This is a genomic window from Stenotrophomonas muris, from assembly GCF_052751275.1.
Window position 1 is genome coordinate 684,097 of sequence record NZ_CP199879.1, and the last position, 53,695, is coordinate 737,791.

General features: G+C 67.1%; 56 protein-coding genes and 4 tRNA genes (2 of these 60 running past the window's edge). 34 read left to right on the forward strand and 26 right to left on the reverse strand.

What is annotated here, in order from left to right; genetic code table 11:
* The 5 genes from truB to ACUVWL_RS02925 form a co-directional block, all read left to right on the forward strand.
* Positions 1–617 carry the 3' portion of a tRNA pseudouridine(55) synthase TruB gene (gene truB / locus ACUVWL_RS02905; RefSeq protein ID WP_445978801.1) on the forward strand. The gene continues 292 nt to the left of window position 1, outside the view, so only the last 617 of its 909 coding nucleotides appear in the window; its start codon lies beyond the left edge, outside the window; it ends in the stop codon at positions 615–617.
* A 173-nt stretch (positions 618–790) separates the two neighbouring features.
* The gene (rpsO, locus tag ACUVWL_RS02910; protein ID WP_005417886.1) at positions 791–1,051 is read left to right on the forward strand and encodes a 30S ribosomal protein S15; all 261 of its coding nucleotides are present in this window, start codon (positions 791–793) and stop codon (positions 1,049–1,051) included.
* Positions 1,052–1,202: 151 nt separating this feature from the next.
* Positions 1,203–3,311 (forward strand): polyribonucleotide nucleotidyltransferase, encoded by a 2,109-nt coding sequence (gene pnp / locus ACUVWL_RS02915; protein ID WP_046431803.1) that lies wholly within the window; start codon positions 1,203–1,205, stop codon positions 3,309–3,311.
* A gap of 280 nt (positions 3,312–3,591) precedes the next feature.
* On the forward strand, positions 3,592–4,782 hold the full coding sequence (locus tag ACUVWL_RS02920; RefSeq protein WP_049442382.1) for a glycoside hydrolase family 18 protein: 1,191 nt from the start codon (positions 3,592–3,594) through the stop codon (positions 4,780–4,782).
* 97 nt (positions 4,783–4,879) lie between these two features.
* Entirely contained in the window at positions 4,880–5,284 is a 405-nt protein-coding gene (locus tag ACUVWL_RS02925; RefSeq protein ID WP_049442383.1) for a VOC family protein, read from the forward strand.
* Between the two features lie 24 nt (positions 5,285–5,308).
* Here ACUVWL_RS02925 and ACUVWL_RS02930 read toward each other — a convergent pair whose 3' ends face one another.
* Genes ACUVWL_RS02930 through ACUVWL_RS02940 form a run of 3 tightly spaced genes read right to left on the reverse strand, consistent with a single transcriptional unit; the run spans position 5,309 to position 7,438 of the window.
* A complete protein-coding gene (locus ACUVWL_RS02930) occupies positions 5,309–6,868 on the reverse strand; it encodes a PepSY-associated TM helix domain-containing protein (protein ID WP_445978802.1) in 1,560 nt (519 codons plus the stop codon).
* A 10-nt stretch (positions 6,869–6,878) separates the two neighbouring features.
* On the reverse strand, positions 6,879–7,142 hold the full coding sequence (locus ACUVWL_RS02935) for a hypothetical protein (RefSeq protein ID WP_032957460.1): 264 nt from the start codon (positions 7,140–7,142) through the stop codon (positions 6,879–6,881).
* Entirely contained in the window at positions 7,142–7,438 is a 297-nt protein-coding gene (locus tag ACUVWL_RS02940; RefSeq protein WP_005410439.1) for a hypothetical protein, read from the reverse strand. Before ACUVWL_RS02940 ends, ACUVWL_RS02935 begins: the two co-directional genes overlap by 1 nt.
* 429 nt (positions 7,439–7,867) lie before the next feature.
* Here ACUVWL_RS02940 and thrS point away from each other — a divergent pair, with 429 nt between their 5' ends.
* From thrS to ACUVWL_RS02995, 11 genes are all read left to right on the forward strand, one after another.
* On the forward strand, positions 7,868–9,769 hold the full coding sequence (thrS, locus tag ACUVWL_RS02945; RefSeq protein WP_032957627.1) for a threonine--tRNA ligase: 1,902 nt from the start codon (positions 7,868–7,870) through the stop codon (positions 9,767–9,769).
* Positions 9,770–9,817: 48 nt separating this feature from the next.
* Positions 9,818–10,360 carry a translation initiation factor IF-3 gene (gene infC / locus ACUVWL_RS02950; RefSeq protein ID WP_079222586.1) on the forward strand — a complete coding sequence of 181 codons (543 nt, stop codon included), beginning with the start codon at positions 9,818–9,820 and terminating at the stop codon, positions 10,358–10,360.
* Between the two features lie 266 nt (positions 10,361–10,626).
* A complete protein-coding gene (gene rpmI / locus ACUVWL_RS02955; RefSeq protein WP_005410436.1) occupies positions 10,627–10,824 on the forward strand; it encodes a 50S ribosomal protein L35 in 198 nt (65 codons plus the stop codon).
* Between the two features lie 11 nt (positions 10,825–10,835).
* Positions 10,836–11,195: a 50S ribosomal protein L20 gene (gene rplT, locus ACUVWL_RS02960; RefSeq protein WP_005410435.1), complete on the forward strand. Its 360-nt coding sequence runs from the start codon at positions 10,836–10,838 to the stop codon at positions 11,193–11,195.
* A 193-nt stretch (positions 11,196–11,388) separates the two neighbouring features.
* Positions 11,389–12,384 carry a phenylalanine--tRNA ligase subunit alpha gene (locus ACUVWL_RS02965; RefSeq protein ID WP_005417865.1) on the forward strand — a complete coding sequence of 332 codons (996 nt, stop codon included), beginning with the start codon at positions 11,389–11,391 and terminating at the stop codon, positions 12,382–12,384.
* 87 nt (positions 12,385–12,471) lie between these two features.
* Complete coding sequence (pheT, locus tag ACUVWL_RS02970; protein WP_241887695.1) at positions 12,472–14,853, forward strand: phenylalanine--tRNA ligase subunit beta; 2,382 nt, start codon at positions 12,472–12,474, stop codon at positions 14,851–14,853.
* 27 nt (positions 14,854–14,880) lie between these two features.
* On the forward strand, positions 14,881–15,180 hold the full coding sequence (locus ACUVWL_RS02975; RefSeq protein WP_005410432.1) for an integration host factor subunit alpha: 300 nt from the start codon (positions 14,881–14,883) through the stop codon (positions 15,178–15,180).
* The gene (locus ACUVWL_RS02980; RefSeq protein ID WP_005410431.1) at positions 15,161–15,517 is read left to right on the forward strand and encodes a MerR family transcriptional regulator; all 357 of its coding nucleotides are present in this window, start codon (positions 15,161–15,163) and stop codon (positions 15,515–15,517) included. Before ACUVWL_RS02975 ends, ACUVWL_RS02980 begins: the two co-directional genes overlap by 20 nt.
* A gap of 68 nt (positions 15,518–15,585) precedes the next feature.
* Positions 15,586–15,662: transfer RNA gene (locus tag ACUVWL_RS02985), tRNA-Pro, on the forward strand.
* Positions 15,663–15,779: 117 nt separating this feature from the next.
* Positions 15,780–15,980 carry a hypothetical protein gene (locus tag ACUVWL_RS02990; RefSeq protein ID WP_049442386.1) on the forward strand — a complete coding sequence of 67 codons (201 nt, stop codon included), beginning with the start codon at positions 15,780–15,782 and terminating at the stop codon, positions 15,978–15,980.
* Positions 15,977–16,318, forward strand: coding sequence for a low molecular weight protein tyrosine phosphatase family protein (locus ACUVWL_RS02995; RefSeq protein WP_049442387.1), 342 nt, complete (start codon positions 15,977–15,979; stop codon positions 16,316–16,318). Before ACUVWL_RS02990 ends, ACUVWL_RS02995 begins: the two co-directional genes overlap by 4 nt.
* Here the strand turns inward: ACUVWL_RS02995 and ACUVWL_RS03000 are convergent.
* Both ACUVWL_RS03000 and ACUVWL_RS03005 read right to left on the reverse strand, forming a co-directional pair.
* Positions 16,297–16,746 (reverse strand): GNAT family N-acetyltransferase, encoded by a 450-nt coding sequence (locus ACUVWL_RS03000; protein WP_049442388.1) that lies wholly within the window; start codon positions 16,744–16,746, stop codon positions 16,297–16,299. The two genes, ACUVWL_RS02995 and ACUVWL_RS03000, sit on opposite strands and share 22 nt — an antisense overlap.
* Before the next feature lie 86 nt (positions 16,747–16,832).
* Complete coding sequence (locus tag ACUVWL_RS03005) at positions 16,833–17,348, reverse strand: DUF3011 domain-containing protein (protein WP_445978803.1); 516 nt, start codon at positions 17,346–17,348, stop codon at positions 16,833–16,835.
* Positions 17,349–17,589: 241 nt separating this feature from the next.
* Between ACUVWL_RS03005 and ACUVWL_RS03010 the strand changes: the two genes are divergently transcribed.
* Entirely contained in the window at positions 17,590–17,985 is a 396-nt protein-coding gene (locus tag ACUVWL_RS03010; protein ID WP_032956187.1) for a hypothetical protein, read from the forward strand.
* Positions 17,986–17,997: 12 nt separating this feature from the next.
* Here ACUVWL_RS03010 and ACUVWL_RS03015 read toward each other — a convergent pair whose 3' ends face one another.
* Positions 17,998–18,690 carry an aspartate/glutamate racemase family protein gene (locus ACUVWL_RS03015; protein WP_032956186.1) on the reverse strand — a complete coding sequence of 231 codons (693 nt, stop codon included), beginning with the start codon at positions 18,688–18,690 and terminating at the stop codon, positions 17,998–18,000.
* Between the two features lie 162 nt (positions 18,691–18,852).
* Between ACUVWL_RS03015 and ACUVWL_RS03020 the strand changes: the two genes are divergently transcribed.
* On the forward strand, positions 18,853–19,494 hold the full coding sequence (locus ACUVWL_RS03020; RefSeq protein ID WP_014647842.1) for a LysE family translocator: 642 nt from the start codon (positions 18,853–18,855) through the stop codon (positions 19,492–19,494).
* Between the two features lie 94 nt (positions 19,495–19,588).
* Positions 19,589–19,762, forward strand: coding sequence for a DUF1328 domain-containing protein (locus ACUVWL_RS03025; RefSeq protein WP_005417836.1), 174 nt, complete (start codon positions 19,589–19,591; stop codon positions 19,760–19,762).
* Positions 19,763–19,784: 22 nt separating this feature from the next.
* On the opposite strand, the gene ACUVWL_RS03030 is transcribed toward ACUVWL_RS03025, so the two are convergent.
* From ACUVWL_RS03030 to ACUVWL_RS03045, 4 genes are all read right to left on the reverse strand, one after another.
* Positions 19,785–20,117, reverse strand: a complete 333-nt coding sequence (locus ACUVWL_RS03030; RefSeq protein ID WP_075076303.1) for an SMR family transporter — start codon at positions 20,115–20,117, stop codon at positions 19,785–19,787.
* Positions 20,118–20,130: 13 nt separating this feature from the next.
* Complete coding sequence (locus tag ACUVWL_RS03035) at positions 20,131–20,703, reverse strand: TetR/AcrR family transcriptional regulator (RefSeq protein ID WP_445978804.1); 573 nt, start codon at positions 20,701–20,703, stop codon at positions 20,131–20,133.
* 91 nt (positions 20,704–20,794) lie between these two features.
* On the reverse strand, positions 20,795–21,028 hold the full coding sequence (locus ACUVWL_RS03040; RefSeq protein ID WP_014647839.1) for a DUF1653 domain-containing protein: 234 nt from the start codon (positions 21,026–21,028) through the stop codon (positions 20,795–20,797).
* Between the two features lie 12 nt (positions 21,029–21,040).
* Positions 21,041–21,322 (reverse strand): hypothetical protein, encoded by a 282-nt coding sequence (locus ACUVWL_RS03045; protein WP_014647838.1) that lies wholly within the window; start codon positions 21,320–21,322, stop codon positions 21,041–21,043.
* Between the two features lie 402 nt (positions 21,323–21,724).
* Here ACUVWL_RS03045 and ACUVWL_RS03050 point away from each other — a divergent pair, with 402 nt between their 5' ends.
* The 3 genes from ACUVWL_RS03050 (at position 21,725) to ACUVWL_RS03060 (ending at position 23,004) form a co-directional block, all read left to right on the forward strand.
* Positions 21,725–21,931 (forward strand): hypothetical protein, encoded by a 207-nt coding sequence (locus ACUVWL_RS03050; RefSeq protein WP_032956178.1) that lies wholly within the window; start codon positions 21,725–21,727, stop codon positions 21,929–21,931.
* A 131-nt stretch (positions 21,932–22,062) separates the two neighbouring features.
* Entirely contained in the window at positions 22,063–22,626 is a 564-nt protein-coding gene (locus tag ACUVWL_RS03055) for a DUF3011 domain-containing protein (RefSeq protein WP_014647830.1), read from the forward strand.
* 174 nt (positions 22,627–22,800) lie between these two features.
* Positions 22,801–23,004, forward strand: a complete 204-nt coding sequence (locus ACUVWL_RS03060) for a hypothetical protein (protein ID WP_005417823.1) — start codon at positions 22,801–22,803, stop codon at positions 23,002–23,004.
* A gap of 139 nt (positions 23,005–23,143) precedes the next feature.
* Here the strand turns inward: ACUVWL_RS03060 and dxs are convergent, their stop codons facing one another.
* The 7 genes from dxs to ACUVWL_RS03095 all read right to left on the reverse strand — a co-directional run bounded on the left by dxs (position 23,144) and on the right by ACUVWL_RS03095 (position 29,711).
* Positions 23,144–25,051: a 1-deoxy-D-xylulose-5-phosphate synthase gene (gene dxs / locus ACUVWL_RS03065; protein WP_032956193.1), complete on the reverse strand. Its 1,908-nt coding sequence runs from the start codon at positions 25,049–25,051 to the stop codon at positions 23,144–23,146.
* A gap of 105 nt (positions 25,052–25,156) precedes the next feature.
* Positions 25,157–25,822, reverse strand: a complete 666-nt coding sequence (locus tag ACUVWL_RS03070; RefSeq protein ID WP_032956174.1) for an HNH endonuclease — start codon at positions 25,820–25,822, stop codon at positions 25,157–25,159.
* 475 nt (positions 25,823–26,297) lie between these two features.
* On the reverse strand, positions 26,298–28,088 hold the full coding sequence (locus ACUVWL_RS03075; protein ID WP_445978805.1) for an acyl-CoA dehydrogenase C-terminal domain-containing protein: 1,791 nt from the start codon (positions 28,086–28,088) through the stop codon (positions 26,298–26,300).
* 64 nt (positions 28,089–28,152) lie between these two features.
* On the reverse strand, positions 28,153–28,629 hold the full coding sequence (locus ACUVWL_RS03080; protein WP_014647826.1) for an NDR1/HIN1-like protein: 477 nt from the start codon (positions 28,627–28,629) through the stop codon (positions 28,153–28,155).
* Positions 28,630–28,794: 165 nt separating this feature from the next.
* A complete protein-coding gene (locus tag ACUVWL_RS03085) occupies positions 28,795–29,346 on the reverse strand; it encodes a lipocalin family protein (RefSeq protein WP_049405026.1) in 552 nt (183 codons plus the stop codon).
* A gap of 141 nt (positions 29,347–29,487) precedes the next feature.
* Positions 29,488–29,563, reverse strand: a tRNA-Phe gene (locus ACUVWL_RS03090).
* Positions 29,564–29,635: 72 nt separating this feature from the next.
* A tRNA-Phe gene (locus ACUVWL_RS03095) sits at positions 29,636–29,711 on the reverse strand.
* Positions 29,712–30,045: 334 nt separating this feature from the next.
* On the opposite strand from ACUVWL_RS03095, the gene ACUVWL_RS03100 reads away from it, so the two are divergent.
* The gene (locus tag ACUVWL_RS03100) at positions 30,046–31,071 is read left to right on the forward strand and encodes an NADP-dependent oxidoreductase (protein ID WP_445978806.1); all 1,026 of its coding nucleotides are present in this window, start codon (positions 30,046–30,048) and stop codon (positions 31,069–31,071) included.
* An 82-nt stretch (positions 31,072–31,153) separates the two neighbouring features.
* Here ACUVWL_RS03100 and ACUVWL_RS03105 read toward each other — a convergent pair whose 3' ends face one another.
* On the reverse strand, positions 31,154–31,996 hold the full coding sequence (locus ACUVWL_RS03105) for a bifunctional transcriptional activator/DNA repair enzyme AdaA (protein ID WP_049408320.1): 843 nt from the start codon (positions 31,994–31,996) through the stop codon (positions 31,154–31,156).
* Positions 31,997–32,128: 132 nt separating this feature from the next.
* On the opposite strand from ACUVWL_RS03105, the gene ACUVWL_RS03110 reads away from it, so the two are divergent.
* Positions 32,129–32,890: an SDR family oxidoreductase gene (locus tag ACUVWL_RS03110; RefSeq protein ID WP_049442395.1), complete on the forward strand. Its 762-nt coding sequence runs from the start codon at positions 32,129–32,131 to the stop codon at positions 32,888–32,890.
* A gap of 6 nt (positions 32,891–32,896) precedes the next feature.
* On the opposite strand, the gene ACUVWL_RS03115 is transcribed toward ACUVWL_RS03110, so the two are convergent.
* Positions 32,897–33,382, reverse strand: coding sequence for a hypothetical protein (locus ACUVWL_RS03115; protein ID WP_126412540.1), 486 nt, complete (start codon positions 33,380–33,382; stop codon positions 32,897–32,899).
* A gap of 158 nt (positions 33,383–33,540) precedes the next feature.
* On the opposite strand from ACUVWL_RS03115, the gene ACUVWL_RS03120 reads away from it, so the two are divergent.
* Positions 33,541–33,714, forward strand: coding sequence for a hypothetical protein (locus ACUVWL_RS03120; protein WP_006457496.1), 174 nt, complete (start codon positions 33,541–33,543; stop codon positions 33,712–33,714).
* A 61-nt stretch (positions 33,715–33,775) separates the two neighbouring features.
* On the opposite strand, the gene ACUVWL_RS03125 is transcribed toward ACUVWL_RS03120, so the two are convergent.
* Positions 33,776–33,851, reverse strand: a tRNA-Ala gene (locus ACUVWL_RS03125).
* A 231-nt stretch (positions 33,852–34,082) separates the two neighbouring features.
* Here ACUVWL_RS03125 and ACUVWL_RS03130 point away from each other — a divergent pair.
* Complete coding sequence (locus ACUVWL_RS03130) at positions 34,083–36,413, forward strand: TonB-dependent receptor (protein WP_100450353.1); 2,331 nt, start codon at positions 34,083–34,085, stop codon at positions 36,411–36,413.
* Positions 36,414–36,484: 71 nt separating this feature from the next.
* Here the strand turns inward: ACUVWL_RS03130 and ACUVWL_RS03135 are convergent, their stop codons facing one another.
* The gene (locus tag ACUVWL_RS03135; RefSeq protein ID WP_445978807.1) at positions 36,485–37,558 is read right to left on the reverse strand and encodes a hypothetical protein; all 1,074 of its coding nucleotides are present in this window, start codon (positions 37,556–37,558) and stop codon (positions 36,485–36,487) included.
* Positions 37,559–37,647: 89 nt separating this feature from the next.
* Positions 37,648–38,727, reverse strand: coding sequence for a ribonuclease D (rnd, locus tag ACUVWL_RS03140; RefSeq protein WP_134809115.1), 1,080 nt, complete (start codon positions 38,725–38,727; stop codon positions 37,648–37,650).
* An 84-nt stretch (positions 38,728–38,811) separates the two neighbouring features.
* Here rnd and ACUVWL_RS03145 point away from each other — a divergent pair, with 84 nt between their 5' ends.
* Positions 38,812–40,698 carry a formylglycine-generating enzyme family protein gene (locus tag ACUVWL_RS03145; protein WP_014647818.1) on the forward strand — a complete coding sequence of 629 codons (1,887 nt, stop codon included), beginning with the start codon at positions 38,812–38,814 and terminating at the stop codon, positions 40,696–40,698.
* Positions 40,699–40,782: 84 nt separating this feature from the next.
* Positions 40,783–41,679 (forward strand): M48 family metallopeptidase, encoded by an 897-nt coding sequence (locus ACUVWL_RS03150; RefSeq protein ID WP_005417787.1) that lies wholly within the window; start codon positions 40,783–40,785, stop codon positions 41,677–41,679.
* Positions 41,680–42,223: 544 nt separating this feature from the next.
* Here ACUVWL_RS03150 and xseA read toward each other — a convergent pair.
* Both xseA and queG read right to left on the reverse strand, forming a co-directional pair.
* Entirely contained in the window at positions 42,224–43,555 is a 1,332-nt protein-coding gene (gene xseA, locus ACUVWL_RS03155; RefSeq protein ID WP_046431756.1) for an exodeoxyribonuclease VII large subunit, read from the reverse strand.
* Positions 43,556–43,599: 44 nt separating this feature from the next.
* Positions 43,600–44,670 carry a tRNA epoxyqueuosine(34) reductase QueG gene (gene queG, locus ACUVWL_RS03160; protein ID WP_046431754.1) on the reverse strand — a complete coding sequence of 357 codons (1,071 nt, stop codon included), beginning with the start codon at positions 44,668–44,670 and terminating at the stop codon, positions 43,600–43,602.
* 23 nt (positions 44,671–44,693) lie between these two features.
* Between queG and ACUVWL_RS03165 the strand changes: the two genes are divergently transcribed.
* From ACUVWL_RS03165 to ACUVWL_RS03190, 6 genes are all read left to right on the forward strand, one after another.
* Complete coding sequence (locus tag ACUVWL_RS03165; protein ID WP_414612006.1) at positions 44,694–46,178, forward strand: NAD(P)H-hydrate dehydratase; 1,485 nt, start codon at positions 44,694–44,696, stop codon at positions 46,176–46,178.
* On the forward strand, positions 46,175–46,657 hold the full coding sequence (gene tsaE / locus ACUVWL_RS03170; RefSeq protein ID WP_049405932.1) for a tRNA (adenosine(37)-N6)-threonylcarbamoyltransferase complex ATPase subunit type 1 TsaE: 483 nt from the start codon (positions 46,175–46,177) through the stop codon (positions 46,655–46,657). The genes ACUVWL_RS03165 and tsaE overlap by 4 nt, the downstream gene beginning before the upstream one ends.
* An 82-nt stretch (positions 46,658–46,739) precedes the next feature.
* Positions 46,740–48,308, forward strand: a complete 1,569-nt coding sequence (locus ACUVWL_RS03175; protein ID WP_032956153.1) for an N-acetylmuramoyl-L-alanine amidase — start codon at positions 46,740–46,742, stop codon at positions 48,306–48,308.
* A 146-nt stretch (positions 48,309–48,454) separates the two neighbouring features.
* Complete coding sequence (gene mutL / locus ACUVWL_RS03180) at positions 48,455–50,359, forward strand: DNA mismatch repair endonuclease MutL (RefSeq protein ID WP_049442405.1); 1,905 nt, start codon at positions 48,455–48,457, stop codon at positions 50,357–50,359.
* A gap of 11 nt (positions 50,360–50,370) precedes the next feature.
* Positions 50,371–51,300 (forward strand): DUF1684 domain-containing protein, encoded by a 930-nt coding sequence (locus ACUVWL_RS03185; RefSeq protein WP_445978808.1) that lies wholly within the window; start codon positions 50,371–50,373, stop codon positions 51,298–51,300.
* Between the two features lie 2 nt (positions 51,301–51,302).
* A complete protein-coding gene (locus ACUVWL_RS03190) occupies positions 51,303–52,265 on the forward strand; it encodes a TraB/GumN family protein (protein WP_329768320.1) in 963 nt (320 codons plus the stop codon).
* 74 nt (positions 52,266–52,339) lie between these two features.
* On the opposite strand, the gene phaR is transcribed toward ACUVWL_RS03190, so the two are convergent.
* Together phaR and phbB are read right to left on the reverse strand one after the other, a co-directional pair.
* Positions 52,340–52,873: a polyhydroxyalkanoate synthesis repressor PhaR gene (phaR, locus tag ACUVWL_RS03195; protein ID WP_041864232.1), complete on the reverse strand. Its 534-nt coding sequence runs from the start codon at positions 52,871–52,873 to the stop codon at positions 52,340–52,342.
* A 182-nt stretch (positions 52,874–53,055) separates the two neighbouring features.
* Positions 53,056–53,695 carry the 3' portion of a beta-ketoacyl-ACP reductase gene (gene phbB, locus ACUVWL_RS03200; RefSeq protein WP_014647808.1) on the reverse strand. The gene runs 101 nt beyond the window's last position, so 640 of the gene's 741 nt are visible here — the last part of the coding sequence; its start codon lies off the right edge, out of view; it ends in the stop codon at positions 53,056–53,058.

Genomic DNA, 53,695 nt, shown 5'->3' on the forward strand with positions numbered 1-53,695 from the left:
CGGTGCCGGCGATCAGTACCGGGGCCCTGCAGGCTGCGCTGGCGCCGCTGACCGGCACCATCCGCCAGCGTGCCCCGATCTATTCGGCGCTGAAGCAGGGCGGTGAACCGCTGTATGTGAAGGCCCGCCGCGGTGACGTCATCGAAGCGCCCGAACGCGAGGTGCAGGTACACGCCATCGAGGTGCTGGAGCAGCAGCCGGAACGGCTGCGGCTGCGCGTGACCTGTGGTTCCGGCACCTATATCCGCAGTCTGGCCCGCGACCTCGGCGAACGCCTGGGCTGTGGCGCCCACATCAGCGCGCTGCGCCGGCTCTGGGTCGAGCCGTTCCGCGAGCCTGCCATGGTCACCCTGGACCAGCTGCGGGCGATGGTCGAGGCCGGTGACGAGGCTGGCATGGACGCGTTGCTGCTGCCGCTGGCGGCCGGCCTGGCTGAATACCCGAGGGTCGACCTGGACGCCGACCAGGCCCACCGGTTCTGCGTGGGCCAGCGCCAGCGCGACCTGTCCTGGCCGCGCGGCCTGGTGGCCGTGTTCGGTCCGGACGATGCTGTCCAGGGCCTGGGCCAGGTCGACGAGAGTGGCCTGCTGGCCCCGCAGCGCCGTTTCAACCTCTGACCGGGGCCTGCCGGTTCAGCCCCGGTCCTTGTCCCGGACGCCCCCGGCCGTTACAATTTCGCGGCCGTTTTCCGGCAACCTGCCTCGCGCAGGTTTCATCCTCGTAGTCCACGGCGAGCCTGGCGGTGCGCGAAGCGCGTTCCTGCCGGCCACGCATCACAGAGAAAAAAGAAATGTCGATCGACACCCAGAAGGTCATTGAAGACAACAAGCGCAGCGCGGCTGACACCGGCTCCCCGGAAGTCCAGGTTGCACTGCTGACCGCCCGCATCGAACTGCTGACCGGCCACTTCAAGACCCACAAGAAGGACCACCACAGCCGCCGCGGCCTGCTGCAGATGGTCAACCGCCGTCGCAGCCTGCTCGACTACCTGAAGAAGAAGGACGTCGAGCGCTACAAGGCCCTGATCGAGAAGCTTGGCCTGCGTCGCTAAGCAACGAATCCCCCGCGGCGCAGCGATGCGCCGCGGTTTTGTTTTGTAGTACCGCAATCCCCGATTCAGGCCGGAACGATCCGGCCACCCGCTGGCGGCAAGGGTCGCCGACGGTCCAAATTCGCAGACAGCATCCCCAAGGACACCCTCCGTGGCAAAAATCACCAAAACCTTCCAGTACGGCAAGCACACCGTCACGCTTGAGACCGGCGAAGTCGCCCGTCAGGCCAGCGGCGCCGTCATCGTCAAGATGGACGACACCGTACTGCTGGTCACCGCCGTCGCCGCCAAGAGCGCGCGCGAAGGCCAGGACTTCTTCCCGCTGACCGTCGATTATCAGGAAAAGTTCTACGCCGGCGGCCGTATCCCGGGTGGTTTCTTCAAGCGCGAAGGCCGTGCGACCGAGAAGGAAACCCTGATCTCGCGTCTGATCGACCGTCCGATCCGCCCGCTGTTCCCGGAAGACTACAAGAACGAAGTGCAGATCATCGCCACGGTGATGTCGCTGAACCCGGACGTGGACGGTGACATCCCGGCCCTGATCGGTGCTTCGGCTGCCCTGGCCCTGGCTGGCACCCCGTTCATGGGTCCGATCGGCGCGGCCAAGGTCGGTTACAAGAACGGCGAGTACATCCTGAACCCGACCGTCAGCGAACTGGCTGACTCGCAGCTGGAGCTGGTCGTCGCCGGTACCTCCAACGCTGTGCTGATGGTTGAATCCGAAGCCGCGCTGCTGTCCGAAGAAGTGATGCTGGGCGCCGTGACCTTCGGTCACCGCGAAATGCAGAAGGTCATCAACGCGATCAACGAGCTGACCGTCGAAGCCGGCACCAAGCCGTCGACCTGGGAAGCCCCGGCCAAGAACGAAGCGCTGATCTCCGCCCTGAAGGAAGCCATCGGCCCGCGCCTGGGCGAAGCCTTCCAGGTGCGTGACAAGCTGCAGCGCCGCGACGCCATCTCGGCGATCAAGAAGGACGTGTTCGAAGCCCTGGCTGGTCGCGTGGCCGCTGAAGGCTGGAACCCGGCCGAGCTGTCGAAGGAATTCGGCGAACTGGAATACCGCACCATGCGTGACTCGGTGCTGGACACCAAGGTCCGTATCGACGGCCGTGCGCTGGACACCGTCCGCCCGATCACCGTGAAGACCGGCGTGCTGCCGCGTACCCACGGTTCCTCGCTGTTCACCCGTGGCGAAACCCAGGCCATCGTGACCATCACCCTGGGCACCGCCCGTGACGGCCAGGTCATTGACGCCGTTGCCGGTGAGTACAAGGAAAACTTCCTGTTCCACTACAACTTCCCTCCGTTCTCGGTGGGTGAGTGCGGCCGCATGATGGGCCCGAAGCGCCGCGAAATCGGCCACGGTCGCCTGGCCAAGCGCGGCGTGCTGGCTGTCATGCCGTCGCTGGAGTCCTTCCCGTACACCATCCGCGTCGTCTCGGAAATCACCGAGTCGAACGGTTCCTCGTCGATGGCATCGGTCTGCGGCTCGTCGCTGGCCCTGATGGACGCCGGCGTGCCGGTGAAGGCGCCGGTGGCCGGTATCGCCATGGGCCTGGTCAAGGAAGGCGAGCGCTTCGTCGTCCTGTCCGACATCCTGGGTGACGAAGATCACCTGGGCGACATGGACTTCAAGGTGGCCGGTACCGCTGAGGGCATTTCCGCCCTGCAGATGGACATCAAGATCGAAGGCATCACCGAAGAGATCATGAAGCAGGCTCTGCAGCAGGCCAAGGCTGGTCGTCTGCACATCCTGGGCGAAATGGCCCACGGCCTGACCGCTCCGCGTGAAGAGCTGTCCGACTACGCGCCGCGCCTGCTGACCATCAAGATCCACCCGGACAAGATCCGCGAAGTGATCGGCAAGGGTGGCTCGACCATCCAGGCCATCACCAAGGAAACCGGCACCCAGATCGACATCCAGGATGACGGCACCATCGTCATCGCTTCGGTCAATGCCATCGCTGCCCAGGCCGCCAAGGCCCGCATCGAGCAGATCACCTCGGACGTCGAGCCGGGCCGCATCTACGAAGGCAAGGTCGCCAAGATCATGGACTTCGGTGCGTTCGTCACGATCCTGCCGGGCAAGGACGGTCTGGTCCACGTGTCGCAGATCTCCAGCGATCGCGTCGAGAAGGTCGGCGACGTGCTGAAGGAAGGCGATGTGGTCAAGGTCAAGGTGCTGGAAGTCGACAAGCAGGGCCGTATCCGCCTGTCGATGAAGGCCGTGGAAGAAGGCGACGCCGTCAGCGCCGAATAATCGGTACTGCTGATTGTGCGGTGGGTGAGGACCGTCGGTCCTCACGCTTCCGCAAATGAAAAAGCGGGCTTCGGCCCGCTTTTTCTTTGCCTTGATGTCATGCAGTGCCGCTCATCCAGGTCGCTGCATGTCCTGCTGCAGTGCGTGAGCGCCGCCACGTGGCCATCGTTCTGTCACGGTTGCGCGGATCACGCCTGTCCACGGGACGACATGCCGCGACAACCGTCCCGCAGCCACATCGGTTTGCTAACGTGGCGGCGCCTTCGAACCGGGAGATCCCATGTTCCGCCAGACCGTGGCCGTCCTTGCCGTGCTGATTGCCGGTGCCGTGCCCATCGCTGCGCGCGCCGCGCCGGCGCCGCCGCCGATCTTCGGTGCCTACTACCCCGGCGGCTCGGCCGAGCGCTATCCGGTGTCGAGCATTCCCGCCGAGCGCCTGACCCATCTGTTCTATGCGTTCTCCACCATCGAGGACGGCCGCTGCGCGGTCGGCGCGGAAGCGCCGAAGAACTTCGCCGCGCTGGCCGAGCTCAAGAAGGCGCATCCGCACCTGCGCACGCTGATTTCGATCGGTGGCTGGGGTGCGGGTGGGTTCTCCGATGCAGCGTTGACCGAGGCCAGCCGCAAGCGCCTGGTGAACTCATGCATGGCACTGTTCTTCGATCACCATGCCGGCAGCTTCGATGGCGTGGATATCGACTGGGAGTTCCCGGTCAGTGGCGGGCCGAAGGAGCTGGCGCATCGCCCGCAGGATCGCGCCAACCTGACCAGGCTCGCGCAGGCGTTCCGCGTGGCACTCGACGCGCACGGGCGCAAGGTGGGGCAGCCAATGCTGCTGAGCGCCGCGCTGGCCGCCGGTCGCCTGCAGACCGATGGCCCCTATGATCCGGCGGCGAGCTACGACCTGCCGGCGCTGGCCAAGGTGTTCGATTTCATCAACCTGATGAGCTATGACATGGGCACCGGCTTCTCATCGGTGTCGACCTTCAATGCGCCCCTGCATGAAGTGCCGGCCGATCCGCTGGCGCCGGAGCTGCGGCGCTGGAACAACGTGGCCGGCGCGGTGCAGTACTACCGCGAGCACGGTGTGCCGGCCGACAAGCTGGTGCTGGGCGTGCCGTTCTATGGGCGCGGCTTCAAGGTCACCGGCGATGCGCCGGATGGCCTGTATCAGCCCTACAGCGCACCGGCCGACGCCGGCGACTGGCGGGTGATCAAGGCGCGCTATCTCGACCAGCCGGGTTGGGTGAAGCACTGGCAGCCGCAGGCGCAGAGCCCGTGGCTGTACAACGCCGTGCAGAAGATCTTCATCAGCTATGAAGACCCGCGCTCGATCGGCCTGCGTGCCCGGTTCGCCCGTGAGCAGGGCCTGGCCGGGGTGTTCATGTGGGAGCTGACCGGCGACGACGAGCAGGCCAGCCTGCTCAACGCGATGCTCGGCCCGTGGCAGAAGGCGCGCATCGGCGATTGAGTCACTGGTGGCGCCGGGCCATGCCCGGCGCCAGGCGGCAACGCCATCGACCCGACACCGCACATTGCGACGACGCCGGCGGCGCTACGCTTTGGGCATGATCCATCTCGAACGCCTGGACCACCTGGTCCTCACCGTCGCCGACATCGAACGCAGCTGTAACTTCTACCAGCGCGTGCTCGGCATGCAGGTCGTGCGCTTCGGCGCCGGCCGTACCGCGCTGCAGTTCGGCCAGCAGAAGATCAACCTGCATCCGGCCAGCGCGCCACTGCAGCCGCATGCGCTGCGACCCACGCCGGGCAGTGCCGATCTGTGCCTGGTCACGCATACGGCAATGGTCGATGTGCTGGCGCACCTGCAGGCGCAGGCCATCGTGGTGGAGGAGGGGCCGGCCACACGTACCGGTGCGCTGGGACCGATCGAATCGGTGTACTTCCGCGACCCGGATGGCAACCTGATCGAAGTGAGTCGTTACCCGGGCGAAGAACACCCGCAGCGGTAGCGCCGGGCCATGCCCGGTGAAGGCTTAGTTGGCCCAGACGCTGTTGGGGTCGCCGTTGCGGGCGCGGCGCTGGCTGGCGACGGCCAGGCGAGCGAAGCCGAAGGCCACGGCCAGCGCGATGGCATCGACCCAGAACAGCGGCCAATGGCCACGCGCGGCGGCGCGCCACAGCCAGTCACCATTGAGTGCGCCGTGCAGGACCGGCACCAGTGCAGTGCTGAGCGCTGCGGTCCACAGCAGCTCGCGCGCCGCCTGCGCGGGGCGGCGCAGTGCAGCCCACAGCGCACAGGCTGCCCAGCTGCCGAAGCAGGCCCAGCGGATGCCATGGTCGACCGCCGACGGTGCCAACCGCTCCAGCACCAGCGCGGTGATGAAAGCGACCGAGATCGCCACGCACAGGCCGATGCACACGCCAACCGTGGCCCGTGCCATGTTCACCCCAGCACGCGGCTGTTGCGGCTGGCGACGCTTGCGCCGCGACTCGATCCACAACAGGTTGCCGGAGTAGAACAGGAACGCACCGCCGAGGCCGAGCAGGAAGTACAGCCAGACCACCACGCCGTTGCCGAACTCGCCGAAGTGCAGGGCATAGGCGGCGCTGAGCGTGGCATGGTTGGCATCGCGCTGGCCCGGCAGCTGGGAGGCCAGGACGTTGCCAGTGGCCACGTCCAGGGCCACCGAACCGAGCGGCCCGAGTGTGCCGGTGGATTCGCCCGTGATCTCGATCGTGGCGCTGGCATCGCCGGCGTTGGCCAGCTTCAGGTAGGCCGGCTCGAAGTTGGCCACGCCCTGTGCGCGTGCTACTTCAAGCGCGCGCGCATGCAGCAGGCGCAGGCTGCCCGGCGGTGCCGGGATGCCACTGGCGTCGCGCACCGGCGCGGTGTCCATTGCAGTCGGTACCGCCTGCAGGGCCTTGCCGTCGTAGATCAGTGGATTGAGCAGGGCCATCTGCACGAACACCAGGCAGAGCAGGGCGCCAGTGACCGCGAACATCAGGTGGAAGGGCAGGCTGAGCACGCCGATCACGTTGTGCGCGTCCTGCCACAGCTGCTTCAGGTTGCGGCCCGGCCGCAGCGCGAACAGGTCGCCGAACAGCTTCGGCAGGTGGATCACCAGGCCGCTCAGCAGCGCCATGCCATACAGCAGGCTGACGATGCCCATCACGTAGATGCCGGCCACCGGCAGGCCGAGGCTGTAGTGCAGTTCGTTGACCAGTTCGGCCAGCCCGGTCTGTGGCGGCGTCGGGCTGCCGGCGATCTGGCCCGGCCAGGCATAGCGCCAGCTGCCGTCGTCGGCCTGCCAGTAGGCCAGGGGTTGCGGATGTTCGGCGCCGGGGAACGTCATGCCGACGTGGCGGCGGGCCTCCGGGTGTGCCGCCAGCACGTCTTCCAGCAGGTACTGTGCGTCGTCCAGGCCCGCCGGCAACGCGGTGGCTGCACCGGGCGTCTGCCACAGCGGCAGGTCGTGGTGGAACAGGGTCAGCGCACCCGCGTAGAAGGCCACGAACAGGCCGAAGCCGGCAACCAGGCCGACCCAGGTGTGCAGGGTGGTGAACGTACGCAGGGTCTGCGAGCTGAACTTCATGGGGGGAGTCTCATTGCACCGCGCCGGTCAGGCGCAGCAGCGTCAGCACGGCGAAGCCGGCCGCAGCGCTGCCGGCCAGTGTCACCCAGGCGCGCAGCGCGCTGCGGAAGCTGAACGCCCACAGGGCAGCCAGCATCCACAGCGGGATGAACGTGATCAGGCTGGGCACCAGCGCGTTCTGCCAGGGGCCCGGCGGCAACCACGTCACCAGCCCGGTCGCGGCGGCGGCCAGCAAGAAGCCGGCCACGATGCCGGCGAAGGCGCGCGGCCACATCAGGGCGACTCCGTGCCCGGGCGATGCCAGGCGGCCAGTGCCGGCAGCAGCATCGCGGCCAGCATCCAGGTGCACAGCATCGCCACCAGGCCAGCGGCAAAGCCGAGTTCGGCCATCCACAGCCACAATGCGGCAGCCGCGGCGACCAGGCCGATCTGGCGGCCGAGGCGGCCGGCGCGGCGCAGGCGGGGCCAGCGGCAGTGCGGCGAGGCGGCATAGAAGGCCAGTGCCGAGAACATCGCTGCCAGCATGCCCAGGCTGCAGAAGCCCAGCGTGGAAAGGCCGACGGTGATCATTGCGGGCGGCCGCCATGGCAGCGGGCCAGCGAACGCGGGGCACGGGCGGGGCCGGCGGGAGCCGGTCGGAGCGGGTGGCGCATCACGAGGTCCTGGGGGGAAGCGGGCAGGCTGGCACGGGGCGGGCTGCGCGGACATGGTAATCATTGCGTTTTCACGCCGCCAGCGAGGACCATTCAGCGGACCGTACGGTAGGCCTTGGGCTTTCCGGTGTGCTGGTTTAAGATCGTCGCAGAACCCTGACTGGAACAAGGTGGCCCGCGCCCAGCGCCGGCCGAGCGTGCGACATGAGCACTACCACCGCCCACTGTTGACCTGCCCCCGAAGGCCCTGTGTTCCAGGCGCCCTCGCGGCGCTTTTTTATTGCCCGGGCAATGGCCCGGGAACGCTTTCCAGCCCGCCCAGCGGGCCCCGCACGAAGCCAATGCGATGATCAACATTACCCTTCCCGACGGCAGCCGCCGCGAGTTCGAAAACCCCGTCAGCGTCATGGACGTCGCCCAGTCGATCGGTGCCGGCCTGGCCAAGGCCACCATCGCCGGTTCGGTCGATGGCGTGCTGGTCGATGCCAGTGACGTCATCGACCACGATGCCAGCCTGCGCATCATCACCGCCAAGGACGAGGAGGGCGTGGAGATCATCCGCCACTCCTGCGCCCATCTGGTCGGCCACGCCGTCAAGCAGCTGTACCCGGACGTGAAGATGGTGATCGGCCCGGTGATCGCCGAGGGCTTCTATTACGACATCTATTCCGAGCGCCCGTTCACCCCGGACGACATGGCCGCGATCGAGAAGCGCATGGGTGAGCTGATCGCCCAGGATTACGACGTCATCAAGAAGATGACGCCGCGCGCCGAAGTGATCGAGATCTTCAAGGCCCGTGGCGAGGACTACAAGCTGCGCCTGATCGAGGACATGTCCGACGACATCCAGGCGATGGGCATGTACTACCACCAGGAATACGTGGACATGTGCCGCGGCCCGCACGTGCCGAACACGCGCTTCCTGAAGGCCTTCAAGCTGACCCGCATCTCCGGCGCCTACTGGCGCGGCGATGCGCAGAACGAACAGCTGCAGCGCATCTACGGCACCGCCTGGGCCGACAAGAAGCAGCTCGAGGCGTACATCAAGCGCATCGAGGAAGCCGAGATGCGCGACCACCGCCGCATCGGCAAGCAGCAGGACCTGTTCCACCTGCAGGAAGAGGCGCCGGGCCTGGTGTTCTGGCACCCGAAGGGCTGGGCGTTGTGGCAGGTGGTCGAGCAGTACATGCGCAAGGTCTACCGCAGCAGCGGCTACGGCGAAGTGCGCTGCCCGCAGATCCTGGACGTGAGCCTGTGGAAGAAGTCCGGCCACTGGGACAACTACCAGGACAACATGTTCTTCACCGAGTCGGAGAAGCGCACCTACGCGGTCAAGCCGATGAACTGCCCGGGCCATATCCAGGTGTTCAACCAGGGCCTGCACAGCTACCGCGACCTGCCGATCCGCTACGGTGAGTTCGGTTCCTGCCACCGCAACGAGCCGTCCGGCGCGCTGCACGGCATCCTGCGCGTGCGTGGTTTCACCCAGGACGACGGCCATGTGTTCTGCACCGAGAGCCAGATCGAATCGGAAGTGACCGCGTTCCACCAGCAGGCGCTGGCGGTCTACCAGCACTTCGGCTTCGACGAGATCCAGATCAAGATCGCGCTGCGTCCGGAATCGCGCCTGGGCGACGACGCCACCTGGGACAAGGCCGAGGGCGCACTGCGTTCGGCGCTGTCCGCCTGTGGCGTGGAATGGCAGGAGCTGCCGGGCGAGGGCGCCTTCTACGGCCCGAAGATCGAGTACCACCTGAAGGATGCCATCGGCCGTACCTGGCAGCTGGGCACCATGCAGGTCGACTTCATGATGCCGGGCCGCCTGGGCGCCGAGTACGTGGATGAGAACAGCCAGAAGAAGCATCCGGTCATGCTGCACCGCGCCATCGTCGGCTCGATGGAGCGCTTCCTGGGCATCCTGATCGAGCACCACGCCGGCCAGTTCCCGGCCTGGCTGGCGCCGACCCAGGTGGTGGTGGCCAACATCACCGACGCCCAGGCCGACTACGTCTCGGGCGTGACCAAAACCCTTGCGGAGCAAGGCTTCCGCGTCAGCTCGGATTTGCGTAACGAGAAGATCGGCTATAAAATCCGCGAGCATACGTTGCAGCGCGTGCCCTACCTGCTGGTCATTGGTGACCGCGAGAAGGAAAATGGGGCTGTGGCGGTGCGTACGCGTTCTGGCGAAGACCTGGGCAGCATGAGCCTGCAGGCCTTCATCGAGCGGCTCCAGGCCGAGGGCGCGTAAGCAAAGGTCCGGTCCGGGGGCACAGGCACCCGGACCGGTTCGATACCCTTGGGAGAACGTAATATCAGCACCCCTGACAACAAACAGAACCGCAAGAATCAGGAAATCCGTGTGCCGCGCGTCCGCGTGATCGGCAGTGACGGAGAAATGATCGGCGTGTTGTCGCGCGACGAAGCGCTGTCCATGGCCGAAGATGAAGGCCTGGACCTGGTCGAAATCCAGCCGCAGGCCGATCCGCCGGTCTGCAAGATCATGGACTTCGGCAAGTTCAAGTTCGAAGCGCAGAAGAAGGCCAGCGAGGCCAAGAAGAAGACCAAGCAGGTCGAGATCAAGGAAGTGAAGTTCCGTCCGGTCACGGACGAGGGCGACTACCAGATCAAGCTGCGCAAGATGCGCGGGTTCCTTGAAGAAGGCGACAAGATCAAGGTCAACATCCGTTTCCGTGGCCGTGAAATGAGCCACCAGGAACTGGGTCGCGAAATGGCCAACCGGATCGAGACCGATCTGGGCGAGGACATCGTCATTGAATCCCGTCCGCGCCTGGAAGGGCGTCAGATGGTCATGATGATCGCGCCGAAGAAGAAGACCTGAGGCCTGACGGGCCGCCTTCCGGGGCGCCTGGCTGAATGGTTCAGGGTAAGGGGACGCCACTGGCGTCCCTTTGCTTTTGCAGGATGCCGGTGAAATGCCGGCGCAAGGGGTGCTGGGGCTGGTGGCAGGGCGGTTTTGCCTGTATCATGCCCGGCTCGACCCACCCAGGACGGGTCGTACGCCGATCATGGCAGGACGGAAAGAGCGGCCCAGGCCGCCGCCAGATCAGTCAGAAACCAGGGTCAAATCCCATCAAGGACATTGCAATGCCCAAGATCAAGACCAACCGGGCAGCGGCCAAGCGTTTCCGCAAGACCGCCTCGGGCAAGTACAAGTGCGGCCACGCCAACCGTAGCCACATCCTCACGAAGAAAGCGACCAAGCGTAAGCGTAATCTGCGTCAGACGGGCCATGTCCGTGCAGAAGACGCAGGCCGTCTGGACCGCATGCTCCCTTACCTCTGAGGAACTGAAAAATGGCACGAGTTAAGCGTGGCGTACAGGCGCGTCGCCGCCACAAGAAGATTCTGGATCTCGCCAAGGGCTATTACAACGCTCGCCGCAAGGTCTTCCGCGTCGCCAAGCAGGCGGTCATCAAGGCACAGCAGTACGCCTACATCGGCCGTAAGCAGAAGAAGCGCAACTTCCGTTCGCTGTGGATCACCCGTATCAATGCGGCTGCCCGCATCAACGGCCTGAGCTACAGCCGCTTCATGAACGGTCTGCTGAAGGCCGGCATCACCCTGGACCGCAAGGTCCTGGCTGACATCGCCGTGCACGACGCAGCCGGTTTTGCTGCGCTGGCCGAAAAGGCCAAGGGCGCGCTGGCGGCATAAGTCCTTCCCGATGCCGTAACCGTTCATTCGGAACGGTGTCAGGTCAAGGCAATGCATGGGGAAGGGCGCAAGTCCTTCCCCATTCTTTTTTGGGTCCCGGCGAGGCCATGGCGGCAGCGCGGGGACGGCGGTGGCGACAGGGGTCGGCCCTTCGCGCATCGCGATGGCAGATCGACTGGAGTTCCGGCCCCCCATGAGCGACATCCAATCCCTCACCACCCAGGCGCTGGCCGATGTGGCCGCCGCACAGAGCCCCGACGTGCTGGAACAGCTGCGCGTGGCCCTGCTTGGCAAGAGTGGCAGCATCACCTCGCAGCTCAAGCAGCTCGGCGCCCTGCCGGCCGACGAGCGCAAGGCCGCCGGTGAAGCGATCAACCAGGCCCGCGACGCGCTGACCCGCGCGCTCGGCGAGCGCAAGGCGCTGCTGGAAGATGCGGCACTGGATGCACGCCTGGCCGCCGAAGCCATCGACATCACCCTGCCGGGTCGCAACGGCGACCGCGCCGGCCTGCATCCGATCACCCGCACCCTGGAGCGCATCACCGGCATCTTCGGCCGGCTGGGCTACGAGCTGTCGGAAGGGCCGGAGATCGAGGACGACTGGCACAACTTCGAGGCGCTGAACTTCCCGCCGCACCATCCGGCGCGCGCCATGCACGACACCTTCTACTTCGGCGACGGCCGCCTGCTGCGCACGCACACCTCCGGCGTGCAGGTGCGCTACATGGGTGACCACGCGCCGCCGCTGCGCATGATCGCCGCCGGCAAGGTGTACCGCAGCGACAGCGACCAGACCCATTCGCCGATGTTCCATCAGGTGGAAGGCCTGCTGGTGGACGAGCATTCGACCTTCGCCGACCTGAAGGGCACGCTGGCCGAGTTCGTGCGCGCCTTCTTCGAGCGCGATTTCGAAATGCGCTTCCGCCCCAGCTATTTCCCGTTCGTTGAGCCGGGCGCGGAAGTGGACATCGCCTGGCAGCAGCCCGATGGCAGCACCCGCTGGCTGGAAGTGCTGGGCTGCGGCATGGTCCATCCGAACGTGCTGCGCAACGTCGGCATCGATCCGGAGCGCTACACCGGCTTCGCCTTCGGCATGGGCGTGGAGCGCTTTGCAATGCTGCGCTACGGCGTCAACGACCTGCGTGCGTTCTTCGAGAACGACGTGCGGTTCCTGAAACAGTTCGCGTAAGCCGCAACCGTGTAGGGCCGAGCCATGCTCGGCTGCTCCCAAATTCGCAGGCCCAGGCGCATGCGCCGGGCCCACCAGGATGACACCATGAAATTCTCCGAAAACTGGCTGCGCAGCCACGTCCCGACCGGCGCTTCGCGCGATGAACTGAGTGCAGTGCTGACCGCCATCGGCCTGGAAGTGGAAGACGTGACCGCGCTGGGCGAAGGCCTCGACCACGTGGTCGTGGCACGCATCGTCGATGCGGTGCGCCATCCGGAAGCAGATCGCCTGCAGGTGTGCAGGGTTGATGCCGGGCAGGGCGAACTGCTGCAGATCGTGTGCGGCGCCCCGAACGCGCGCCCGGGCCTGGTCGCGCCGCTGGCGATGGTCGGTGCGCAGATCGGCGAGCTGAAAATCAAGCCGGCCAAGCTGCGTGGCGTCGAGTCCAACGGCATGCTGTGCTCGGCCAAGGAACTGGGCCTGGACAACGATGCTTCCGGCCTGCTGGAACTGCCCGACGACGCACCGGTCGGCCAGACCCTGGTCGAGTACCTGGGCCTGCCGGATGCCAGCATCGAGATCAAGCTGACCCCGAACCGCGCCGACTGCTTCAGCCTGCGCGGCATCGCCTACGACGTCGCCGCCGCCACCCGCAGTGAAGTGCTGGACTTCGCTGCCGACGCCATTCCGGCAGTCGGCAGCCGTGAGCTGGGCATCCAGCTCGACGCCGGCGCCGAAGCGCCGCGTTACCTGGGCCGTGTCATCGAAGGCGTCAATGCTGCCGCCAAGACCCCGTTGTGGATGGCCGAGCGCCTGCGCCGCAGTGGCGTGCGTCCAGTCTCGCTGCTGGTCGACATCACCCAGTATGTGATGCTGGAGCTGGGCCAGCCGATGCACGCCTACGACCTGGGCACCCTGCAGGGCAGCATCGCCGTGCGCCGTTCGCGCGCGGGCGAGACGCTGAAGCTGCTGGACGGCCGCGATGCTGCGCTGGACGACAGCTTCCTGGTGGTCACCGACGCTGACCGCGCGGTCGGCCTGGCCGGCCTGATGGGCGGCTTCGACACCCGCGTCACCGACGCGACCACCGCCGTGTTCCTGGAAGCCGCGCACTTCGCGCCGGCCGCCATCATGGGCCGTGGCCGCAAGCTGGGCCTGCACACCGATGCCGGCCATCGCTTCGAGCGCGGCGTCGATCCGGCGCTGCCGCGCACCGCGATCGAGTACGCCACCCGCCTGGTGCTGGACCTGGCCGGCGGTACCCCGGCACCGGTCACCGAGGCCGTGCGTGAAGCCGATCTGCCGCAGCCGGCGACCATCGTGCTGCGCCGCGCCCGCATCACCCGCGTGCTCGGCATCACCATCGACGATGCGGAAGTCGAGCGCATCCTGCGCGCGCTGGGCATGGACGTGGTCGCCGCCGCCGACGGCTGGCAGGTGGTCGCGCCGAGCCGCCGCTTCGACATCGCCATCGAAGAAGACCTGATCGAAGAGCTGGCCCGCATCCACGGTTACGAGCAGATCCCGACCACGCTGCCGGGCGGTGCCTCGCGCGTGGCGATGCCGAGCGAGACCCAGCTGGACGCGCTGAGCGTGCGCCGCCAGCTGATCGCCCGTGACCAGCAGGAAACCGTCAATTTCGCCTTCGTCGACGACGCGCTGCTGACCCAGTGGCAGCTGCGCGACGGCCTGGTGCCGCTGGCCAACCCGCTGTCGGCCGAACTGGCGGTGATGCGCCCGTCGCTGCTGCCGGGCCTGGTCGCCACGTTGGGCCGCAACGCCGCCCGCCAGTTGGGCCGTGTGCGCCTGTTCGAGCTCGGCCGCGTGTTCGCCCAGCAGGCCGGAGACGGCCAGCCGGCACCGCTGGAAACCCCGCGCGTGGCCGCTGCGGTCTGCGGTGAGGCGCAGGCGGTGCAGTGGGGCCTGCCGACCCGCAAGGTCGACTTCCATGACCTGAAGGGCGACCTGGAGTCGCTGGCGGCCGCCAGTGGCGCGCAGCTGGAGTTCCGCCCGTCCGTCCGCGCCTACGGTCACCCGGCGCGTTCGGCCGAGGTGTACCGCGATGGCGTGGCGATCGGCTGGATCGGCCAGATCCACCCGCGACTGACCCGGGCGATGGATATCGAAGCCGACGTCTACGCCTTCGAGCTGGACCTGGAGCCGCTGACGGCCCGCCGACTGCCGCGCGCCGGCGAGCTGTCGCGCTTCCCGGCGGTGCGTCGCGACCTGGCGTTCCTGGTGCCTGAACAGGTGGCCTGGGCCGATCTGGCGGCCACCGTCCGCCAGGCCGCCGGCCCGCTGCTGCGCGACCTGAACCTGTTCGACCGTTACGTCGGCCAGGGCGTCGAGCCGGGATTCAAGAGTCTCGCTATGGGCTTGATTTTGCAGGACAAGTCGCGCACTCTGACGGACCGCGACGTGGATGCGGTGGTGGCCGAGGCGGTCACTGCCATCGAGCGTGAACACCACGCCCGGATCCGCGGCTGAGCGGGCAGCACTCGGGGGTAGCAGGCAATGGCATTGACCAAGGCGGAGATGGCGGAAAAGCTGTTCGACGAAGTCGGTCTGAACAAGCGGGAAGCCAAGGAATTCGTCGACGCGTTTTTCGATGTGCTGCGTGAAGCATTGGAACAGGGACGTCAGGTGAAGCTGTCGGGCTTCGGCAATTTCGATCTGCGGCGCAAGAACCAGCGCCCGGGTCGCAACCCCAAGACCGGCGAGGAAATTCCGATTTCCGCCCGTACGGTGGTCACCTTCCGTCCGGGCCAGAAGCTCAAGGAGAGGGTGGAAGCTTATGCTGGATCCGGGCAGTAACCGCGAACTACCGCCGATCCCGGCCAAGCGCTACTTCACCATCGGTGAAGTCAGCGAGCTGTGCGACGTCAAGCCGCATGTCCTGCGCTACTGGGAAACCGAGTTTCCCAGCCTTGAGCCGGCCAAGCGCCGAGGCAACCGCCGCTACTACCAGCGCCACGACGTGCTGATGGTGCGGCAGATCCGCAGCCTGCTGTACGAACAGGGCTACACGATCGGTGGTGCACGCCTGCGTCTGGACGGCCCCGATGCCCGCGAGGAATCGGCGCTGAGCAACCAGATCATCAAGCAGGTGCGCATGGAGCTGGAAGAAGTGCTGCAGTTGCTGCGCCGCTGATCCCATTTCCATCGTAATCCGCTATACTTCACGGCCCGCCGCAGTGGCGGGCACATCGCAGCATCAGTCGGGGCGTAGCGCAGCCTGGTAGCGCATCTGCCTGGGGGGCAGAGGGTCGTCGGTTCGAATCCGGCCGTCCCGACCACTGTGATGAATCAAGAAGCCCGCGCAGCGATGCGTGGGCTTTTTTGTGCGTGCGGTGTATGCTGCGCGCCACTCGTACTACCGCGGCTGCTGAACCCGGTACTCACGAGAACACATCATGGATTCTGCAAGAAGCCGTGCCTGGCGTCGCAGCCAGGCTCGCAACCGTGGTGGCGACCGCGCCACGACCGCCTACAGCTACAAGCCCGAGAAGAACTGGAAGCTGCTGTATACGCGCGATGCCAAGCTCGCGCGCGCACGCCAGCTGGGCTTCACCTATCCGGTCCTCAGCGCCCGCCAACTGCAGGAACAGGAATGATCAACCTGCTGTTCGTCTGCAGCCGCAACCAGCTGCGCAGCCCGACCGCCGAAGCCATGTGGCGACGGCGACCCGGCTTCGCTGCGCTGTCGGCCGGCACCAGCCCGCATGCACGACGCCCCATCGGCCCGGCGGATATCCGCTGGGCCGATGTCATCTTCGTGATGGAGGCCAAGCACCAGCATCGCCTGCAGGCCGCCTATGCGCGCCTGCTGGAACACAAGCGCCTGCATTGCCTGGATATCCCCGACGACTATCGCTGCATGGATCCGCTGTTGATGGACCTGCTGGATGCAAAGGTGACCACGTATCTCGATCAGCTGCCGGCAAAGCGGTAGATCAGTTCCGGATCGCCTTCGTCCAATCCGTGCACGATGCCGCTGTCGATGAAACCCGAAGCGGCGAGCAGGCGTTGCATGCCGGTATTGGAAGCATTGGTCGAAGTGAACAGCCTGCCGTGGCCGTGCAGCGCGATGGCATGGCGCAGCAGGGCGGCGCCGACGCCCTGGCTGCGTTGTTCGCGCGCCACCATCAGCATCTCGACGAAGGCTTCGCCGAAGAAGTGATGGTGGATGGCCAGGTAACCGGCCAGCTGGCCGGCCCATTCGGCCACGTGCATGCCACCATTGGCCTGCCAGTCGCTGATCTGCCGTGCGCGTTGCGGATCGTGGACCGCAACGCTGTCGAGCGCGATCAACGCGGAAACGTCGGCGGGCATTGCCTCGCGGATGTGCAACATCGTCGAGGAGGGATCGGGCGGCACCATCGAAGGCTCCTGGGCTGGGTGCGCCCAGTCTATCGATCGCGTCGGCCGTGTCTGCGCATCCGCCACAGCCAGCGTGTGGTCGGCAGTCAATACACACGGAACTCGGCACGGCAGCCGTCGCTGACCCACACGCCGCGGCGGTCCCAGCCCCAGTTGCGATCCTCGACGCACGGTGTCACCGACTTCTGCTTGACCAGGCGTACCTCGTGGCGCACACGGATGCGGCATTCCTTGTCCTTCTGCTCGTAGGACTCGCAGACCAGGCGCTCGCCATCGTCATCGCGGTCACGGTCACGGCCGCGCCCCGGCCAGCGGCCGCGTCCCTGTCCGTCGGCCACGAACTCGGCGCGACAGCCGTCGGTGACCCAGAGCATGCGGCGGCTCTGGCCCCAGTTCTGGTCCTCTACGCAGCGGGTGACCGACAGCTGCCTGGCCAGGCGCATGCGGCCTTCGATCGGGCACTGCTGGGTCTTGTTGAACTGCGATTCGCAGCGCAGCGGCGCAATGGGATCGCTGTCGTAATCCTGGGCGGCCACCGTGGTGGCGGCCAGCAGCAGGGCCAGGGTGGGGAGGACAATCGGCAGCAGCAGGCGATGGGTCATGGGGGGCCTCGGCAGGGGAACGGGCCGCAAGAATGGACCAGCCCGGGGCCCTCGGAACGGATCGTTCCGGCGTTGGCTCAGTGGGGATTTAGTAGTGTGCACCGGCCCATGCAGAGCCTTACATCCCTTATCATCGCGGCACATCCGATCGCATCGGCTTACACCTTCTTACATCTCTCCCACGCTTGCCGGCCCAGCCTGTGGCTGCCGTCACTGGCGTGCAGCCGGCGTGTGGAGGAGGATGCGCGGACCACGACGACCACAGGGGGTTGCGTTGATCAGCAGTACCGTCATTCATCGCTCGGCTGGCGCAGAGGCCGGGCAGGTGCGTGTCCTGGACACCACGTTCAAGGGCAAGCATGTGTTCATTGCGTGGGGCCTGCGCGGGCCGGAACTGGCCCGCAGCGCGGACCCGCCCGCCACCGTGGCTGCGCGCAAGGCGCTGCATGCCGTGGCCGGCCACAGCGAGGGACCGCGCAGCCCGGAGGTGTTCATCGCCAACCAGTCGGCAGTGGCGATTACCGTCTATCGGCTGCTGACTGAGGCGCGTTCGGGCGATGCCATCTTCTTCCTGTGTGATTCGCAGGCCGTGGTCGACTGGTTGATCACCGCACTGGAAGTGCAGGGCGAAGACTGACAGCGCGCAGGGTCAGGCCAGTGCCGCATCCACCGCCGCCAGGGCGTGCAGGGTGGTGGTGTCGAACAGCGGCACCGGGCTGTCCTCGGCGCGGACCAGCAACATGATTTCGGTACAGCCGAGGATGATCGCTTCGGCGCCGCGTGCAACCAGGCGCGCGATCACGCCGGCGTATGCCTGCCGCGAATGCTCGCTGACCACGCCGCAGATCAGCTCCTGGTAGATGATGTCGTGCACGCTGCGGCGATCATCGGCCTCCGGAACCAGTACCTCCAGCCCGAAGCGGTCCTGCAGCCGGTCGCGGTAGAACGCCTGCTCCATGGTGAAGGCGGTGCCGAGCAGTCCCACCTTGCGGATGCCGGCCTGCAGGATCGCCGCGGCGGTCGGGTCCGCGATATGCAGCAGGGGCAGCGGGCATCCGGCTTCGATCCGGCCGGCCAGCGTGTGCATGGTGTTGGTGCAGATCACCAGCAGCTCGGCGCCACCGGCCTGCAGCCGCCGTGCAGCATCGAGCATGTGGTTGCCCAGCAGATCCCATTGGCCGTCGTGCTGCAGCTGCTTGATGCCGGCGAAATCCACCGACCACAGCAGCAGTTGCGCCGAATGCGCGCCACCGAGGCGATGCCGCACCGCCTCGTTGATGAGCCGGTAGTACTGCGCCGAGCTTTCCCAGCTCATGCCGCCGATCAGGCCAAGGGTCTTCATGCACTGCTCCAAGCCAGAGACGGCCATTGCAGCACAGATGGCAGTGGCGCTGCCGTGCACGGGCGCCGGCATCTGTAACCGTCGCATCCACCGCCCGCTGTATGTGCCGCGTCCTGCATGGGTGCCCTATGCTGGTGCCGTCTTCTGAAGTGGAAACCGGCAATGGCCCTGCATACCTGGTGGTGGTTCCTGGCCACGGTCTTCGTGCTGTGCGGGACGCCCGGGCCGAACATGCTGCACATCCTCGGGCGCAGCGTCGGGCTGGGGTTCCGTGGCAGCGTGCCGGCCATGGCCGGCTGCCTGCTGGCGATGCTGCTGGTGCTGGCCGCATCCGCTGCGGGCCTGAGCGCGTTGCTGCACTCCTCGCCGATGCTGTTCGAAGTGCTGCGCTATCTCGGTGTGGCCTACCTGGCCTGGCTTGGCATCAAGGCGTGGCGTGACAGTTGCCGCCCGGCACCCGCGGTGGCCGATGCTGCCGAGGTCACACTGGCGCCGGTACATGGCGCAGCGACGGTATTCCGTGGCGGCCTGTGGGTTGGCTTGAGCAACCCCAAGCTGTTGTTGTTCGCCGCGGCGTTCCTGCCGCAGTTCGTTGATCCGTCGCGTAGCCAGGCCGTGCAGTACAGCGTGCTGGTGGCGACCTTCGCGGCCTGCGAACTGTTCTGGTACGTGATGTACGCCGCCGGTGGCCACGGCCTGCGTCGTTGGCTTGCAAAGCCATTCGCACGGCGCTGGTTCGAGCGGCTGGTGGGAAGCGTGTTCCTGGCCTTCGCGGTGGCGCTGCTGCGCTTCCGGCCGCGCTGATTCACGCCGCACACGCGGCCTTTTCACGATTGCCGCATCGGCTGCGGCCTAGCCTGATCACACCGTTTGCGTTCCCTGCGGGGTAAGGACTGACATGATCAAGTGGGCCATCATTTTCGCCATCATCGGCATCATCGCCGGCGTGTTGGGCTTCGGCGGCATCGCCGGTGCCGCTGTGGGCATCGCCAAATTCCTGTTCTGGGCCGGCATCATCATTGCCGTGGTGCTGTTCCTGATCGGCATGAGCGTGGCGAAGAAGGTCAGCTAGCACCTGTCGCGCAGCAGCGCGTTCAGTGCGCGCTGCTGCGCGAGAACAGGTTGATCACCAGCACGCCGGCGCAGATCAGCGCGATGCCGGCCAGCGCAGCTGCATCCAGCCGCTGCTTGAACACCACCAGGCCGATCAGCGAGATCAGCACGATGCCGACGCCGGACCAGATCGCATAGGCGATGCCGGTCGGCACCGACTTCATGGTGACCGACAGCAGGTAGAAGCACAGCCCGTAGCCGACCAGCGCGCCCAGTGTCGGCCACAGCCGGCTCATGCCGTCCGAGGCCTTCAGCAGCGACGTGGCAATCACTTCCAGCAGGATCGCGGCGGCCAGGTAGATATAGGGGTTCATCGCGGGCTCCGGGTCACTGCGGGTCGCACAGCTTGAGGGCCTGCTCGGCCATCGCCAGCGCATTGAGGCGCTCTGCTTCGTCCAGCGGCCGACCATAGGCGGTGGCCCAATAGCCATCGGCCGCGCAGCGTGCCGCGTACAGGCGCGGATCGCCGGCTTCGCCGGGAAACTCGGCCAGCATCGCGCGCTTCCAGTCGCGCCAGTGCGCCAGCAGGGCCGGCTCCATCAGGTTGCCCAGGGTCAGGCCGATGTCGTTGTCCTGTTCCTGCTGCAACAGGTGCTCGAAGTTGGCCCGCACATAGGCGCGGCTGAAGCAGCCGTGGCCGGGCGTGCCGTCCTGCAGGAGCGCGCGCACACGCGCCTCGAATTCGCCGATGAGTGCGCCGATGGCTTCATCGACCAGTGCCTGCTTGCTGCTGAAATGGTGGAACAACGCGCCCTTGCTGACCCCGGCCACGCGCGCGACATCCTGCACGGTCAGTGCCGCCAGCCCGTTCTGGCCAATCACGGCGATGGTGGCGTGCAGCAATGACTGGCGCACGCTGTCGGGCGCTTTGCGCCGCGAGCGGGGAGGGGGCGGGGCCATGATGGGAAGAAACCGACTGGACGGTATGATTGTAGCGCAGCCGGATCGCGTCACCGGCGCGATCATCGGTCACCGCCCGGTGGGAGCCGGATCAATCGTCGATGCGTGCGAAACGCGCCTGCGGGCCGTGTTTGCCTGGGACCTGCTCGACGAACATCGGGTAGGGGCGTACCCACAGGCCACCTTCGCCGTAGAGTGCGCGGTACAGCACCAATGGTTCCAGCGTCTCGCTGCTGCGGACGATGTCGATCACTTCGTATTCGCCGCCCTTGAAGTGGCGATACCGGCCACGGGCGAGGTCGGGCAGGGGACTTAGCTCAGCCATGACGGGTCGTGCTCACTTGCGCGCCGGGCTGGCGGGCGTGGCGCAGTACGCGTCGATCGCCTCGGCGCTGTTGGCCAGGCCGTGTGCCTGTGCCAGCTCCCAGGGCCGCTCGCAGCGCTGGCTGTGCTCGCACCACTGGTAGCCGGCCGAGCCGATGCAGCCGTGCGCGTCGCGATCGCCGCCTACCTTGGGCATGGTGGTCGAAGGCTTGCCGTCGGCACGCGGGGCTGCATTGTCCGGGCTCGCGCATGCGGCCAGAACCAGCAGCGCTGGAATCAGAAGAAGCACCTTCATGCGCGAGCTCCGTGCGTAAAGCAACATTTTCTGTCGCAAATAGCCCGTCAGCAAGCGCTCAATGCACGGCGGCGCGGACCAACTCTTCGATCAGAATCAGATAGCTGGCCACGAAATAGAACTTCAGCAACGTCGAACGCTGGTGCGAGAAGAAGGTGCGCATGTGGAAGGGGCCCCTGTTGATGATGGTAGTGTGAAGCCCAGCTGACTCCGTGACAAGGATCACGGAATGAACGAGCTAAACGGACTCAGGGATGTGATGAGGGCGGGGTTCTGACGCACTGGCGCGGACTTTTCGTACAAATCTGATAGGCCATTCCGGAGGCGGTCGCTAGCCTGATGGTGTAACGGCGAGCGGCACGTCTGCCTGCCACCGCACCCTCTATCCGCAGGAGCCTCCCCATGGTCATCACCGTCCAATGCACTGCCCAGCGCTGGTCCGTACTGCACCCGCAGGCACGCGAGGCCACCCGCTACGCACGTGGCGCCGACGCCTTTGACGCCGCCGCCGCGCTGGCCCTGGAGCATCACCGCCGCACCGGCCAGCGCAGCACGGTGCGGGTCGCGGCGCTTGGCAATACGGTAGACGCGCTTCACGTCGGAGAGTGACGCCAGCAACCGTGACGCAGTCAGGTCCGGTTGCGTTGTTTGAATGGGGAAAAACTGCCGTTGCGCTCCCCTCTGTGCGCCGGGCCGTGAATCCCGGATGCTTGCGCCATCGTATTCATCTGGAGATTTCGATGGGCAACGCACTCACTTGGCGCACCCTGGCCTGCACCCTGTTGCCGATGCTGGCGGCGGCCGGCGGCGCCCAGGCGCAGAGCTATGGCTACGGCTATGACGACGACCGCTATGGTGGCCGCGATGGCAGCGGCATCGTGCGCTGCGAGTCGGTCAAGAACCGCAGCAATGAGTGCCGCCTGGACGGCCGCGCGCGGTTGATCCGCCAGTTGTCCGGTTCGCCCTGTGTGGAAGGTGAGACCTGGGGCCAGTCGCGCAACGGCGTCTGGGTCACACAGGGGTGCCGTGCCGAATTCGTCGGTGAATATCGCCGCGGTGGCGGCTGGGGTGGCAATGGTGGCGGCTGGGGCAATGGCAATGGCAACGGATGGGGCGGCGGCGATGTGGTCACCTGCCATTCCAATGGACATCGGCAGGAGTACTGCGATGCGCGCATCCGCCGGGGCGTGCGCCTGATCCGCCAGGACTCGCGCAGCGCCTGCATCGAAGGCCAGAGCTGGGGCTGGGATCGCCGCGGCATCTGGGTGAGTGATGGCTGCCGGGCGCAGTTCCAGGTGAACTGACCTTTACGGGTTCAGCCCATGAAAATCAGAATAATCTGATACAGCTCACATTTTGAACGCCGTATTGTCTGCGATCAGGGCATGTTGCATGCCCTGAATTCCAGCGGTGCCGTGTGCCATAACCGGCATGGGCATCCCTCCGCCGTCGATACGCTGTCTCAAGGAGTGAGCTGCATGTTGATCCGCCTGCAATGCGAACAGCGCCAGTGGCGCGTGCTGCATCCGGACCGGCCGGAGCCGATCGAGTTCCGCGATGGCGCCCGCGCCTACGACTTCGCCGAGACTCTGGCCCGCCTGCACTTTGTCGACACCGGTCAGCGTGCGGCCGTGCGCGTGGAAGCCAGCGGCGCGTTCGTCGAAGCGGTCAGTTACGGCTGAGCGCGGGTGCCTGCCAAGGCAGGCACCCGGAATTCCATCATCCACGCATGGCGTGGATCTACGCGTTGCGAGCCTGGAGGGTGCGGACGCTGTCCGCGCCCATTGCGCCCTGTGTGGATCTACCGGGTGGTGATCGGCCTCAGCCTGCCGCGCTGAGCGGCGGGGTACCTGCGGCGAGCTGCGGCCAGCGCTTGAGCACAGCAGCGCGGATGCCGGCGGCGTCGATGCCGGCTTCGGCCAGCAGGTCTTCGCGGCTGGCATGGTGCTGGTAGCTGTCGGGCAGCCCCAGGTGCAGGATCGGACGCAGCACGCCTTCGGCATTGAGCAGTTCACCAACACCGGAGCCGGCGCCACCGGCCACCACGTTGTCTTCGATCGTCACCAGGCCCTCATGCTGGGCGGCGACAGCCAGCACCAGCTCGCGGTCCAGCGGCTTGATGAAACGCATGTTGACCACGCTCAGGCCCAGTTCGCGGCCGACCTGCTCGGCGGCGGCCACGGTGCTGCCGAAGGCGAGCAGGGCAATGCGGCTGCCCTGCAGGCGCAGTTCGCCCTTGCCGATCGGCAGGGTGGACAGGTCGGTGCCGGCTGCAACGCCGGTGCCGGTGCCGCGCGGGTAGCGCACGGCGGCCGGGCCCGGGTGCTGCAGGCCGGTGCTGAGCATCTGCCGGCACTCGGCTTCGTTGGACGGTGCCATCACCACCAGGTTGGGCACGCAGCGCAGGAAGCTCAGGTCGAGGTTGCCGGCATGGGTCGCACCGTCCGGGCCGACCACGCCGGCGCGATCGATCGCGAACAGCACGTCCAGGTCCTGGATCGCCACGTCATGTACCAGCTGGTCGTACGCGCGCTGCAGGAAGGTCGAGTAGATCGCCACCACCGGCTTGCCACCCTGAGTGGCCATGCCGGCGGCGAGGGTGACCGCATGCTGTTCGGCAATCGCCACGTCGAAATAGCGCTGCGGGTATTCCTTGCTGAAACGCACCAGGCCGGAGCCTTCGCGCATCGCCGGGGTGATGCCGTACAGGCGGGGCTCGGCGGCGGCGGCATCGCACAGCCAGTCGCTGAACACATCGGTATAGGTCGGCTTCTTGGCACCGGCCTTGGCCACCAGGCCCTTGTCCGGATCGAACGGGCCCACGGCGTGGTAACCGATCTGGTCGCCTTCGGCCGGCTCGTAGCCCTTGCCCTTGGTGGTCATCACGTGCAGCAGCTTCGGGCCCTTGGAGGCGCGCAGCGTCTTCAGCGTGGACAGCAGGGCGGGCATGTCGTGGCCGTCGATCGGGCCGGTGTAGTGGAAGCCCATTTCCTCGAACATCGTGGAAGGCACGAACATGCCCTTCCAGTGTTCTTCCCAGCGCTTCACGAAGCGTGCCGGATTGTTCTTCTTGTCACCGAGAATCTTCTTGCCGCCTTCGCGCAGCGCGTTGAGCGTGCGGCTGCCGGTGGCGCGGCCCAGCATCTTGGTCAGGCCGCCCACGGCCTCGGAGATCGACATGTTGTTGTCGTTGAGGATCACCAGCAGGTTTGGCTCCGGCTCCATGCCGCCAGCGTGCATCAGCGCTTCGAACGCCATGCCGGCGGTCATCGCGCCGTCACCGATCACCGCCACGATCTTGCGGTCGTCGCCTTCGGACTGGCGGGCGATGGCCATGCCCAGTGCGGCCGAGATCGAGGTCGAGGAGTGGCCGACACCAAAAGTGTCGTACTCGCTTTCCTCGCGCTTCGGGAACGGCGCGATGCCGTCCTTCTGCTTGACGGTGTGGATCTCGTCGCGGCGGCCGGTCAGGATCTTGTGCGGGTAAGTCTGATGGCCGACGTCCCAGACCAGCTGGTCGTGCGGTGTCTGGTACAGGTAGTGCAGGGCCACGGTGAGCTCGATCACGCCCAGGCCGGCGGCGAAGTGGCCGCCACTCTTGCCCACCGATTCAATGAGGTAGGCGCGCAGTTCGTCGGCAACCGCCCTCAATTCGGATTCGTCGAACGTGCGCAGGTCATCCGGCGTCTGGATGCGCGCGAGGCGGGGATAGCGGGCAGAGTCGATCATCATGTTCGCACTTTTTCTGAACGCCCATTTTCGCCCTCAAACGGGGGTGGGGCAAGCAAACGCCGCCGTCCGTGACAGGACGGTGAGGGTTGCATTTTCAGGCGTTCAGGTGCTCAGTTTCGAGCGCTTGGGCAATTGCGCCTTCAGGAAGGCCATCTGGTCGGCCAGGATGTTGCGGTTGGACAGGATCAGGTGCTCGATCCAGCTGGGCCGGTAGGGCACTGCCAGCAGGGGCATGCCGGCCTGCTGCGGGGTGCGGTCGCTCTTGCGCGAATTGCAGTGGAAGCAGGCGGTGACCACGTTTTCCCAGCAGTCCAGGCCGCCCTTGGACAGCGGCATGACGTGGTCGCGGGTGAGCGTGGGGCGGCTGAACTGCTGGCCGCAGTACATGCACAGATGGGCGTCGCGGGCGAAAAGGGCCTGGTTGGTCAGGTTCGGCGTCGGGTCGATCGCACGGGAGCGGGCGTGGCCGCGGGCGGCGATGATCGGGTGCAGGTCCATGCCGCTCTGCAGGCCGCTGAAACGGTTGGTGCCGCCGTGGATGTGCAGGCAGGGGTCGCCGAGCGTCCAGGCCACCGCCTCGCGGGCGTAGAGGCAGGCCGCATCCTGCCAGGTGATCCAGTCCAGTACGCGTCCGTGGGCATCAAGCGAGAGCAGCCGGACCGAACCGGGGCGATGCAGCGTCGTGGCGTTGGGCGATGCTTCGGCGCCCGGAGCAGAAAACGGAGCTCCGGCTTCGATCAGACCCAAGCGTGTAGTGTCTGTCTCCATCGGGAGAACAGCTTATACCTGAATCATTGCGATTTGGGTATCGCCCGGAGGGCGAAACCCAAATCGCAATGATTCAGGTCCGCGCATTCCTCCTATCCCCCGCACCTGTCGGTGCGCCCCCCTTAACAAAGGGGGGCTTTTCCCCAGATGGATTTCGGTGGTTTCCATCCACGCGTGGCGTGGATCTACGCAGATCGCGGGGAACTGTCAGAGGCGGGGCGGTGTGGGTTGGCAGGACCGTTGGCGCCATGGAGGGCGCCATCGAGCCCCCAGGGGTGAGGGCGCTTTGCTTGCGAAGCACTGCTTCGCAAGCGCCCGAAGGCACAGTCGCCAGCGGCTGGGCCGGACCGCGGAGCGGGGTTTACGGCGTGTCCTGCCAGCCCACACCGCCCCGCCATCCACCGGGATCCAGCTGTTGCTATTGCGGTTGCCGGCCAGCGGCCGGCACTACCGCGGGTGCCGGGCGAAGCCCGGCTCAGGCGCCGAAGCGCTCGTCGTCCATGGCCATCAGCGGCGCGGCGCCGGCCTGGATCGCGGCGGCGTGGCTGAGGGTGCGCGGCAGCACGCGGGCGAAGTAGAACCGTGCGGTCTCGCGCTTGCCCTGGGCGAAGGCGGCGCCGTGCGCGCTGGCATCGGCGGCGGCCACGCTGCGGGCCCACCAGTAGGCCAGCACCACGTAACCCGAATAGAACAGGTAGTCGTAGCTGGCCGCGCCCAGTTCGTCGGGATTGGCGGCCGCGCGCTGCAGCACGTCCATCGTCAGCTTGCCCCATTCGGCGGCCTTGGCGCGCAGCGGGCCGATGAACTCGGCCAGCGCTTCGTTGCCCTCGTGTTCCTTGGCGAAGGCTTCGATCTCGGCCAGCATCAGCTTCAGGCCGGCGCCCTGGCTGGATGCGGTCTTGCGGCCGATCAGGTCCAGCGCCTGGATGCCGGTGGTGCCTTCATACAGCGTGGTGATGCGTGCATCGCGGGCCAGCTGCTCCATGCCGTGCTCGCGGATGTAGCCGTGGCCACCGAAGCACTGCAGGGCGTTGTAGGTGTTCTCGATGCCCCATTCGGTCTGGCAGGCCTTGGAGATCGGGGTCAGGAAGCTCACCAGGGTGTCGGCGCGCTCGCGCTCGGCGGCATCCTCGGCGTGGTGGGCGATGTCGATCAGGGTGGCGGCATGCAGCGCCAGCAGGCGGCTGCCTTCGACCAGCGACTTCACGGTCAGCAGCATGCGACGCACGTCCGGGTGGACCAGGATCGGGTCGGCCGGCTTGTCCGGGAACCTGGCGCCGCTCAGGGCGCGCGACTGCAGGCGCTCACGGCTGTACTTCAGTGCGTTCTGGTAGGCGCGCTCGGACAGGCCGATGCCCTGCAGGCCGACACCCAGGCGCGCGGTGTTCATCATGGTGAACATGGCCTGCAGGCCCTTGTGCGGCTGGCCGACCAGATAACCCTGCGCACCATCGAAGTTCATCACGCAGGTGACCGACCCCTTGATGCCCATCTTGTGTTCGATCGAGCCACAGCGCAGTGCATTGCGCTCGCCGACGTTGCCCTCGCGGTCGACCTTGAACTTCGGGGTGACGAACAGCGAGATGCCCTTGGCGCCCGGAGGGGCGTCGGGCAGCTTGGCCAGCACCAGGTGCACGATGTTCCCGGTCAGGTCGTGCTCGCCGGCGGTGATGAAGATCTTGGTGCCGGTGATCGAGTAGCTGCCGTCGGCGTTCGGCTCGGCCTTGGTCTTGAGCAGGCCCAGGTCGGTGCCGCAGTGCGGCTCGGTCAGGCACATCGTGCCGGTCCAGCGGCCTTCGATCAGCGGCTTGAGGAAGGCGTCGTGCTGCCACGCCTCGCCGTGCTGCTTCAGCGCTTCAATGGCGCCGTGCGAGAGCAGCGGGAAGTTGCCCCACGCCAGGTTGGCGGCGTTGATCATTTCGTTGAGCGGCACCCCCAGGGTGTGCGGCAGGCCCTGGCCGCCCAGCTCCGGCGAGGCGGTCAGGCCGGTCCAGCCGCCATCGACGAACTGGTCGTAGGCCTGCTTGAAGCCGGGCGGGGTGGTCACTTCACCGGTGGCCTGGTCGAGTACGCAGCCGATCTCGTCGCCGACGCTGTTGAGCGGGGCCAGCACGGTGGCGCTGAAGCGGCCGGCTTCCTCCAGCACGGCATCGACCACGTCGGCGGTGGCGTCGGTGAAGCCCAGGCGGGCGAACAGGGGTTCGACCTTGAGCACGTCGTGCAGGGCGAAACGGAGGTCGGAAAGCGGGGCGGTGTAGCTGCTCATCGGTACGTCTCGATTTGATCAGGGCAGAGGGGAGCGGCGCCGGGCGCCGCGACGAAAGGCGGGTTCAGCGCAGCACGCCGGGCAGGCCGGGGGCCTGGTTGAGGGTGCTGCGGCTGCTGATGTCGAAGCTGCGCTGCTTCTTTTCCTGCGGCGTGGCCGCCACCGTTCCCTTCAGGGCGTAGGCCAGGGTGCGGTTGCTGGCCAGCGCGTCGGCCACCACCAGGCGCGCGGTCGAGCTGGGCACGAGGTCGACATTGATGACGTCGGCGGAGGTGCCGCCGATGGAGATGCCGGGCTTGACCTGCAGGGTGCCGGCATCGCTGTCGCCGACGGTCAGCGCCAGTGAGACATCATCGAAGGTCATCGGCATCGAGCTGAAGTTCTGCAGGCGCAGGGCCACGGTCCAGTTGCCGTCGGCACGCACGGTCAGCTGCTGCAGGCTGGCCGCCGGTTCCGAAACACGCTTGACGATGCCGTTGCTGCAGGCAACAAGGGCGAGGGTGCACAGGACGATCAAGGCGGTACGGAAGCGGTGGAGCATGGGCGCAAGTCCTCTGGAGGGGGTGCGTTGGGGTAAGCATACTACGGCGTATGGTTTTATGGATCGCCCGGGGCGACCCGTCCGCAGAGGGTAGCGCGTGAAGATGGCGGTCGGGCATGCACAACGCCGGATGGCGCGCGCACGATGCGCCGGATGCGAAGCGGTTCAGTCGGCCGCGGGATCGCGCAGCGGGGCCATCAGGCGCAGTGGCCCGAGGTCGTACCCCATCGACTCGGCCTTGGCTTTCAACTGTTCGAACCGATCGCGCTCCATCTCCGGCAGGCGCGAGAGGATCCACAGATACTTGCGGCCGGGTTCGCCGACCAGGGCCCATTGATAGTCCGGGTCCAGCGCCAGCACCCAGTAGTCGGCCCAGACCAGGGGCGCCCAGCTCAGCCAGTCGGGGACGAAGCGCACCTGCAGTTGCCCGGGATGGCCGGCCACCGGGCGTGCCACGCCTTCGGCGACCACGCGCTCGCCGTCACCCTTGCGGCAGGCATTGGTGACGCTGATGCGGCCGTCGCGGCGCAGGCCATAGTTGGCGGTGATGTCGCCCACGCACTGCTTCTGGAACGAGACTGGAAGATGCGCGATCTCGTGCCATTGGCCCGCGTAGCGATCAATGTCCAGGTGCTCGACCGCGCGCACCGGTTCAGTGGCGATCACCGGGAAGGCGGCCAGCAGCAGGCAGGCGAGCAGGGCGGGGCGCAGATGCATCGGCAGGCTCCAGGCAGGAGTCTGGAGCGTAGGTGCCGCGGCCCGTGCCGGTGTAAATGTTTCGTCAACCGAGCCACGGTGGTCGCCGCTTGCGCGAAGCGCGAATAAAAAAAAACCTGCATTTCTGCAGGTCTCTGAAGATGGTGGCCGAAGACGGAATCGAACCGCCGACACGGGGATTTTCAATCCCCTGCTCTACCAACTGAGCTACTCGGCCAAATTGTGTGGCTACCGCGGTGAGTGCGGTTTCCGGAAAAAAAAGACCCGCATTTCTGCAGGCCTTCGAAAGTGGTGGCCGAAGACGGAATCGAACCGCCGACACGGGGATTTTCAATCCCCTGCTCTACCAACTGAGCTACTCGGCCACATGTTTCGTTGCAGCGAGGTCGCTGCCAAGGACGCGTATATTACGGAGGTCGGCTGCCTTCGGCAAGCGTTTTGCCAAGATTTCTTCACATTGCCCTCTCCGCGCTCGCAAGTGCTTGATCCTCCGTTGTGGGGCGGGGCGTGCCCCATCGATTGTCGTCTGCGGTGGAAATCAGCAGGTCGCCGCGTTCGCCAAAGCTGCAAGGGCAGGGGGTGCGCCGGACCCGCGCGGGTCCGGGCAATGGAACGCTGTTTTCGTGGCCGCCATCGGGGATTGCCGCAGCGTAGTGTCGGCAGTCCTTTCCCGATGCTGGCAACAGCAGAGACCTGGCCATGTCCGATTCCTCCACCGCGTCCCGCATCGTGCTTGCCTCGCGTCCGCAGGGGGCGCCAAGTGCAGCCAATTTCCGCCTGGAACAGGTTGCGCTGCCGGCCCTGGCCGATGGCGAAGTGCTGCTGCGCAACCGCTACCTTTCGTTGGACCCGTACATGCGAGGACGCATGGACGAGGGCCCGTCGTATGCCGCGCCGGTGGCGGTAGGGGCGGTGATGGAAGGCCAGACCGTGGCCGAGGTGCTGCAATCCAAGGCCGAGGGCGTAACCGCAGGCGAGCTGGTGCTGGCGCCGGGGGGCTGGCAGACCCACGCGGTGCTGCCGGCCAAGGCGCTGGGGCGTCGTCTGGATCCGGCCGGGCTGCCGCTCAGTACGGCGCTGGGGGTATATGGCATGCCCGGTTTCACCGCCTATTCCAGCCTGCATGAAATCGCCCGTCTGAAGCCGGGCGAGACGTTGGTGGTAGCCGCCGCGACCGGGCCGGTGGGCGCGACCGTGGCGCAGCTGGCCAAGCTGCAGGGCGCGCGCGTGGTCGCCATCGCCGGTGGCGAGGCCAAGCGTGCCTATCTGCAGACGCTGGGCGTGGACGTGGCGCTGGATCATCGCGTGGCTGATTTTGCGGACCAGCTGCGCGCGGCAGTGCCTGCGGGCATCGACGTGTACTTCGAGAATGTCGGCGGCCATGTGCTGGATGCGGTGCTGCCGCTGCTCAACGACTTCGCCCGCATTCCGGTCTGCGGCACCATCGCTACCTACAACGAGCAGGGCGTCGAGCAGCCTGGCCCGGATCGGCTGCCGTCACTGTTCAGCCAGATCCTGCGCCAGCGCCTGACCGTGCGTGGTTTCATAGTGCACGACTTCAACCACCTGTGGCCGGACTTCGAACGCGAGATGCTGCAGTGGCTGCGCGAGGGTCGCATCCAGTACCGCGAGGATGTGGTGGAAGGTCTGGAGAAGGCGCCGGAGGCGTTCTTCGGGCTGTTGCAGGGGCGCAACTTCGGCAAGCTGGTGGTGAAGCTGGATTGAGTGCTTGGCGGGTGTGCCGACCAAGGTCGGCCACTACCGGAAGCTGGGTGTGCCGACCAAGGTCGGCGGCTATCGGGTGGCGTCAGCCGTTGGCGACCTTTTCCCGGCGCAGCAGTTCGCGCTTGCGCGCAACGCCCCAGGCATAGCCGGACAGGTCACCGTCGCGGCGCACCACGCGGTGGCAGGGCACGGCTACCGCCAATGGATTGCTCGCGCAGGCACGTGCCACCGCACGACTCGAGCGTGGTGCACCGATATGCGCGGCAATATCCGCATACGACGCGGTCTGGCCGCGCGGAATCTGCTGCAGTGCCTGCCATACCCGCTGCTGGAAGGCGGTGCCGCGGATATCCAGCGGCAGTGTGGCGCCTCGCGAGGGATCCTCGACCAGGCCCACCACCTGTGCCACCAGTTGCTCATAGCCGTGGTCGGCACCGACCAGTTCGGCCTGGCGGAAGCGTTGCTGCAGTGACTGCAGCAGCGCCTCCGGATCGTCGCCGAGCAGGATCGCGACCACGCCGGTCCCGCTGCTGGCCACCAGCACGCTGCCCAGTGAGCTTTCGGCAAGCGCGAAGTGGATGACTTCGCCGCGACCACCTGCGCGCCATTGCTTGGGAGTCATGCCCAGCAACTTTGGTGCGTTCTCGTAGAAGCGCCCGCTGGAGCCGAAGCCGGCATCGTGGAAGGCATCGGTGATGCGCTCCTGCTGTTCGAGCCCGGTGCGCAGGCGGTCGGCGCGCAGCGCGGCAGCGTACTGCTTGGGGGTCAGCCCGGTGGCCTGTTTGAACAGGCGATGCAGGCGCGTCGGGCTGCAGCCGGCGATGTCGGCCAGCTCCTGCAGCGAGGGCTCGTCGAGGCTGGCCTGCAGATGGCGGCAGACCCGTTCGACGCGGGCGTCGAGGGCGGTGGTGGCGGTGCTGTCCATGGGCGGATTCTGGCACGTGCTGGTTCTGCGGAAACTCCGTTTCCTGCACTTGGCCGCGAGGCCCGGAAACGGAGTGTTGGTGGGCCGGAGGCGCGGCATCGTGGCGGCCACTCCACAACCGGTACCACCCTCATGCGCCTGAACAACAAGATCGCCCTCATCACCGGTGCCAGCGCTGGCATTGGTCGTGCCAGCGCGCTGCGCTTTGCTGCCGAAGGGGCAAAACTGGTGCTCAATGCGCGGCGGCCGCAACCGCTGCACGCACTGGCCGAGCAGATCCGTGCCGGCGGCGGCGAGGTGGTGGTGCATGCCGCTGACGTGGCCGAGCCGGGCACGGCACAGGCGTTGGTCGATCTGGCCCAGCAGTCATTCGGAGGCCTGGACATCGCGCTCAACAATGCCGGGATGCTCGGCCCCGGCGTGCCGGCAGCAGAGTTCCCGGCGGATGCGTGGCGCGAGGTGATGGCCACCAATCTCGACGCCGCCTTCCATGCCGCACGCGCGCAGTTGCCGGCATTGCTGGCACGCGGGGGTGGCTCGCTGGTGTTTGTCGGTACCTTTGTCGGCCATACCGTGGGCTTCCCGGGCATGGCCGCCTACGCGTCGAGCAAGGCCGGACTGATCGGCCTGAGCCAGGTGATCGCCGCCGAGTACGGCGCGCGTGGCGTACGCAGCAACGTGCTGCTGCCTGGCGGTACCGATACCGAGATGGGCCGGCAGGCCGCACCCACCGGCGATGCCCGCGACTTCGTGCGCTCGCTGCACGCACTCAAGCGCATGGCCGAGCCGGAGGAGATCGCCAACGCGGCGCTGTTCCTGGCCAGCGATGAAAGCAGTTTCGTTACCGGTACCGCGATGCGTGTTGAAGGTGGAGTGTCGATCACCCGTACCTGAGCGGCGTCATGAGCGCGGCGTGTAGCGGATACCGCTGCTGGCCATGAAGCCTTTCGGGTCGAACCGGGCCCATGCCTCGCCCCACTCGAACCGGGCGCGGCCACCTGCCAGTTTGCGCCCCAGAGCCGTGGCCAAGGTGCGACGCATGAAAGCGACTTCGGCATCGATCGCGACCTGGGTCGGCCAGCCGTCTTCCAGTGTCGCACCCGGCAGGTCGACGCTGATCTTCACCATGTCCAGCTGTTGCCCGTGGAAGCACAGGCTGATGCCGGCGGGCGCACCGCCCAGACTGAGCCGGTGCAGGCTGAGCCAGTGATAGCCGGTGCCGGCATCGCGCTCGCCATGCATCAGCATGGCGAAGGCGATGCGCGCCTCCTCCAGTGACAGGGTGGGGCAGATCAACGTCGTCAGGTGGCCGAGCTGGATGCTGCCGTCCGCTGGATCGAGGCGCATTGGCAGCGTACGCGCGGCGTGCTGGGCAGGAGGTGACATCGCGGACTGGCTGGGCATGTTGGTCCGGATTCTGCAGAGCCGTGAGCTGCGGCGGCAAGCGGAACTGCACACGCTGTTCGCGCGGGCCTGACCTGCGGATCACTGCGCAGCCTCTAGCGTGAAGTCCTGATCGGCCTTCGCCGGCACAGGAGACTTCGATGAGCGAGCGCGACAAAGACCCTGGCGATCCGAAACAGGGCGTACAGGAAAGCCGTCAGGACAGGGCGCAGGAGGACGTGGCAAAGCAGCGGCCGGGGCAGCGCGATCAGCAGGTGCGTGATACGCATTCGCGTGGTCCACGCCGCAAGGACGGGGATCAGGAACCTGCCTGACCCGTGATCGATGCAAGAAAAAACCCGCAGATCGCGACGATCGGCGGGTCTTCTTAATGAGTGGTGGAGCCAAGGAGGATCGAACTCCTGACCTCGTCATTGCGAACGACGCGCTCTCCCAGCTGAGCTATGGCCCCACGGCAGGGCTTCAGTGTAGCCAACTGGCTGCGCCTTGCCAAGCCGATCCGGGATGTGCCGGACGGCGTGGCATGAAGGCGTGCACTGTGCCGAAACCGTCCGGTTTGTCGGGGCCGGATGCCGCGCAACGAAATCGTAACAATTTGGGGGATAATGGCGGCTTGCGCAGTTCTCCTCCTTTTTGCCGCCCGGCTCGCGCAGGCCGCACGGACGCCTCCTCAGAGCATTCCATGCCCTCCCATTCCGATTCCCGCCGCCTGTCGGGTATGTCGTCTTCCTTCGTTTCCTTCCGCCGCCATCCGCTGGCCCTGGCCTGTGCCGGCCTGGCCCTGGTCGGCAGCTTTGGTGCCGCCGCGCAGGACAGCGCGCCGACCCCGACGGGCCTGGACACGATCACCGTGACCGCCGAGCACCGCGAGCAGAACCTGCAGGAAGTGCCGGTCTCGGTGGGCGTGGTGCAGGGCGAGCGCATGCGCGACTTCACCGCCGGCGGCGACGACACCCTGCTGGCGCTGTCCGGCCGCGTGCCGAGCCTGTATGCGGAAACCACCACCGGCCGCATCTTCCCGCGCTTCTATATCCGCGGCCTGGGCAACATCGACTTCTACCTGGGTGCCTCGCAGCCGGTGTCGATCATCCAGGACGATGTGGTGCTGGAGCACGTGGTGCTGAAGTCCAACCCGGTCTATGACGTGGACCAGGTGGAAGTGCTGCGCGGCCCGCAGGGCTCGCTGTTCGGCCGCAACACCACCGCCGGCATCATCAAGTTCGACACGCTGAAGCCGACCCAGGACTACACCGGCCGCGTCAGCGCCAGCTATGCGACCTACAACAGCGTGTCGATCGACGGCGGCTTTGGCGGCCCGATCAACGACATCGCCTCGTTCCGCGTGTCGGCGCTGTACCAGCACCGCGACGACTACGTCGACAACACCTACAAGGGCCCGAGCGCTGACGGCACGGTCAGCCCGAAGAAGAACGCCATGGGCGGCTTCGATGACCGCAACGTGCGCGCGCAGCTGCTGCTGACCCCGAGCGACCAGTTCTCGATCCTGGCCTCGGCCCACGCCCGCGACTACGAAGGCACTTCGACCCTGTTCCTGCGTGGTGCGCTGACCAAGGGCTCGAACAAGACCGACGTGCCGCGCGACCAGGTCGCCTACGACGAAGCCGGCAACAACCCGCAGGCCTACAAGACCTACGGCGGCTCGGTGAAGGCACGCTACGACTTCGGCGCGATCGACTTCACCTCGATCACCGCCTATGAGACCACCTCCGGCTACAGCCGTGGTGATACCGACGGCGGCGCGGCGGTGAACTTCCCGGTCAACGGCGTGCCGAACGGCTACGGCCAGTCGATGGGCCGCATCCGCGACCTGGACCAGTGGACCCAGGAATTCCGCCTGGCCAGCCATGACGACAGCGCCCTGCAGTGGCAGGCCGGTGCGTTCTATTTCAACGGCAGCGACACCACCGACTTCTACCAGCGTGCATGGTTCCTGCAGGGCGCGGCCCGCAACCCGAACAACTGGGTGCGCCTGCGCAACAAGAACACCTCGTGGGCCGGTTTCGGCCAGCTGAGCTACGCCTTCACCGACAAGTTCACCGTCACGGCCGGCCTGCGCCAGACCAAGGACGAGAAGCACACCCGCCTGCTGAAGACCGCTGACACCGCCGCCGGCGTGGTGACCTACAAGGGCCGCACCGACGTCAAGATGTCCGACACCACCCCGAGCTGGGATCTGAGCGCGATGTACCAGATCACGCCGGACGTGAGCGTCTATGCCAAGGTCGCACGCGGCTTCCGCGGCCCGACCATCCAGGGCCGTTCGGCGGTGTTCAATGCCGACTTCACCACCGCCGATTCCGAGACCATCCTGTCCTGGGAAGCCGGCGTGAAGAGCAGCCTGTGGGACAATCGCCTGCGCCTGAACGCCACTGCGTTCACCTACACCGTCAATGACATCCAGCTCAACGGCAACGATTCGGACGGCAACGGCGTGCTGTTCAATGCCGACAAGGCCAAGGCCTACGGTTTCGAAGCGGACATGGAGCTGCGCCCGATCCCGAACCTGACCCTGAGCGCCGGCGTCAGCCTGCTGCACAGCGAGATCAAGGACAAGCGCGTCTACGCGCAGGTCTGCGGCCTCAACGGCAAGGTGGTGTGCACGGTGAATGACCCGACCATCAAGGTCGGTGCCAACACCTTCGCGCAGATCGACGGCAACCCGCTGCCGAACGCGCCGAAGTACAACGTCAACCTGGCCGCCCGCTACGACTTCCCGGTCAGCGACGCGGGCACCATGTTCGTGTCCACCGACTGGAACAAGCAGGGCTACACCAGCTTCGTGCTGTACGACAGCAAGGAGTTCAACTCCAAGGGTGATTTCGAGGGCGGCCTGAAGATCGGCTACTCGGGCAACTACGGTGCCTATGAAGTGGCGCTGTTCGCGCGCAACATCACCAACGAGAAGAACCTCAAGGGTGTGATCGAGAACTACATGGCCGCGGTCTACAACGAACCGCGCACCGTCGGTGTCTCGTTGAACATGAACTGGTAAGGCTTACCCCGTCGTGTAACGGAAACGGCGCTCATCGAGCGCCGTTTTTCGTTGCTCGGCATCATCCGTGCTCACGGCGTGGCGCTGACGCCCTTGCCCAGCGCTGCATCGGACGGCGCACTGGGGCCCAGCACCTGCAGCTGCATCGCCTCCATCCGCTCCAGTACCTTGCGCTGCTTGCCGTTGAGGCCGCGCGAGGTGATTGCGATGTGCTTGCGTGCAGCGTCCAGCGGCGCGGGTTGGTAGTGCACCGTGAAGCGGCGCAGGGCGCATCCCGTCAGCTTGTCGACCGGTGCGCAGTCGTTCGCGTTGAAATCGATATCGCCGTCGGCGGCAACAATGAAGGGGCTGAGCAGGATCTGCCCTTCGCGGGCAGTGAAGGCCAGTGGCGCGTGGGCCTTGGCAATGACCGCCTGGATGCGTACGGCAGGGATGTCTTCAGGGACGATCCTGTCATCCCAGTAGCCTTCGGTCGGGCGCGAGGTTTCGTAGTTCTGGGTGCCCCATGCCACGCAGTTGCCGGAGGCCACATGCACCGAGATGCAGACCTGCTGGGAGTGCTGATCGGTCAGGACGCCGGGTGGTACCCAGACCTTCTTCCAGGAATAGAAACGGTAATCGACGTCGGCCAGGCGGGTGGCGCCGATGTCCTTCGATACTTCGTCCGTAGCCCCCAGCGGCTTCAGCTTGGCCACGCGGGTGTTCAGGCGGTAGTTCTCCGCACCGTTCAGCAGATAGGTGCCCGGCGGAATCAGATGCACCTCGAACACGTCCATCAACACCGTCCGCTGCGGGCCGGTTTCCAGTTCGTTGGTGTTGAACAGCTGCACATAGCCCTGGGAGGGAATGTCCTTGTGCTGGAAGGACACCCGCGTCGAGAACCCGGGCAGGTCGGTCGAGCGCTTGCCCAGATGAAAGCCGGGGACCGGAGAGCCGATGCCTGGCCCGCCGTTGTGCACGACATACGGGGCCGGCACCAGCACGGCAACCAGACCGTCGCGGGTGGCACCGTCAATGATGTCCACCAGCTTGGCTGTGTTCTCCTTTTCCTGTGCATAGGAAAGCGGTGCGGCCTGCCCAGAGCATGCCAGGCCCAACGTGGTTAGCAGCAGTGCGCAGGCGGTCGCGATCTTGAGGGTCTGCATCGACGTCTCCTTGTCAGTACCGGTAAACCCTAGCACGGCCCCTGCAGGCTCAAGGTGCATGGCGCCGGCGTGGTCCGGCGCCCGGTGCTTCAGCGTGCCGGCAGCAGCGCCTGCAGCCGCGCTTCCAGCTCTTGCTGGCGCCAGCCGGCCAGTGCGGCCGGCCACTGGCGGCGTTCCAGATAGCTTTCCAGATGCTTGCGTGAGGCCAATACGCCATCCGGCAGGCCCAGTTCGCGGCTGCGCTCGGCGACCGCGTCCTGCAGCTTCTTCAGTGCCTGCTTGTTGCTGTCGTTGGCCGGCAGCGCCAGCGGTGCTTCGGCCTCATCGGCCAGCGGCGTATCCAGCGCCTGCCACACAGCGCCCGCGAGCTTGCGCGGTGCCTTCGGGAACTGTTCGAACAGCTTGCCCAGTGCGGCGGCATCGGCCGGTGGCGTGCGTGCCAGCGTGGCGGCCAGTTCGTTGTCCAGGATCCAGCTGCGCGGGCGGTCGCTGCTGCGTGCCTGCACATCGCGCCAGCGCAGCAGACGCAGCAGCCGATGCTGTGCGGCCGTGTCGAGGAACTGCGCCGAGCGCATCGCCAGGTGCGGCCAACGGTCTTCGTCATTGGCGACGCTGGCCAGCAGGCGCTCGCCGTCGTCGTGCAGCCACTGCTGGCGGCCCAGCGCCTGCAACCTGGCATCGATGGCGTCATGCAGCGCGAACAGGTGCTCGACATCGTCGGCGGCGTACTGCAGCTGCGAGTCGGACAACGGGCGGCGCATCCAGTCCGAACGGGTTTCGCCCTTGGCCAGCGCCACGCCGGTGATTTCCGCGACCAGCTTCTGGTAGCCCATACCGCCACCGATGCCGGCCAGCGAGGCGCCGATCTGGGTGTCGAACAGCGGACGTGGCAACACGCCGCAGGCCCACTTGAAGGCGACCAGGTCTTCGCTGGCGCTGTGCATCACCTTGACGATCGATTCATCGGCCAGCCACGGCGCCAGCGCCTCGGTCATGCCGGGAATCAGGGGGTCGATCAGCAGGATGTCCTGCCCGACCGCCATCTGCACCAGGGCCAACTGCGGCCAGAAGGTGCGTTCACGGATGAATTCGGTGTCCAGGCCGATGCGGGCCGGACGCTGCTGGAAGTACGGATCCAGCTCGGCGGGGGTGGTGATCCAGATTGCCACGGGTCAGGGCCTACTACTCGGGTTTGCTCAGGCAGGGGAGAATAGCCTAACGTCGGTCCGCATCCGTGCCGAAGGAGATCCTGCTTGCGTTTTCCGCTGTCGTCCGTGCTGTGCACCGCCCTGGCCCTGGCCGGCTGCACGCCGTCGCCCTCGGCGACGCCGGAGCCGGGACCGGCTGCTGGCGAAGACGCACGGCCGCAGCAAGGCATGCAGGCGGACGCGACGCCGGAGGCGGCGCAGGGCAGCGTCACCATCGCCGGTGAGGATGCCGCCGAGGATGTGCAGCGGTGGACGCCACCGCGGGTCGATCGGCAGGGGCGCAGCCTGGCCCAGCTGCGTCGCGCGGCCGAGAAGGCGTTCGCCGAAGGGCGCCTGTACGAGGACGCCGACGCGGCGGTTCCTCTGTGGCTGGCGGTGCAGGAGGAAGACCCGGATGACCGCCAGGCCCGCAACGGCCTGCAGCGCGCCCGCCAGCGCCTTCAGCAGCAGGCCGATGCCCTGCTGGTCCGGCCGCTGCAGCAGCGCGAGGCGCTGGCCGAGGCCAGCCGCCAGGCACTGGTGCTGCTGACCCTGGCGCCGAAGGATGAGAAGGTTCGCGCGTTGCAGGGACGGGTGGAGCTCGCTCAGCGCGTGGTGGCCTACAACCGTGCCGGCGAGGAAGACCTGCGTTCGGGGCGGATCGGTGAGGACGGTGACGGAGCGATCGGCAACTTCCGTGAAGCGCTGGCCCTGGATGAACACAACAGCCGGGCACGGCAGGGCCTGGCGGCGGCCGAGAGTGGCCTGATCCGCCGTGCCGAGGACGCGGCGCGGGTGCGTGACTTTGCCAGCGCCGGCACCTGGCTGGCCGAAGCCAGCAAGGTCCGTGACTCATCACCGGCCATTGCCGATGCCTTCGAACGTATCGAACAGATCCGCGCGGCGGCACTGCTGCAGCTGCGCGATGATGGCCTGCGCGAGCTGGCGACGCCACAGGGCCTGAAGCCGGCGCGCGAGAAGCTGGCCGAGGCCCTGCGCATCGCCTTGCCAGGGGATGCGGTGGTGGCCCAGTTGCGCGAACGCATCGACCTGGCCACCCATTACGGCAGCTTCCGTCCCGGGCAGGTGTTCAGCGACGCCATGCGCGATGGCGGGCGCGGCCCGCAGATGATCGTGGTGCCGCATGGTGGCTTCCAGATGGGCGCGGGTGATGCCGAGCCCGGTGCCAGCGATGCCGAGCGGCCCTCGCATTATGTGCGCTTCGACCGCGGGTTTGCGATGGCGATCACCGAGATCACGGTCAGTGATTTCGAGCGCTATGTGAAGTCGACCAATGCGCGGCCGCGTGCGACCCGGCGCGGCCACTCGGTGGTCTATGACGAGCGCAGCGGCAATTTCATCCGCCGCAGCGGTGTGGACTGGCGTTCCGATTACGATGGCGCGCGCGCACTGGGCAATTCGCCGGTGATGCATGTGAGCGTGCGTGATGCCGAAAACTACGCGGCGTGGCTGTCCGAGCAGACAGGACGCAGCTACCGGCTGCCCAGCGAGGCCGAATTCGAGTACGCGCTGCGTGCCGGCAGCAGTGGCCGTTATCCGTGGGGCGACGCCGGCACGCCGCCGCCCGGCGCTGGCAACTTCACCGGCAGCAAGGATGTCTCGCCCTCGGGACGGCACTGGCACAACGCCTTCGTCGGCTATGGCGATGGCTGGTGGGGGCCCGCGCCGGTGGCCAGTTTCCAGGCCAATGCCTTCGGCCTGCACGATATGGCCGGCAATCTCAGCGAGTGGGTGGCCGACTGCTGGCATGCCAGCTACCGGCGTGCGCCGTCCGATGGTGTCGCCTGGTTCAACCCGGGCTGCCGGTCGCGGGTGATCCGGGGCGGCAACTGGGCCAATGCGCCCGAGCAGACCCGTGCGGCCTGGCGACAATCGCAGGACTCGGACACCACCAACGCGCGCATCGGCTTCCGTCTGGTGCGGGGCATCTGAGCATCGGGCTTCACCCGCTGCTGGCGTCCGCGCACTAAGATTGCGCCGTGCCCGCCGGCCGGCGGGGCCTGCTGGAAGACACCGATGCGCAACGATCCCTTTTCCCGTTCGCCGCAAGGCCCGCAGCGGCGCGGCCTGTTCGGCAACATCCGCTGGTGGGTGCTGCTGCTGGCGGCGGGCTATGCGGTGTTCTACTGGTTCTCCAATCGCACGGTCGATCCCTACACCGGCGAGAAGGTGATGATCGACAGCAGCCTGGATGCGCGCCAGGAGACCGCGCTCGGGCTGCAGGCCTACCAGCAGATCCTGTCGCAGGAACGGCCGATGGATCCGAATGCGCCGATCGCGCGTGATGTGCGCGACATCGCCCAGCGCCTGATCGCCAAGGTGGACGTGGTGGAGACCGCGCTGGCACAGGAGCACGGCGTGCAGCCGGCGCATTTCGCGCGGGATTTCCAGTGGGAAGTGAATGTGATCCCGTCCGAGCAGGCCAATGCGTTCTGCCTGCCGGGTGGCAAGATGGCGGTCTACACCGGCCTGGTGCCGGTGGCGCGTACGCGTGACGCGATGGCGGTGGTGATGGGCCATGAGATCGCCCATGCGCTTCTACGCCATGGTGCACAGCGGATGGCGCAGCAGAAGCTGACCCAGATCGGGCAGATGGCTGGTGCCGCCAGCGGCATGGATGCGCAGCAGCAACAGATGATGATGTCGGCGATGGGCTACGGCTACCTGCTGCCCTATGCGCGCAGCCACGAGACGCAGGCCGATGAAGTGGGGCTGATGCTGGCCGCAGCGGCCTGCTTCGATCCCCGCGAGGCGGTGCCGCTGTGGCAGCGCATGGGCCAGGCCAGTGGCGGCCAGGCGCCGCCGGAGTTCGCCTCCACCCACCCGAACCCGGGTACCCGCATCCAGAACCTGCAGGCGCTGATGCCGAAGGCGCTCGAGTACCGGCAGAAGTTCTGCGAGCAGGCAAAGTAGGGGGAGGGGCGGCAGGGCTTGTAGCCCTGCACCCGCGGTAGGTAGTGCCGGCCGCTGGCCGGCAGCAGCAACAGCGGAAGCGGGTTTCCTGAGGGATGGCGGGGTGGGTCCGGTTGCGGGAGACGCCGTAAACCCTTCCATGGGGGCTTGGCCGCGGCATCCATGCCGCGGACACTCCCGCAACCGGACCCACCCCGCCTTCGACAGTTTGCTGCGGTCTGTGGGAAATGCTCTTGGGGTCAGATCCGTTTTCCGTAGGAAAACGGATCTGACCCCGAATTGATTCGATATCTGACAGGATCTACCGTGTCGACCAAGCTCGACACCTACCAACAGTCATCGGAATCTGTCAGAGGTGGGGCGGTGTGGCTGTGCAGGACCGTTGGCGCCATGGATGGCGCCATCGAGCCCCAGGGATGGGTTTACGGCGCGTCCTGCACAGCCACACCGCCCCGCCATCCCGCGGAATGCCAGCTTTGGCTGTTGCTTCGGCTGTTGCTTGAACGCTTCGGCAGGTGCAGGGCGCAGCCCTGCCGAACGCCCCTTACTTGACCTGTACGTCGATCACGCCGTCGCCGACGCGGGCCTGCAGGGCGTCACCGGACTGTACCTGATCAAGCTTTCGCACCAGCGTACCGTCATCGCTGCGGGTCAGGATGCTGTAGCCACGCGCCACGGTCGCCAGCGGGCTGACTGCTTCAAGTGAACGCGCCAGTCCGCGCAGTCGCAGTGCATCGCGCTCCAGCAGGCGCTGCATCGCGGCCTGCGGCCGCCCGCGCAGGGCAGCCAGACGGCGCTGCATCGCATCGAGCTGGCGCTGCGGATGGTGCCCGCGCAGCACTGCCGCCGCATGACGCAGGCGCGCGGCGCGACGCTCCTGCTGCTGGTTGAACGCCGCATGCAGGCGCCGGCCCAGATCCAGCTGGCGTCGGCGCAACAAGTCCAGCCGCGCCTGCGGGCTCTGGGCGTTCAGGCGCAGCAGGGCGCGGTCGGCGCGCTGCATCGCCTGCTGCATCGCATGCCGTTGCAGCTGCACCATGCGCGCGGCCGTGCGGCGCAGGCGCAGGGCCAGTTCGCGCTGGTCGGGTACCAGCAGTTCAGCTGCCACCGAAGGCGTCGGTGCACGCAGGTCGGCGGCGAAGTCGCTGAGGCTGAAGTCGGTTTCGTGGCCGACCGCCGAAACCACTGGGGTGTGGCTGGCGGCGATCGCACGGGCCAGGGCTTCGTCATTGAAGGCCCACAGGTCTTCCAGCGAACCGCCGCCGCGGGTCAGCAGGATCACGTCGTAGCGACCACTGGCATCGGCCGCCTGCAGCAGGCGGGTGATCTGCGCGGCGGCGCTGCTGCCCTGCACCAGGGTCGGCAGCAGGTCGACTTCCAGCAGCGGGAAACGGCGGCCGAGCACGCTCAGCACATCGCGCACGGCGGCGCCGGTCGGCGAGGTGATCACTGCCAGACGTTGTACATGCGCCGGCAGTGGCCGTTTGCGCGCCGGGTCGAACAGGCCCTCGGCCTCCAGCCGTGCCTTCAGTTCCTCGAAGGCGCGGCGCAGTGCGCCTTCGCCCGCCTCCTCCATGTGGTCCAGCACCATCTGGTACTCGCCACGGGCGTCGTACAGGGTCACCTTGCCGCGCACCAGCACGCGCATGCCTTCGCGCGGCACGAACTTCAGGTACTGCGCCTTCATCCGGAACATTGCGGCGCGCAGCTGCGCACGCGCGTCCTTCAGGGTGAAATACAGGTGACCGGAGGCAGGACGCGCCACGCTGCCCAGTTCGGCCTCGACCCAGATCGCCGGGAAACTGCCTTCCAGCAGGTCGCGGGCCAGGGTGTTGAGCTGGCTGGGGGTGAAAATGTCGTTGTTGCGTGGCTGCATGGGAACGGCGTGCTGCGGGTGGAGCGGGGGCTCAGGATCGCACGTCAGCGCGCCGTGTGCTGGCCCAGCGCCCACTGCACGTGTTCACGCACCAGCGGCGAGGGATCATCGACGCGGGTCTGCAACGCGGCCAATGCTTCGGCCGAGGACGGTGCGTTGCCCAGTGCCACGGCGATGTTGCGCAGCCAGCGCTCGTGCCCGCTGCGGCGGATCGGGCTGCCCTCGGTGCGGCGCAGGAACTCGGCCTCGTCCCAGGCGAACAGCTGGTCCAGGCGCGCGGTATCGAGGTTGTTGCGCGCGCGGAAATCGGCTTCGTCGGTGCGCTTGGCGAACTTGTTCCAGGGGCAGACCAGCTGGCAGTCGTCGCAGCCGTAGATGCGGTTGCCGATCAACGGACGCATGTCTTCGGGAATGGCGCCGTCGTGCTCGATGGTGAGGTAGGAAATGCAGCGCCGCGCGTCCAGCCGCTGCGGGCCGGTGATGGCCTGGGTCGGGCAGACATCGATGCAACGCGTGCAGGTGCCGCAGTGCGCCGTGGCCGGCGTGTCGATCGGCAACGGGATGTCGATGTAGATCTCGCCGATGAAGAACCATGAACCGCCATGGCGGTCGATCAGGCAGGTGTGCTTGCCGATCCAGCCGAGGCCGGCGTTGCGCGCCAGTGCGCGTTCCAGCACGGGGGCGGAATCGACGAACACGCGGTAGCCCAGTGGCGCTACTTCGTCGTTGATCTGCGTCGCCAGCTTCTGCAGGCGGTTGCGCATCAGCTTGTGATAGTCGCGGCCCAGCGCGTAGCGCGCCACGTAGGCGCGGCCCGGGTCGGCCAGGGTCGCCCAGGCTTCGGTGTCGTCCTTGTGGCTGTAGTCCATGCCCACTGAAATCACGCGCACGGTGCCGGGCAGCAGCTCGGCCGGTCGCGCGCGCAAGGTGCCGTGGCGCGCCATCCAGTCCATCGTGCCGTACAGGCCCTGGCCCAGCCAGTCGGCCAGGTGCGCTTCATCCTCGCCCAGTTCGATACCGGCGATGCCGCAGCGCTGGAAGCCATGCGCACGCGCTAGGTCGCGGATGCGCTGCACGGCCTGGACCGGATCGACAGGGGTGGGGGCGGGGGACATGTGCACCAGTATAAAATCCCTGCATGGCCAACCTTGCCGATCTGTTCGATTCCGCTGCCGCGCGTGCGCTTGATGCGCAGGCCTCGGCGTTGGCCGCCGACGGCGGCTGGGGCCTGATGGCGCAGGCCGGCCAGGCCGCCTGGCAGTGCCTGCTGCAGCATTGGCCCCAGGCGCGGCGGATCGGCGTGGTGGTCGGCGCTGGCAACAATGGGGGCGATGGCCATGTGCTGGCCCGTCACGCGCTGCAGGCCGGGCGCGAGGTGACAGTGATCGCCCTGCCGGGCAGGCCGCCCTCGACCGCGCTGGCACAGCGTGCAGCATCTGAATTCAGGTCCGGCGGCGGCACCATCACCGATTTCGACGGCATGCTGCCCGAGGCCGACGTCTGGGTCGATGCCCTGTTCGGGCTGGGCTTTGATCGCGCGCCGGAGGGTACGGCGCAGGCGTTGATTACCGCGCTCAACGCGCAGACTGCGCCGGTGCTGGCGCTGGATGTTCCCAGTGGCGTCGATGCCGACCGTGGGGCGGTGCCGGGCGTAGCAGTGCGCGCTGCACTGACCCTGCAGTTCATCGTGGCGCATCGCGGGCTGTATTCCGGCGATGCGCTGGATCATTGCGGGCACAAGGTCCTGGCGCCCCTGCTGTTGCCTGCGGCGGCCTGGCAAGGCGTGGTACCCGCTGCGGAGCACTGGACGCAGGTGAGGTTGCGGGCCCTGTTGCCACCGCGCCGCGCCAATACCCACAAGGGCGAATCCGGGCACGTGCTGTGCGTCGGCGGCAACCATGGCAGCGGCGGTGCCATCGCGATGGCGGCCGAAGCCGCCTTGCGCGCGGGTGCGGGGCTGTTGAGCCTGGGCACCCGCCGCGACCACGTCGGTCCACTGCTGGCCCGGTTGCCCGAGGCCATGACCCATGCACTGGAAGATGGCGATGTGCTGCCGGCGCTGCTGGACAAGGCGAAGGTGGTGGCGATCGGGCCCGGTCTGGGCCAGGACGAATGGGCACGCGCCTTGTTTGCGCGGGTGCTGGCCAGCAACAAGCCATTGGTGGTCGATGCGGACGCCCTGAACCTGCTGGCGCAGGATCCGCGCGCGTTGCCCGATGCCATTCTCACACCGCACCCGGGCGAGGCCGCGCGCCTGCTCGGCTGCAGCACGGCTGAAATCCAGGCCGACCGCTACACCTGTGCGCACATGCTGGCCGAGCGCTTCCATGCCGTGGTGGTGCTGAAGGGCGCTGGCAGCATCGTGGCAGCGCCTGGGCAAACGCCCCGGTTGATCGCTGCCGGTAACCCAGGGATGGCCGTGGGAGGCATGGGCGACCTGCTCACCGGCATCATCGCCAGCCTGCGCGCGCAGGGCCTTGCGGCCTTCGATGCCGCGGCCGCGGGCGCGCTGCTGCATGCGCTGGCGGGCGATGCAGCTGCCGCCGATGGCGCGCGCGGCCTGCTTCCTACTGATCTGCTGGCGCCGCTGCGGCGACTGGCCAACCCGGACCTCTCCCCATGACCGAATTCTTCCTTGCCGACAGCGACGCCACCGAACTGCTCGGGCAGTGGCTGGCGGCCACCCGGCCGCCGCAGGCGCTGATCGAACTGCGCGGCGACCTGGGTGCCGGCAAGTCCACCACGGCCCGCGCGCTGCTGCGCGCGCTGGGCGTGCAGGGCGCGATCCGCAGCCCCACCTACACCCTGGTCGAGCGCTATCCGCTGGCCAGTGGCGGCGAGGCGTGGCACCTGGACCTGTATCGCATCGGCCAGGCCGGTGAGCTGGATTTCCTCGGCCTGGACGAGGGCAGCGCGGTGCTGTGGCTGGTCGAATGGCCGGAACGGGGCGCCGGCGCGCTGCCGCCGACCGACCTGGTGGTGGCGCTGGAGATCGAGGGGCAGGGACGACGCGTCCGTCTCACTGGGGCCAGCGACGTAGGACATGAATGGCTGGAACGGTTGCCGCAAGGGGGCGACTTGCAGGCCATTTCTGTCGGCTGACGAGAACAAAGACCGGCAGGTTACGGATTATTAAGGAAAAAAGTGTTGCATTCCGTTCAGCGCGGTGATTGAATCCTGAGCCATGCGCCCGGGGAACCGTCTCATCGCCATCTGTGCCGCCGTCGGACTGGGTCTGGCGAGCGTCAGTACGTGGGCGGGTGAAGTCCGACAGGTCCTGCTGAACACCGGCGCTACCGGCACCCGTGCCGAGATCTCGCTGGTCGGCAGTGGCGGCTACAAGACCCTGTCGTTGGCCGGCCCGAACCGCCTGGTGGTCGATTTCCCCGACTCCAGCGCCATACGCAACCTGAAGATGCCGGCCGCGCAGGGCGTGGTCACGGCGGTGCGTACCGGACAGCCGGTCCCGGGCACGTTCCGCGTCGTTTTCGACCTCGCCGAATCGGTGGCGCCGTTCCGCCCGCAGATGCAGCGCGAGGGCAATGAATCCAAGCTGGTGATCGAATGGCCGGGCGATGGCCCGGCCGTGGCCAGCAGCCGCCCGGCGGCGACGCCAGCCGTGCAGCCGCAGGCGCCCGCGGCGGGAGCTGCACCAGTACCGACTCCGGCCGAGAGCGCGCAGTCGCGCACCGATGCCGCGCGTGCCACGGCCCTGCTGACCGCACAGGTACAGCAGCAGGCCAGCGCCACTGCCGCCGCACCGGCCACGCCGACCCCGGCACCGACCACCGCGCCGGCCCAGGTTGCTGCGGCCGGTGTCACCGCCAGCAGCACGCCGTCGTCCTCGCCGGCCGCGATCCTCGCCGGCCAGCGCACCGCAGCGGTGGTGACCACGCCGCCGGCCACCGTGCCTACACCGGCACCGACGCCGGTGGAACCGCCGCGTCCTGTCATGCCCAGCGATGCGTCGCGTATCCGCATGCAGGCCGGCATGCGCCACCTGGTGGTGGCGATCGATCCCGGACACGGCGGCCAGGACCCGGGTGCGATCGGCCCGACCGGCAAGCGCGAGAAGGATGTCACTCTGGCAGTGGCGCGCGAGCTGGCCCGCCAGGTCAACGCCACGCCAGGCCTGAAGGCCTACCTGACGCGCGACAGCGACGTGTTCATTCCGCTGCCGATGCGTGCGCAGAAGGCGCGTGCGAACAAGGCGGACATCTTCATCTCGATCCATGCCGACGCGGCCGAAAACCGCTCGGCCACGGGCTCATCGGTCTACGTGCTGTCGACCAAGGGCGCCTCTTCGCAGCGCGCCCGCTGGCTGGCGGACAAGGAAAACGCGGCCGACCTGGTCGGTGGCGTGCGCCTGCAGCAGACCGAAGGCACCCTGGCCAACGTGCTGCTGGACCTGGCGCAGAGCGGCTACATGAAGGCGTCCGAAGACGCGGCCGGCCACGTGCTGGGCGGCCTGAAGCGGATCGGCAACAACCACAAGCCGAACATCGAGCGCGCCAACTTCGCGGTGCTGCGCACCTCGGACATGCCGGCGATGCTGGTGGAAACCGCGTTCATCTCCAATCCGGATGAAGAACGCCGCCTGATGGACCCGGCGTACCAGCGCAAGATCGCTGGCGCCGTGCTGGACGGCGTGCACACCTTCTTCAGCCGCCAGCCGCCGCCGGGGACGTTGTATGCGGCCCGCGCCCAGGCCGAGATCGACGCGGCCGGCACCATGGCCGGCGGCAGCAAGTAAGCCGCCGAAGGCGGGTTGCTGCTTTCCGTAGAGTCGAGCCGCGCTCGACTGGGCCTTGTCGGTAGCCCGCAGTCGAGCATGGCTCGACTCTATCCTCGGCAGCTCCGCTATCATCGACCCATGAAGTCTGCCGCCCATCACCTCCCATGAGCGCGCCCGGTCCGCGCCCGATCCGGCCGTTGCCGGAGATCCTCATCAACCAGATCGCCGCTGGCGAAGTGGTCGAACGGCCCGCGTCGGTGGTCAAGGAACTGGTCGAGAACGCGATCGATGCCGGCGCCAGCCGCGTCGACATCGATCTGGAAGAGGGCGGTGTGCGCCTGATCCGCATCCGTGACAATGGCAGCGGCATCGCACCGGAGCAGCTGCCGCTGGCGGTATCGCGCCACGCCACCAGCAAGATCGCCGACCTGGACGATCTGGAATCGGTGGCAACGCTGGGGTTCCGCGGTGAAGCGCTGCCTTCGATCGCCTCGGTCAGCCGCTTCACCCTGGCCTCGCGCCGCGCGCATGACGAGCACGGTTCGGCGTTGCAGATCGAAGGCGGCAAGATCGGCGAGGTGACCCCGCGCGCGCACGCGCCGGGCACCACGGTGGAAGTGCGCGAGCTGTTCTACAACGTGCCGGCGCGGCGCAAGTTCCTGCGCGCCGAGCGCACCGAACTGGGCCATATCGAAGAGTGGCTGCGTTCGCTGGCGCTGGCACGGCCGGATGTCGAGCTGCGCGTGTCGCACAACGGCAAGGCCTCGCGTCGTTACAAGCCGGGCGATCTGTATTCCGATACACGCCTTGCCGAAACGCTGGGCGAGGATTTCGCCAACCAGGCCGTGCGCGTGGACCACAGCGGTGCCGGACTGCGCCTGCATGGCTGGATCGCGCAGCCGCATTATTCGCGCGCGAGCGCCGACCAGCAGTACCTGTACGTCAACGGTCGCTCGGTGCGTGACCGCAGCGTCGCCCACGCAGTGAAGATGGCCTACGGCGATGTGCTGTACCACGGCCGCCAGCCGGCCTATGTGCTGTTCCTGGAACTGGATCCGACCCGCGTCGACGTCAACGTGCACCCTGCCAAGCACGAAGTGCGCTTCCGTGATTCGCGGCTGGTCCATGATTTCGTCTACCGCACGCTGAAGGATGCGCTGGCCGATACCCGCGCCGGCATGTCGGCGCAGGAGATCGGTGCCGGTGCTGCGCAGCCGGTGGATGCCACGGCCATGCCGATGGCATCGAGCGCAGGCGCGTCGGGATTCGGGCTGGTGCGTGGGCCCGCGCCGGGTGCCGGCTCGGGAGGTGGTGGTGGCGGATTCTCCGGATGGCGCCCGCAGCAGCCGCTGGGCCTGCAGGTGGCCGATGCACCGGCTGCCTATGCCGCGCTGTATGCCGCACCGGCCGGCGCCGAGCGCGGTGCTGCGCTGCCGCCGATGCCGACCGAGAACGGACTGCCGGTCACCAGTGCCGACGCAGGCGTGCCGCCGCTGGGCTATGCGATCGCGCAGCTGCATGGCATCTACATCCTGGCCGAGAACGCCGAAGGCCTGATCGTGGTCGACATGCATGCGGCCCACGAACGCATCGGCTACGAGCGCCTGAAGAACGCGCACGATGGCATCGGCCTGCAGTCGCAGCCGTTGCTGGTGCCGATCACGCTGGCAGTGGGCGAGCGCGAGGCCGACACCGCCGAGAGCGAAGCTGAAACCCTGGCGGCGCTCGGCTTCGAGGTGACCCGTGCCGGGCCCGGTTCGCTGCACGTGCGCAGTATTCCGGCATTGTTGGCGCATGCCGAACCGGAAGGGCTGCTGCGCGACGTGCTGACCGACCTGCGCGAGCATGGCCAGAGCCGCCGCGTGGCCAGTGCACGCGACGAACTGCTTTCGACCATGGCCTGCCACGGCGCGGTGCGTGCCAACCGGCGCTTGACCCTGCCGGAAATGAACGCGCTGCTGCGCGACATGGAAATCACCGAACGGTCCGGCCAGTGCAACCACGGCCGACCGACCTGGGCCCGTTTTTCGCTGGCGGAGATCGACCGCTGGTTCCTGCGCGGACGTTGAGGGGAGCATCGATGCGTTATCGGGGAATGGCGGGCCTGCTGGCCGCCGTGGTGTTGGCCGCCTGCAGCCCGGCAACACCGCCGGTGCCGACGGCCGCTGAAGATCCGGCCTACGCGGCCGCGCAGCAACAATGGCGTGTAGCGCGCTACCAGGACCTGACCCGGCCCGATGGCTGGACGGCGCTGGTGGGCCTGCACTGGCTGCAGAACAAATCGCATTTCGTTGGCAGCGGCGCTACCAACGGCATCCGCCTGACGGTTGGCCCGGACAAGCTGGGCCTGCTGCGTCGCGAAGGGGCGCAGTGGTGGTTCACGCCTGAAGCCGGTGTCGATGTCAGTCATGATGGCCTGCCGGTGCGCGGCCGCATCCGCGTTGACACCGACAAGGACGCGCAACCGACGCTGCTGGCCTTCGATGGCGGCAAGGGCCAGCTCAGCATCATCCGCCGGGGGCCGCGGGACGCGCTGCGGGTCAAGCATGCCGATGCGCCTGCGCGGCGTGACTTTGCCGGCCTGCAGTACTGGCCGGGCGGCGTGGACTGGCAGGTGCAGGCGCGCTTCATCGCGCACCCGCCGGGCAAGACCCTGCCGATCGTCGACATCACCGGCCTGACCACCGAGATGCCCAATGCCGGCGCGGTCGAGTTCGAACGCGATGGTCGCAGCTGGCGGCTGGAAGCGATCGGTGCGCCCGGGCAGCCGCTGTTCCTGATCTTCGCCGACCGCACCAGCGGCCGCGGCAGCTATCCGGCCGGTCGCTACCTGGATACCGATGCGCCCGCCGCAGACGGCACCGTGCGCATCGATTTCAACCATGCCTACAACCCGCCGTGCGCGTTCACCGCCTACGCCACCTGTCCGCTGGCGCCACCGGAAAACCGGCTGGACCTGCACGTGGAAGCGGGCGAGAAGGCGTACCACCTGCCTGAAGGAGAAGGCTGACCATGCCGATCAAACACCTGTTCCGTGCCGCGCTGCTGATGGCGGCGTGCGCGATGGCACCCCTGGCCACTGCCCGCGATGCGCCGGGCACCACGGCTGCGGCCGCGACCGCCGCGGCGGCCAAGCCGCCCGTACCGCTGTTGTGGAAAGTCACCGGCCCGGGCGATGCACGCGTCTACCTGCTGGGGTCGTTCCACCTGCTGAAGCCGCAGGACTACCCGCTGTCGCCCGATGTTGAGCAGGCGTTCGAGGCCTCGCAGCGGGTGGTGTTCGAGCTGTCGCCGGAAGACATGCAGTCGCCGCAGCTGGCCAGCCGCATGGTGCAGGCCGCGACCCGCACCGATGGCAGCGAGCTGAAGCGTGATCTGGATGCGCCGACCTGGCAGAAGCTGCAGGCCTTTGCTGCCCAGAACCAGCTGCCGCTGGCGCAGATGCAGGGCATGAAGGCCTGGTTTGTCGGCCTGAGCATTTCGGTCGGGCAGATGCAGAAGCTGGGCCTGGACCCGGCGCTGGGCCTGGACCGTCACTTCATGGAGCGTGCGCAGAAGACCGGTCGCAAGACGGCGGGCCTGGAGGACATCGATACCCAGATCGGCATGCTTGACGGGATGACGGTGCAGGAGCAGCGGCAGATGCTGGCCGAAGCGCTGGACCAGGCCGGCAAGGCCGATGAGCAGGCGCGGCTGCTGCATGATGCATGGCGTCGCGGCGACGAGCGCCTGCTGTGGACCAAGATGGCGGCGGAGATGCGCCAGCAGTATCCGCAGCTGTACCAGCGCATCAACACCGGGCGCAACGATGCCTGGGTGCCGAAGCTGCAGCCGTACCTGCAGGCCGGGCAGGGCGGTACGCTGGTGGTGGTCGGCACGCTGCACCTGCTGGGCAGTGATGGCGTGGTCGAGAAGCTGAAGGCCAAGGGCTACAAGGTCGAGCGCGTGTGCACGGGGTGCAAGGCGCAACGCTGACGCATCGTTGGCGCGATGCCAAACAGAACGGCGCGCCAGGGGCGCGCCGTTTTCGTATCAGCCGTAGCTGCCGTTCAGCGGCGGGTCTTGCCGCCGGTGCCGGTGCCCGGTTCGCCGGGCTTGTTGCCGGTGCCGGTTCCCGTTCCGGTACCGCCGGGGCGCGGGCCACCGAAACCGCTGCCCATGCTGCGCTGGAACTCCTGCCACAACTCCAGGTTGCGCTCGGTCAGCTGGTTCATCATCGCCCACGGGGTCTGGCCCAGCAGGTTGCCCATCTGCTGGCGGAACTGCTGCTGCTGGTCGAGGAAGACCTGCATGCTGCGCTCCAGATAGTTGCCCATGAAGCCCTGCAGGGAATCGCCGTAGAAGCGGATCAGCTGGCTCAGCAGCTGGGTGGACAGCATCGGTTCGCCGTCCTGTTCCTGGTCGGCGATGATCTGCAGCAGGACCGATCGAGTGAGGTCGTCGCCGCTCTTGGCGTCGCGGACTTCGAAGTCTTCACCATCCAGGATCAGCTGGCGCACGTCCTCGATGGTGATGTAGCTGGAGATCTCGGTGTCGTAGAGACGGCGGTTCGGATACTTCTTGATGATGCGGGTCGCAGCCATGAAGCGGTACTCGTCACAGTAGACGCGCAGCATGGCGCAGTGCAGCAGCGGTTGCAACCGCCCCAGCCCCCGCCAGGCTTGGCTTTCAGGGGCGATCATGTTGCGCAACAAGGGTTTGCGTGCTGCGCAGCATGACCATCGGCAGGGGCCGCCGGTGCATGCCGCGGCGCCCCGTGCGCGGCTCACCAGCCCATGTGGTGGCCGCCGTTGATGTCCAGGTTGCTGCCGGTGATCCACGAGGCTTCCTCGGCCACCAGGAAGGACACGCCATAGGCGATTTCTTCCGGCTTGCCGAGGCGTCCGGTCGGGATGTCGGCGATGATCTTGGCGCGCACGTCCTCCGGAACCGCCATCACCATGTCGGTGGCGACGTAGCCGGGCGAAATGGTGTTGACAGTGATGCCGAAGCCGGCGTTCTCGCGGGCCAGCGAGATGGTGAAGCCGTGCATGCCGGCCTTGGCCGCAGCGTAGTTGGCCTGGCCGTACTGGCCCTTCAGGCCGTTGATCGAGCTGATCTGGATGACCCGGCCCCAGCCGCGGCGGCGCATGCCCTCGATGACCGGCCGGGTGACGTTGAACACCGAGTTGAGATTGGTGTTGATCACATCGTGCCACTGGTCCGCGCGCATGCGGTGGAAGGTGGTGTCACGGGTGATGCCGGCGTTGTTGACCAGGATCTCGACCGGGCCCAGCTCGGCCTCGACGGCGCGCACGAGTGCTTCGGCGCTGTCCGGATCGGAGACATCGCCCGGGAAGATCGCCACGTGGTAGCCGCGCTCGGTCATCGCCTGCTGCCAGGCGCGGGCCTTGGCCTCGTCGCGG

Coding starts and splice junctions, on each gene's coding strand:
- ACUVWL_RS03020 (WP_014647842.1), top strand. CDS start 18,853: ATGGCCCTGCATACCTGGTGGTGGTTCCTGGCCACGGTCTTCGTGCTG.
- dxs (WP_032956193.1), bottom strand. CDS start 25,051: ATGATCGACTCTGCCCGCTATCCCCGCCTCGCGCGCATCCAGACGCCG.
- ACUVWL_RS03110 (WP_049442395.1), top strand. CDS start 32,129: ATGCGCCTGAACAACAAGATCGCCCTCATCACCGGTGCCAGCGCTGGC.
- ACUVWL_RS03025 (WP_005417836.1), top strand. CDS start 19,589: ATGATCAAGTGGGCCATCATTTTCGCCATCATCGGCATCATCGCCGGC.
- ACUVWL_RS03105 (WP_049408320.1), bottom strand. CDS start 31,996: ATGGACAGCACCGCCACCACCGCCCTCGACGCCCGCGTCGAACGGGTC.
- phaR (WP_041864232.1), bottom strand. CDS start 52,873: ATGGCTGCGACCCGCATCATCAAGAAGTATCCGAACCGCCGTCTCTAC.
- ACUVWL_RS02940 (WP_005410439.1), bottom strand. CDS start 7,438: ATGATCACCGTCGGCCTTTCCACGCTGGGCTTCTGCAGCCTGGGCATG.
- ACUVWL_RS02935 (WP_032957460.1), bottom strand. CDS start 7,142: ATGTGGCCGCGCGCCTTCGCCGGCATCGTGGCCGGCTTCTTGCTGGCC.
- ACUVWL_RS03015 (WP_032956186.1), bottom strand. CDS start 18,690: ATGAAGACCCTTGGCCTGATCGGCGGCATGAGCTGGGAAAGCTCGGCG.
- ACUVWL_RS03060 (WP_005417823.1), top strand. CDS start 22,801: ATGTTGATCCGCCTGCAATGCGAACAGCGCCAGTGGCGCGTGCTGCAT.
- ACUVWL_RS03165 (WP_414612006.1), top strand. CDS start 44,694: ATGGCCAACCTTGCCGATCTGTTCGATTCCGCTGCCGCGCGTGCGCTT.
- ACUVWL_RS03040 (WP_014647839.1), bottom strand. CDS start 21,028: ATGGCTGAGCTAAGTCCCCTGCCCGACCTCGCCCGTGGCCGGTATCGC.
- ACUVWL_RS03050 (WP_032956178.1), top strand. CDS start 21,725: ATGGTCATCACCGTCCAATGCACTGCCCAGCGCTGGTCCGTACTGCAC.
- ACUVWL_RS03085 (WP_049405026.1), bottom strand. CDS start 29,346: ATGCATCTGCGCCCCGCCCTGCTCGCCTGCCTGCTGCTGGCCGCCTTC.
- ACUVWL_RS03185 (WP_445978808.1), top strand. CDS start 50,371: ATGCGTTATCGGGGAATGGCGGGCCTGCTGGCCGCCGTGGTGTTGGCC.
- ACUVWL_RS02980 (WP_005410431.1), top strand. CDS start 15,161: ATGCTGGATCCGGGCAGTAACCGCGAACTACCGCCGATCCCGGCCAAG.
- ACUVWL_RS03120 (WP_006457496.1), top strand. CDS start 33,541: ATGAGCGAGCGCGACAAAGACCCTGGCGATCCGAAACAGGGCGTACAG.
- ACUVWL_RS03130 (WP_100450353.1), top strand. CDS start 34,083: ATGCCCTCCCATTCCGATTCCCGCCGCCTGTCGGGTATGTCGTCTTCC.
- ACUVWL_RS02975 (WP_005410432.1), top strand. CDS start 14,881: ATGGCATTGACCAAGGCGGAGATGGCGGAAAAGCTGTTCGACGAAGTC.
- ACUVWL_RS02925 (WP_049442383.1), top strand. CDS start 4,880: ATGATCCATCTCGAACGCCTGGACCACCTGGTCCTCACCGTCGCCGAC.
- ACUVWL_RS02995 (WP_049442387.1), top strand. CDS start 15,977: ATGATCAACCTGCTGTTCGTCTGCAGCCGCAACCAGCTGCGCAGCCCG.
- ACUVWL_RS03190 (WP_329768320.1), top strand. CDS start 51,303: ATGCCGATCAAACACCTGTTCCGTGCCGCGCTGCTGATGGCGGCGTGC.
- ACUVWL_RS03010 (WP_032956187.1), top strand. CDS start 17,590: ATGCGCGGACCACGACGACCACAGGGGGTTGCGTTGATCAGCAGTACC.
- ACUVWL_RS03080 (WP_014647826.1), bottom strand. CDS start 28,629: ATGCTCCACCGCTTCCGTACCGCCTTGATCGTCCTGTGCACCCTCGCC.
- ACUVWL_RS03175 (WP_032956153.1), top strand. CDS start 46,740: ATGCGCCCGGGGAACCGTCTCATCGCCATCTGTGCCGCCGTCGGACTG.
- ACUVWL_RS02930 (WP_445978802.1), bottom strand. CDS start 6,868: ATGAAGTTCAGCTCGCAGACCCTGCGTACGTTCACCACCCTGCACACC.
- ACUVWL_RS02990 (WP_049442386.1), top strand. CDS start 15,780: ATGGATTCTGCAAGAAGCCGTGCCTGGCGTCGCAGCCAGGCTCGCAAC.
- ACUVWL_RS03055 (WP_014647830.1), top strand. CDS start 22,063: ATGGGCAACGCACTCACTTGGCGCACCCTGGCCTGCACCCTGTTGCCG.
- ACUVWL_RS03045 (WP_014647838.1), bottom strand. CDS start 21,322: ATGAAGGTGCTTCTTCTGATTCCAGCGCTGCTGGTTCTGGCCGCATGC.
- ACUVWL_RS03100 (WP_445978806.1), top strand. CDS start 30,046: ATGTCCGATTCCTCCACCGCGTCCCGCATCGTGCTTGCCTCGCGTCCG.
- pheT (WP_241887695.1), top strand. CDS start 12,472: ATGAAATTCTCCGAAAACTGGCTGCGCAGCCACGTCCCGACCGGCGCT.
- tsaE (WP_049405932.1), top strand. CDS start 46,175: ATGACCGAATTCTTCCTTGCCGACAGCGACGCCACCGAACTGCTCGGG.
- ACUVWL_RS03150 (WP_005417787.1), top strand. CDS start 40,783: ATGCGCAACGATCCCTTTTCCCGTTCGCCGCAAGGCCCGCAGCGGCGC.
- rpmI (WP_005410436.1), top strand. CDS start 10,627: ATGCCCAAGATCAAGACCAACCGGGCAGCGGCCAAGCGTTTCCGCAAG.
- ACUVWL_RS03030 (WP_075076303.1), bottom strand. CDS start 20,117: ATGAACCCCTATATCTACCTGGCCGCCGCGATCCTGCTGGAAGTGATT.
- rpsO (WP_005417886.1), top strand. CDS start 791: ATGTCGATCGACACCCAGAAGGTCATTGAAGACAACAAGCGCAGCGCG.
- ACUVWL_RS03005 (WP_445978803.1), bottom strand. CDS start 17,348: ATGACCCATCGCCTGCTGCTGCCGATTGTCCTCCCCACCCTGGCCCTG.
- ACUVWL_RS03000 (WP_049442388.1), bottom strand. CDS start 16,746: ATGGTGCCGCCCGATCCCTCCTCGACGATGTTGCACATCCGCGAGGCA.
- ACUVWL_RS03115 (WP_126412540.1), bottom strand. CDS start 33,382: ATGTCACCTCCTGCCCAGCACGCCGCGCGTACGCTGCCAATGCGCCTC.
- ACUVWL_RS03035 (WP_445978804.1), bottom strand. CDS start 20,703: ATGGCCCCGCCCCCTCCCCGCTCGCGGCGCAAAGCGCCCGACAGCGTG.
- ACUVWL_RS03135 (WP_445978807.1), bottom strand. CDS start 37,558: ATGCAGACCCTCAAGATCGCGACCGCCTGCGCACTGCTGCTAACCACG.
- ACUVWL_RS03070 (WP_032956174.1), bottom strand. CDS start 25,822: ATGGAGACAGACACTACACGCTTGGGTCTGATCGAAGCCGGAGCTCCG.
- ACUVWL_RS03075 (WP_445978805.1), bottom strand. CDS start 28,088: ATGAGCAGCTACACCGCCCCGCTTTCCGACCTCCGTTTCGCCCTGCAC.
- queG (WP_046431754.1), bottom strand. CDS start 44,670: ATGTCCCCCGCCCCCACCCCTGTCGATCCGGTCCAGGCCGTGCAGCGC.
- rplT (WP_005410435.1), top strand. CDS start 10,836: ATGGCACGAGTTAAGCGTGGCGTACAGGCGCGTCGCCGCCACAAGAAG.
- ACUVWL_RS02920 (WP_049442382.1), top strand. CDS start 3,592: ATGTTCCGCCAGACCGTGGCCGTCCTTGCCGTGCTGATTGCCGGTGCC.
- thrS (WP_032957627.1), top strand. CDS start 7,868: ATGATCAACATTACCCTTCCCGACGGCAGCCGCCGCGAGTTCGAAAAC.
- mutL (WP_049442405.1), top strand. CDS start 48,455: ATGAGCGCGCCCGGTCCGCGCCCGATCCGGCCGTTGCCGGAGATCCTC.
- ACUVWL_RS02965 (WP_005417865.1), top strand. CDS start 11,389: ATGAGCGACATCCAATCCCTCACCACCCAGGCGCTGGCCGATGTGGCC.
- xseA (WP_046431756.1), bottom strand. CDS start 43,555: ATGCAGCCACGCAACAACGACATTTTCACCCCCAGCCAGCTCAACACC.